This window comes from Thermocatellispora tengchongensis (genome assembly GCF_014202315.1).
GTDB classification, from domain to species: domain Bacteria; phylum Actinomycetota; class Actinomycetes; order Streptosporangiales; family Streptosporangiaceae; genus Thermocatellispora; species Thermocatellispora tengchongensis.
Genome location: NZ_JACHGN010000002.1, coordinates 226976 through 284646, shown reverse-complemented (window position 1 = coordinate 284646; position 57671 = coordinate 226976). Strand labels below are relative to the sequence as shown.

The following is a 57671-nucleotide window of genomic DNA, read 5'->3' as shown; positions in this document are numbered from 1 at the left end:
GAAGCCCTTGACCGCGTACGCCCCGGCCGCGGCGTCCCACACCACGGCCTCGATCCGGGTGACCAGGTTGCTCACCGAGCCGAAGGTGTGCCCGGGGGTCAGCGTCTCGCCGGTCTTGGGCACGCCGGTGCCGTGGCCGCCGATCGCCAGCACCCCGCCGAGGGTGAGGTCGCCGGGCGCGGGGGTGGCGGTCAGGCCGTAGCCGGCGGCCTCCAGGGTGGTGAGCAGCGACTCCATGGTCACGCCCGGCTGGGCGGTGACACTGGCCGGCGGGCCGGGATGGACGGTCACGGCGGTGAGGTGCTGCCGGGTGTCCACCAGGAGCACGTTCCCGGGCGCCCCCGGGGGCAGGGCCAGCGGCGACCAGTTGTGCATGCTGCCCTTGGCGCGCAGCTTCCACCCGTGGGCGCGGGCCCAGTTCGCCAGCGTGACCACCTGGGCGGGCGAGGTGGGCGCGGCCGTCCACACGCCCTCGATCTCGATCTCGCCGGACCAGTTCTCGTACGCCTGCTGGTAGAGGGAGACGCCGGTGGGGAAGCCCGGCGGCGCTGCCAGCGTCGCCCCGTGGGCGGGGGTGAGCCGGAAGGCGGGCTCCCACAGCGCCGCCCCCAGGGCCCCGGCGGCCCCGCCCAGCAGGGCCCGGCGCGACAGGGCGTTCCTCGCTGTGCGGTCTGTGGCAGGGTGTCCGACACCGTCCGGCGACATGGCCGACCTCCGATCTGCGGGCAGCCGCGAGCCGCGTTGCGGGCACGGCGCGGCGATCCGGCGCCGGGGGCGCCGGCGGGTGACGTGGGAAACGGCGACTGGGGGCGGCGGCAGGCGGCGGGGCCGGCCGCGGGGGCGGGTTCGCGCCTGGACCCGCCGACGGAGGCGGAGCCGTGCCGAGGGCACGACTCACCGATGGCCCTTTATACGCCCGGACGATCGCACCGGTCAAGCACTTGCTTGGTTAGCGGGCGCGCCACGCCCTCCCGCCTGCGCGGAGAAGGGATCAGCGGTCCACGAAGTCCTTGGGCACCATCACCCGCACCCCGTTGGGGACCGTGCGGATCGTCAGCGGCGTGCGCAGCCGCACCTCGCCGTCCACGTCGGCGGCCATCGGCGGGTCGGTCTCCAGGTGCATCTCGCGGCCGGTCACGAACGGGCCGCCGGCCAGGCTGCGCCAGCGCCCGGTGGTGGCGCGGATCATGGTCTCCACGATCAGGCGCAGCCGCTTGCCCGAGCCGAGCTGGTAGGCGACCAGCATGCCGTTGTCGATGCTCATGTCGCGGGCGACCTGCCACCCGCCGTGGAAGCGCCCGTTGGCGACGTTGAGCTGATGGGTCAGCAGCTCGTGGCGGCGGCCGTCCACGGTGATGTACGCGCGGAACGGCTGGTGCCGGGGCAGGATCGCCAGCGCCGTCAGCGGGTAGGCGGCCCGGCCCAGAATGCGCTTGAGCCACGGCTTGACCGTGCCGGCGACCTCCACCGACACCCCGAAGCTGGCCAGGTTGGCGAACGCGCGGTCCTCGGCCATGCCCAGGTCGATATCGGCCACCTTGCCGTTGGTGAACACCCCGATCGCGCCGGCGAGGTCCAGCGGGAGCCCGAGGCTGCGGGCGAAGTTGTTGGTGGTGCCGAGCGGCAGCACGCCCAGCGCCGCGTCGCTGCCCGCGACGTGCTTGACGGCCGCGCTCAGCGTGCCGTCGCCGCCGCCCACGATCAGCAGGTCGGGCTTGGCGGCCAGCGCGGCGTCGAGGTGCTGGCGCAGCTTCTTGGTGTTGGTGACGCCGTGCACGGAGATGGGCTGGAACCCCTGCTCCCGCAGCAGGGTCAGCACCTCGGGGAAGCGGCGCCGCCCGCGCCGGGAGTGCCGGTTGACCACCACGGCCACCCGGCGGGCGGTCTGAATGGCCTCGGTGTGCTCGGCCTTCGTACGCGGCTCGTTCACGGTCTCCCTCTGCCCATCGCCCGGCGCCGCGGACAGGGCGCCCGCCCACATCGTATGGGCTGCCGGAAAGCGGCGTCGCCGCCCCCGGTGGGCCGGAGGCGGCGACGTGGTGAACCTTTGGAGAGCGTCAGGGAGCCGCGGACTTCTTGGGCGCGGTCACCTGGACCACCGCGCCCAGGTTGCCCGGGAGCGGGGTGAGCAGCTTGAGCTGCACGCCCAGGGCCTTGCCCTCGTCGCCGGGGTTGCCGGTGCCGAGGTAGTGGCCGCCGCCGATCTCCTCGCCGTACAGCTCGGTGGCGGGGGTGCCGTCGGCGTGCACGACCCGGGTGCTGTAGATCTGGTCGCCCTTGGACGGCACGACCACCGAGGCGTCGAAGTCGCGGTAGCCGAGCGCGCCGTTCAGCAGCTCGAAGCCCGGGTACCAGGTCTTGGCGTCGGTGAAGGCGGACACGCCCTTCAGCGCCGGGAACTTCGTGCAGTACTCGCTGAACGGCTCGTCGGCCGCCTCGATGCACTCGGTGAAGGGGTAGGTCTTGCCGAAGGAGAAGGCCGCGTTGGAGGTCTGCACCCGGCCCTGGAGGTTCTTGCGCAGCGTCGGGTCCTTCTCCGCCGCGACGCCGGTGCGGCGCAGCGGCTCGTAGTGCGAGTCGACGATCAGCAGGCTGCCCTTGGTGCCGACGCTCGGGCCCGCCTCCAGGTTCGGCTGGAGGGTGTTGTTGGTGTAGGTCGAGTCGCGGTACCACACCAGCATGCCGGGCGCGTTGTACTTGAGCTTCTCCACCTTCCACGCGCCGTCGCGCGAGTACGAGGTGTCGTAGGCGTACTGCAGGCCCTTGTCGAAGCCGTCGAAGTTGCGCCACTCGGCCAGGTAGAAGCGCTCGATCTGGCGCTTGCCGTCGTTGATGTGGAACCCGGTGCCGTGGGTGTTGGTGAAGGTCCCTCCGGTGGCGGTCCAGCCGTTGGCGCCGCCCTCGACGTCGTCACTCCAGACGGTCTCGCTCCCGTTGGTGAGGGAGAAGTCGTCGGCATGCCAGCCGCGCGGGGTGAACGCGGCGTCGGTGTTGTAGTGCAGGCGCAGCTTGACGGTCTTGCCGGCGAACGGCGTCATGTCCACGTAGTCGTGCCGCCAGCCGCCGGTGTCGCCGGTGAGGCCGTACTTCTTGTTGCCGAAGGTCTTGAGGTTCTTGTTGGGGTCGGGGTAGTCGTCCGGGGTGGTCACCATGGTGCCGTCCTCGGCGTACACCTTCTGCTCGGCCCAGGTGGCGCCGCCGTCGGTGGACACCTCGACGAAGCCGAAGTCCCAGTCCTGCTCGATCTCGTAGTTGTTCCACATCCAGAGCTTCAGGTCCGTGCCGGCGGGCACGGTCAGGTCGCGCGTCAGCTTGACGTCGGCCCACTCCTGGTCCTGGTGGGTCCACCACATGTTCGCGCCGCTGTGCGGCTCGATCATCTGCAGCGGCTGGCTCTCCAGGTTCACCCGGACGCCGTCCTCGGTCAGCTTCGGCGTGCGGGAGCTCTGCCCGATGGTCACGGCCCGGGTGCGGTCGCCGGGGTTGAACACCTTCGGGTTCGCCCAGCCGAGCACCCACTTGTCCCACAGGCCCATGTGGGTGGGCATGGACTGGAAGACCGGGCCGGAGTGGGAGCCGCTGGACATCAGGTCCCAGAAGTCCACGGCCGACTCGGCGCCGCCGGAGGTGTCGTACAGGTCGGGCAGGCCGAGGTCGTGGCCGTACTCGTGGGCGAAGACGCCGACGCCGGAGTCCTCGGGCTGCACGATGTAGTTGGAGATCTTCAGGTCGGTGCCCGGCACGGTGTAGCCGCCGGCGACCGCGCTGGAGTGGGCCCAGATCGCGTACGTGCCCTGCGCGCCGCCGTCGCTCGACTTGTCCTTGCCGGCGTGCACCAGCACCAGGTGGTCGATGACGCCGTCGGGCTCCTGGTGGTTGCCGTCGCGGTCGGCGTCGGAGATGTCCTCCAGGTCGTAGTCCGCCCAGGGGAAGTCGGGGCGCATCGCGGCGAGCGTGTTCACCGAGTCGATGGCGAGCTGCGCCGCGCCGAGCGGGTTGTCCGGGTGGCCGGACATGTCCTGGGCGACGCCGCCGCAGGCCGCCGCGCCGTACCACGCCTCGGAGTGCGGGACCTTGATCCAGCCGACCGCCTCGCCGGTGACGGTGTACTTGCCCTTGGACATCTCCTCGTACATGTTCTTCATGGTGTAGCCGGAGATGTCGATGCCCGGCCTGCCGTCCGGGCCCTTGAGGTCCTTGCGGACCCGCTCGGTGATCCCCTCCTTGGTGTAGAGCATCTTGTTGTAGTGGGCCGGGCTGAAGTCGGGGACCCACATGCTGTTGTTGTCCTTGTGCGGCAACGTCGCGGGGTCGGGGATCTGGTTGTGCAGCGGCCCGTTCATCAGCGTGCCGGGCGGCTCGGTGACGCAGTCGTTCTCGTCGCTGCCGATCGTGCGCGGCCGGCTGAAACCGGAGAAGTCGTCGTTGGCGGCCTCGTTGAACTCCACCAGCAGGGTGAGCAGCTTGGCGGTCTGCACCTGCTTGGACTTCTTGAAGATGAACTCGGCCGGGTTGCGCCCGGTCCTGATCGCCTCCGCCTCGCGGGCGGCCAGGATGCGGCCGGTGACGGGGTTCCCGCTGGAGAACTTGCGGTCGATCTCCTGTGCCTTGGCGGCGCGGGAGCGGGCGGACTTCGAGCCCGGCGGGGCCGGCTCCTCGGCCTCCTTCTCCACGCGCGGCGCGGTGTAGTTGATGTAGTAGTCGGCCGCCGACGGCTGGTAGCGCGCCACGGAGGTGTCGGCCGCACCCGGCCCCGCACCCACCACCGTTAAGCCCGCGGCGGCGAGGCCGACCGCGGGCACGATCGCGAGGAGGCGCCGCGCGGCGCCTCTGCCTCTACTGGACAACAGCTTTCCTCCCTCGCCCGGGTTGGCCGGGCCACGTCCTGGCACGCGGGATGAGCGTGCCGTAACTGGACACAGAGGGCAGATGTGACATCTGGCCCGCTGAATCCAGACGGGACGTTAGAGGAGAAGATAAAGCGGTAGTAAAGGCGCGGTCTGATGTTGTAAAAACGTGATCAAAGCGCAGCCAAGTGGTTCGTCAAACTGCAGAAAAGGCTGACACCGCCCCGTCAGAAGAGGACGAGTACGGCGATCACGGTGCCGGTCAGCGCCGCGCCATAGCACAGCGGGGCCAGCACCACGTCCAGCCGGCCGCCCCGGGTCATCTCCTCCACCGTGAACCTGATCCGGTGCGCGGCGTGGAACAGGCACAGCCCGACCACGGCGGCCAGCGCCAGGCGTACGAGCAGGGGGTCCAGCAGGGCGCGCACGCGCGCCGCCGGCGGCGGCTCGATCACGCCGAGCGGCGCCAGTACGCCGAAGATCAGCACCAGCACCGGCAGCAGCAGCGCGGCCACCACTCCCCCGCCGCTGAACAGCAGCCACAGGTACGGCTCGGGGGTCCGTCTCGCCCGCACGTTCCCTCAGCTCCTCAGCACGAGGTAGGCGACCAGCGCCGAGACCGCCAGCCAGGCCGAGTGGTTGCCGCCGGCGATCAGGAAGCCCGGCACCCGCCACCCGTCCAGCCGGACCACCATGGCCCGGGGCGCCAGGTTCAGGAAGGTGACCGAGTGGAAGGCGGTGGCGGCGAGCGCGACCACGTTCAGCGCCACCACCCACGGCGATCCCGCGAACGCCCGGAACTCGGCGTACTCCGCGTCGCCGGCGAGCGCCGCGCGGGCCAGCAGCACCAGGTAGGCCGCGGACCAGGCCACGAACACGCTGGTCAGCTCGCGCAGCACGAACACCAGGTACGCCCGCCGCCGCGCCCACCACAGCGGGTGCACGCGGGGCCGGTAGGAGGGAAGCGCGGTCATGACCTCCCCCAGGGCAGCAGGTTGCGCACCGAGGTGAGGGCGGCGGTGAGCTTGTAGCGCTGGATCGCCTCGGCCGGGTCCACGTGCTTGGGGCAGGCGCTGGTGCACTCGCCGACGAAGGTGCAGCCCCACACGCCCTCGTCGGTGGCCAGCAGGTCGAACCGGTCGCCCTGGTCGCGGGAGTCGAGGTTGTAGCGCTGGGCCAGCGCGATGGCCGCCGGGCCGAGGAAGTCGGGCTCCAGCGCGTAGACCGGGCAGGCCGAGTAGCACAGCATGCAGTTGATGCACATGCTGTACTGCTTGTACGCCTCAAGCTGCGCCGGCGTCTGGGTGTACTCCGCCGTCAGCGGCAGCTCCTCCCCCTCCCGGATCAGCCACGGCTTGACGTGCGCCAGCTTGGCCAGCACGTCGTCGATGTCCACCACCAGGTCCCGGATCACCGGGAACCCCCGCAGCGGCTCCACCCGGATCGGCCCCTCGCCGTAGTCGGTCAGGAAGGTGCCGCAGGTGAGCCGGGGCTCGCCGTTGACGGTCATCCCGCACGAGCCGCAGATGCCCATCCGGCACGACCAGCGGAAGGACAGCGTGCCGTCCAGGTGGTCCTTGATGTGGGCCAGCCCGTCGAGCACCGCCCAGTCGGAGCGCAGCGGCACCTCGTAGTCCTGGAAGACCGGCTCGGCGTCCTGTCCCGGCCGGTAGCGGCTGACCTGCAGTGTGATCATCGTCCGTAGACCCTTTCGCCGGGTGGCCAGCGGGTGATCGTGACGGGCAGCAGCTCCACGCGCGGCCCGCCGTCCGCGCCGCGGTAGGCGAGCGAGTGGGCCAGGAAGCGCCCGTCGTCACGCGCCGGGAAGTCGCTGCGCTGGTGCGCGCCGCGCGACTCCTCGCGGTTCAGCGCGCAGGCGACGATGGTCTCGGCCACGTCGAGCATCGAGGACAGTTCGAGCGCGGCGACCATCTCGGTGTTGAAGGCGGTGCTGTGGTCGTCCAGCCGGGCCGCGGCGGCGCGCTCGCGCAGCTCGGCGATCCGGTTCGCGGCCTTGTCCAGCGCGTCGCGGGTGCGGTAGATCCCGGCGGCCTCCTCCAGCGTCTCCTGCATCTGCTCGCGGATGTCCGCGATGCGCTCCGCGCCGCCGTCGCGCCGGTCGCGCTCGTGCTCCAGGCGGCGCCGCTCGTCGGCCCCCTGCGCCCGCACGGCCCGCTCGCCCGCGGCGGGCGCCTCCCGGGCCTCGCGCGCCGCCGCCGCGCCCGCGCGGGCGCCGAACACCAGGCACTCCGGCAGCGAGTTGGAGCCGAGCCGGTTGGCGCCGTTGATGCTGACGCAGGCGGTCTCGCCGGCGGCGTACAGGCCGCGGATCGGGGTCGCGCCGTCGATGTCGGTGTGGACGCCGCCCATCATGTAGTGCACGACCGGCCGCACCGGGATGAGGTCGGTGACCGGGTCGAGGTTCTGGTAGCTGCGGCACAGCTCGCGCACGAACGGGATGCGGGCCTCGATCCTGGCCTCGCCGAGGTGGCGCAGGTCGAGGTAGACCACCTGGCCGTACGGCGTCTCGGCGGTGCGTCCGCGCTCGACCTCGCGCACGTACGCCTGCGACAGCCGGTCGCGCGGGCCCAGCTCCATGCTGCGCAGCTTCGGGGTGGGCGTGGGGACGCCGAGGTCGTAGTCCTGGAGGTAGCGGTAGCCGTCCTTGTTGATCAGCCAGCCGCCCTCGGCGCGCGCCGCCTCGGTGATCAGGATGCCGGTGAACGGCAGGCCGGTGGGGTGGTACTGGACGAACTCCATGTCCTTCAGCGGCACCCCGGCGCGGTAGGCCAGCGACATCCCGTCGCCGGTCTTGATCGCGGCGTTGGTGGTGAACGGGAAGGCCCGGCCGCAGCCGCCGGTGGCCAGGATGACGGTCCTGGCGGCGAGGGCCTCGATCGCCCCGGTGCGGATGTCCATCGCGACGACGCCGTGGACCCGGCCGTCGTCCACGATCAGCCTGGTGGCGTACCACTCGTCATAGCGCTGGATCTCCTGATGTCTCAAGCTGGTCTGGAACAGGGTGTGCAGCAGGTGGAACCCGGTCTTGTCCGCGGCGAACCACGTGCGCATCCGCTTCATGCCGCCGAACGGCCGCACCGCCACCCGGCCGTCGGGCTCCCGGCTCCACGGGCACCCCCAGTGCTCCAGCCGGATCAGCTCCCGCGGCGCCTCGGCCACGAACGCCTCCACCGCGTCCTGGTCGCACAGCCAGTCGCCGCCGGAGATGGTGTCGTACGCGTGCTCGTCGAGCGTGTCGCCCTCGCCGATGACCCCCGCCGCGCCGCCCTCGGCCGAGACCGTGTGGCTGCGCATCGGGTAGACCTTCGACACGATCGCCACCTTCAGCCCGGGGTCGGCCTCCACGACGGCTATCGCCGCCCGCAGCCCCGCCCCGCCCCCGCCCACGATCAGCACATCGAAGATCATGTGGCCTCCCTCGCGCTCAGCACCCGTGGTCGGGGTCCACCTGGTCCGTCTCCTTGACCCGACGCCCGTCGCAGCGCAGCGCGCTGACGTGGATGCTTCCGTCGTGGTACTCGTGCCGCATCCGGCGGCACCCGCAGGCGAAGTGCTGGTCGCGGATGAGCAGCCCGTGGCCGTCGTCGTCCAGGAAGTGCTCGCCGTCCCCCCTCTTGCCGCAGGGGGCCACTTCGCCGCTGAACGGAGTGCGCGTTCCCGTCATCGCCCCTCCTTCGGTGTGATCTGGATCACAGGGCGGCCTAGACTCCACACAAGCACCGGACGGGCCGTTCGTGAAGGTGCATTCGAGGATGGGATGTCCGGCCCATCCGGACTCGCCCCGTACTCTCCAGGTGTGACACTCATCGACCAGCTCGCCGCCGCGCTGCCCGAGGGCCGCGTCCTGACCGATCCCGACGTCACCGACTCCTACTCACGCGACCGCACCTTCCTGGAGCCCGGACGCCCGCTCGGCGTGGTCCTCGCGCACAGCCGCGAGGAGGTGGCCGAGACGCTGCGCTGGGCCTCGGCGAACCGGGTCCCGGTCGTGCCGCGCGGCGCGGGCACCGGCCTGGCCGGCGGCGCGACCGCCACGGACGGCTGCGTGGTGCTGTCGGTGGCCAAGATGGACCGGATCGTGGAGCTGTCCCCGGACGACGAGATCGCGGTGGTGCAGCCGGGCGTGATCAACGCCGACCTGGACCGCGCCGCCAGGGAGCACGGCCTGATGTACGCCCCCGACCCCTCCTCCTTCGAGATCTCCACCATCGGCGGCAACCTGGCCACCAACGCGGGCGGGCTGCGCTGCGTCAAGTACGGCGTGACCCGCGACTCCGCGCTCGGCCTGGAGGTCGTGCTCGCCGACGGCCGGGTGCTCGACACCGGCCGCCGCACCGTCAAGGGCGTCACCGGCTACGACCTGACCGGGCTGTTCGTGGGCTCCGAGGGCACGCTCGGGGTGATCACCGAGGCCACGGTCCGGCTGCGCCGCGCCCCCGCCGTCCCGCCCGCGACCGTCGCGGCCGAGTTCGGCTCGCCGCGCGACGCGGCGTCCGCCGTCTCCGCGATCATCGCGGCCGGCTGCCAGCCCTCGCTGCTGGAACTGCTGGACCGGGCCACCCTGGTCGCGATCGACGACTGGAAGCACATCGGCCTGGAGTCCTCGGTGGCGGCCATGCTGATCGCCCAGTCCGACGCCCCCGACGGGCAGGACGCCGCCGAGCGGATGCGCAAGCTGTGCGAGGAGAACCGTGCCTCCTTCGTGGCCGTGTCCTCCGACCCGCAGGAGGCCGAGGAGCTGATCGGCGTGCGGCGGATGGCGTACCAGGCCAAGGAGCGCCTCGGCGCGTGCCTGGTGGAGGACGTGTGCGTGCCCCGCTCCGCGCTGCCCGAGATGATCTCCGCGGTGGAGGAGGCCGGCGTCCGGCATGGCGTGCGCGTCTGCACCGTGGCCCACGCGGGCGACGGCAACCTGCACCCGGTCTTCATCTTCGAGCGCGGCCTGCCCGAGCCGCCCCCGGAGGTGTGGGCCGCCGCCGACGACATCTTCCGCGCCGCGCTGCGGCTGGGCGGCACCCTCACCGGCGAGCACGGCGTCGGCCTGATCAAGCAGCGCTGGCTGAAGCTGGAGGCCGGCCCGGTCGTGCAGGACGTCCACCAGGGGATCAAGCGGGTCTTCGACCCGCTCGGCATCCTCAACCCCGGCAAGGCGATCTAGCCGGGCCGCCATCCTCCGAAAGGAGGATGGCGGGCGCCCCGCCGGGCGATGCCGCCCCGCCTCCGTCCGCGCGAAGCTCCTGCCATGACGGTCATCGAGGTGACGGAGCTGCGCAAGGCGTACCACGGGACGCCTGCGGTGGACGGGGTGTCGTTCACGGTGGAACAGGGTGAGACGTTCGGCGTCGTCGGGCACAACGGCGCGGGCAAGACCACGACGGTGGAGTGCCTGATCGGGCTGCGCCGGCCCGACTCGGGCACGGTGCGGGTGCTGGGCATGGAGCCGGCGCGGCAGCGCCGGGCCCTGGCGCAGCGCGTGGGCGCGCAGCTCCAGGAGAGCGAGCTGCCCGCGCGGCTGAAGGTCGCCGAGGCCCTGCGGCTGTACGCGGCCTTCTACCGCGAGCCGGACGACTGGCGCGCGGTGCTGCAGCGCTGGGGGCTCGGCCCGATCCGGGGCAAGTCGTTCGGCGACCTGTCCGGCGGGCAGAAGCAGCGCCTCCAGCTCGCCCTCGCCCTGGTCGGACGGCCCGAGCTGGTGGTACTGGACGAGCTGACCACCGGGCTCGACCCGGTCGCCCGCCGGGAGACCTGGGCGCTGATCGGCGGGCTCAAGGCCGCGGGCACCACGGCGGTGCTGGTCACCCACTACATGGAGGAGGCCGAGGCGCTGTGCGACCGGGTGGCGGTCTTCGCGCGCGGGCGGATCGCGGCGGTGGGCACGCCGCGCGAGCTGGCCGAGCGCACCGGCACCGGCTCCCTGGAGCAGGCGTACCTGGCCCTCGTCGAGAGCGCGATGCGGGAGGAGGCCCGATGAAGGCGTTCGCGCACCTGACGGCCACCGAGCTGAGGCTGCTGTCCCGCGATCCCGGCGCGCTGTTCTTCATGATCGCGTTCCCGCTCATGCTGCTGGTGCTCAACAGCGGCAACGACCGGGTCGAGATCTTCCTGCCGAGCTACATGGCGATGATCCTGGCCATCGGGGGGATCTCCGTCCTGCCCGGCATCGTGGCGACCTACCGCGAGCGCAAGGTGCTGCGCCGGCTCGCCGTCACCCCGGTCGCGCCGGTCGCCCTGCTCGCCGCGCAGTTCGCCGCGCAGGTCGTCATGGGCGTCGCCGGCTCGGCCATCGTGGTGGGCGTCGGCGTGTTCGGCTACGACGTCGAGCCGCCCGCGCATCCGCTCCCGCTCCTGCTGGCGTACGCGCTGTGCTCCGCGATGGTGTGCGCGATCGGCTTCGTCGTCGCGGCCCTCGCCCCGCGCGCCAGGACCGCGGAGCTGTTCGGCCTGCTGATCATGTTCCCGATGATCTTCCTCGGCGGCGCGGCCATCCCGCGCGAGGGCCTGCCGGAGGAGCTGCGCCGGATGGGCGAGTACCTGCCCCTCACCCACGCCGTGACCGGGCTCCGCGACGGCTGGTTCGGCACCCCCGCGGCCATGCCGTTCCTCGTCCTGGCGGGCGTTACCGTGGTGTGCACCGCCGCCGCGGCGGCGCTGTTCCGCTGGGAGTGATCCCTGCTTTTAGAAAGGCGTCTGGCATGCCCGGCACCGAGCCGCCGGCGAGCGGGGTGGAGGCGCGCTGGGTGCGCGCCTTCCACCTGCTGTTCTTCGCCTGCCTGGCCGTCCCCGCCGCGATCATGATGGTCCGCGGCGAGGGCGCGCCCGGCGAGCGGGCCGTCACGCTCGGCCTGGCCGCCCTGATGGCCGCGTGGTACGCGTTCTTCGTCGTACGCCGCCCGGACCTGCTGGAACGGCTCAACCCGATGGCCCTGCACCTGCTGGTGCTCATCGCGCTGCTGTTCGTGCTGATCCGGCGCGAGCCGATCTATGAGATGTCCATGTTCGGGATGTTCGCCCTGCCGTACCTCCTGCTGCCGCGGGGCTGGAACTACCTGGGCGCGCTGCTGCTGGTGGTCACGGCGATGGGCGCGGCGGGGCTGGTCACCCAGGCCACGCGCGACCCGTCCGCACTGGGCTCGGCCTTCGGCAGCGTCTCGCTGGTGCTGCTCCTCGGCCTGTTCGCCGACTTCCTCGTCAGGCAGAGCGAGCAGGGCAAGGCGATCGGCGCGCTGGAGGAGCGGGCCCGCCTGGCCCGCGAGATCCACGACACCCTCGCCCAGGGCCTGAGCGGGATCATCACCCAGCTCGAAGCGGCCGAGCAGAGCATCGGCGATCCGGACGCCGTGCGGCACAGGATCGCCCTGGCCAAGCGGCTCGCGCGGGAGAGCCTGAACGAGGCGCGCCGGTCGGTGGACGCGCTGCGTCCCGAGCCCCTGCACGAGGCGGGCCTGGACGGCGCGCTCGCCGCCGTCGCCGAGCGCTGGGAGGCCATGACCGGGATACCGGTCACGTTCTCCGTGGACGGCCGCCCCCGGCCGCTGGGCGCGGAGGTCGAGATGGCCGTGCTGCGTACGGCCCAGGAAGGGCTGGCCAACATCGCCAAGCACGCGGGCGCGAGCCGCGCGGCGCTTACCCTGTCGTACATGGAGGGCGGGATCACGCTGGACGTGCTCGACGACGGGGCGGGCTTCGACCCGTCCGCCCCGCACGGCGGGTACGGCCTGGTCGCGATGCGCGAGCGCGCGGCGCGGGCCGGCGGCACGGTCACGGTGGAGTCGGCGATCGGGGAGGGGACGGCGCTGTGCCTGAGCATCCCCTCCGCCTGATGATCGTCGATGACCATCCGGTGGTCCGCGACGGCCTGCGCGGCATGTTCACCGGCCTGCCCGACATCACCGTGGTGGCCGAGGCCGCCGACGGTCACCAGGCCCTGGCCCTCGCCCGCTCCGAACGGCCCGACGTTGTGCTGATGGACCTGCGCATGCCGGGACTCGACGGCGTGGGCGCCATCGAGCGGCTGCGCGCCGACCATCCGGACATCCGGGTCATCGTGCTCACGACGTACGACACCGACGCCGACGTCTCGCGCGCCCTGTCGGCCGGGGTCGCGGGCTACCTGCTCAAGGACGCCCCGCGCGAGGAGCTCCACCAGGCGGTGCGCACCGCCGCGGCCGGCGGCCGGGTGCTGTCCTCCTCCATCCACTCCCTGCTGGTGGACCGGCTGGCCCCCGGCCCCGCCCCCGCCACGGCGCCGACGCCACGGGAGCTGGAGGTGCTGCGGCTCATCGCCAAGGGCGCGTCGAACAAGGAGGTGGCCCGCGCCCTGCTGATCAGCGAGACCACGGTGAAGACCCACCTCAAGCACGTCTTCGGCAAGCTGGGGGTGGACAACCGCGCGGCCGCCGTGGTGGCGGCGATGGAACGCCGCCTCATCTGATGACGATTGCACCATCCGTCACACTGGTAGCGTAATGCCGTAGTGACGTGATTTTGCAGGTGTTTGTCAGGGGGCACTGGTGACGCAGGTCCAGCCGCTCACACCGGACGACCCGCGTCAGCTCGGGGCGTACGAGATGCTGGGCCGCCTCGGGGAGGGCGGCCAGGGGATCGTCTACCTGGGGCGCGGCCCGACGGGCGACCGGGTGGCGGTCAAGCTGCTGCACGCGGGCCTGACCGCCGACCCCGGCGCGCGCGCCCGGTTCCTGCGCGAGGTCGCCGTGGCCCAGCGCGTGGCCCGCTTCTGCACGGCCCCGGTGCTGCACGCCGACCTCGCGGGCAACCAGCCGTACATCGTCAGCGAGTACGTGCCCGGCCCCTCCCTGCGCCAGCTCGTGGACCGCGAGGGCCCCCGCCGCGGCGGCGCCCTGGACCGCCTGGCCATCGCCACGGCCACGGCCCTGGCCGCCATCCACCGCGCGGGCATCCTGCACCGCGACTTCAAGCCCGCCAACGTCCTGATGGGCCCCGAGGGCCCGGTCGTGATCGACTTCGGCATCGCCCGCGCCCTGGACACCCCCGGCGCGACCGCGACCGGCATGACCATGGGCACGCCGTCCTACCTCGCCCCCGAGCAACTGACCACCGGCGACGTCTCCCCCGCCGCCGACGTCTTCGCCTGGGGCGTCACCATGGTCTTCGCGGCCAGCGGCACCCCCGCCTTCGGTCAGGACTCCATCCCGGTCGTGATGAACCGCATCCTGCACCAGGAGCCGGACCTCGGCGCCCTGGACGGCCCGATGCGCGACCTGGTGGCGGCCTGCCTGTCCAAGGACCCCGCCCTCCGCCCCACCGCCGAAGAACTCATCGCCCACCTGACCGGCGCCCCCACCGGCCCCCTCCGCACCCCCGCCCCCCAGGGCACACCCCCAGAGACCGCCCACCAGCACATCGCCCACCCGCACCCCCCGGCCGCCCACCCCAGCAGCGCGGCCCCCCACGGTGCCACCCCACCCTCCCAGCCCGCCGCAGCAGCGGGCCCCCCGCACGGCGCGCACCCCACCCCCCAAGGGCCGCCCCCGCAGCCGGGCACGCCGCCCCAGGGGCCGACCCCCCAGGCCCCGCATCAGCAAGGCTCCCCCTTCCATGGCGCGCCGCACCAGGGACCGCATGAGCAGGGCAGCCCCCTACAGCGCCCCCAACCCCCGCACGGGCCCCAGAACCACCAGCACGGGCCGCAGAACCGGGAGCCCCAGCCGCAGCCCCACAGCGGGCCCCATGGGCCGCAGAACCGGGGACCGCACGGGCGGCCGGAGCCGCAGCAGGCGGCCCGGCGTCCCCCGCATGCCCACCCCCCGGGCCGTCAGGGCGCCGGTGGGCCGGGCGGGTTCATCGGCGGGGTCAGCAAGCGCACCGCGCTCATCGTGGCCGGGGCGGTCGCGGGCACGCTGGTGCTCGGCGCGGGATCGGTCGTGCTCGCCAAGACGGGCAACCTGCTGCCGGGCCCGACCAGCACCCCGACATCCGAGTACGTGGCGGCGGAACAGACCGAGGTCGCGCCGCCGCCCGTCGAACCGCCGCCCTCGTCATGGCAGCCCACCCCCACGCCGTCCGCCACCCGGACGAAGACCCGCAAGCCGCGCGCCGAGGTCCAGGTGCCCAGCGAGCTGCCCACGAGGAGCAGCGAGCCCCGGCCGAGCCGCACGACGGCCGAGCCCAGCCCGACCCGCACCAGGCAGCCCACCCGCAAGCCCACCACCCAGGCCCCGCAGCCCGAGCCGACCCCGACCCCGACCCGCAAGCCGACGACCAGCGCGCCGAGCCCGACCAGGACGACCGCGGCCCCCAAGCCGAACCCGTACTCGCCGACGGGCGTGTGCGGCTCCGGCTACAAGGTCATCGACTCCCACGGGCTGGGCGGCGCGACCATCTACCTGCTCTACAGCTCGGCCGCCGGGAAGAACTGCGTGGTCACGATGTCCAGGTACGTCGTGCCGGGCAGAATCCGCATGAGCGCCACCCTCCAGGTCCAGAACGGCGGCTCAGGCGGCGACACCGGCAGCTACACCGCGTACGCGGGCCCGGTCCGCGTCTCCGCGGTCAAGAAGTGCGTGATCTGGGGCGGCAGCTACGGCAGCGCATCCTGGAAGAGCGGCTGGAGCCACTGCGCATAGCCGGACGACCGGCGCGGTCACGGGTACAGGCGCGCGCACTCCAGCGGCACGGCACCGCCTCCGGCCCATCGGCGAGGCCGGACGGGGCCAACCGGGATCCGGCGTGTGACAGCGCCGACTGCCCGGCGTGACCCCGGCACGGCACGATGCGGCCGGTTGGCGAGCACGCTTCACCGGACCCGGCCGGGAACCCTCCCTACGGGAGGACCGAAGGCGGCCCTGACCGGCCGGACGCCATGGCACCAGGCCGCGTGCCCCCCGAAGAGGGCATACACCCGGGAGCGGGGCGCGGACCCCATGCACGCCACACACCCAGGCGCGCCCGCACCCCATGTACGCCACGCATCTGGAGCGGGGCACCGACCCCATGCACGCCACACACCCAAAGCCCGCCCTACACCCCATGCACACCACACGCCCGGAGCGGGGTGTGTCACCGTTCGGGAGGAGGCGGCCGGAGGGCGTCGCGTTTCCGCAGGTTCCGGCATCCACTCCATCCCGTCGGGCGCAAGATCCAGCGTTGCGCGGATACACGGGTGTGTCCGTGTTCGGGAGGGGGCTGTGGGAGGGCGTCGCGTTCGCGCAGGTTCCGTCACCCGCCCCCATCCCGCCTTGCGGAGAATCCACCATTGCCCGGACACTCCCGCATACTCCCCCGGAGCGGGGCGTGGGCAGGGAGTGAGGTGCCAAGAACGAACGGGTGTGTCCGGGCAACGGCTCTGGTTCGTGTTCGGTGGTGACAGCGCGTAGCCGCGGTTGATTCAGGTGCGCCTGAGGCGAGTTCGCTGGTCACACGATGGTGTCGTCGCGGAAGCCGGGTGCGCATGGACGACCAGGCGGGTTCGCCGGCATCTGTGGGAAACCGCCCAGCGCTGCGGCGCAGATTCGAGGTGCGCACTCGGTCCACCGAATGTGCGCCAGAGCGTCGGCAACGGTGCATCTTCCTCCAAAGCGGGATGGGGGTGGATGCCGGAGCCTGCGGAAATCGACACCCTCCCGCCACCTCCTCCCGGACGGGGACACGGCCGAAGTGCGGGCTTCGGGTGGGGGCGGATGGCGGGTATCGGGTGGGCGTTTTCTTCGGGGGGCCCGTTTTGTGTTACGAGCTGCTGAATAGCCGCTTAAATCTTGATTCATCGGCATATCGGGGTGCTCGCTGCTTTTCTTGGTCTTCGATAATTCGGGGCACGGGGACTCACAGCGCGAGGCGGGGTTCGATGAAGAGGTGGATCGGGGTCGGGCTGGGACTGGTGCTTGTCGTCGTGGTCGCCGTGGCGGTGGTGTGGGGGAACCGGGACGACGACGGCAACGGCGGGCGGGAGCTCGTGACGGTGCGCGGCGTGATCGGGTCGGAGAAGCAGGCGTTCTTCGACGATCCGCAGGTGAAGGCGGCCTTCGCGCGGCATGGGCTGCGGGTGGAGGTGGACGTCGCCGGGACGCGGCAGATCGCCACGTCCGTGGATCTGGGCAAGTACGGGTTCGCGTTCCCGAGCAGTGTGCCGGCGGCGGAGAAGATCAGGCAGGACCGGGGGGCGGCGCGGACGTACGCGCCGTTCTACTCGCCGATGGCCATCGCGACGTTCGACCCGATCGTGGACCTGCTCGCCAAGGCGGGCGTGGTGCGGGACTCGGCGCAGGGCCAGGTATTTGATATCGGCAAATACCTGGAAATAGTGAAAAATGGGGCTCGCTGGGACAAACTTCCGGGCAACACGGCCTACCCGGCGCGCAAGCGGGTGCTGCTGACGACCACCGACATCCGTACGTCCAACTCGGCCGCGATGTACCTCGCGCTGATGAGCTACGTCGCCAACGGCGAGAACGTCGTCAGCTCCCCCGAGCAGGTGCCGGCCGTGGTCGAGACCGTCGGGCCGACCTTCCTCGACCAGGGCTACTCCGAGACGACCAGCGAGGCGCCGTTCGAGGACTACCTCGCGCTCGGCGTCGGCAAGACCCCGATGGTGATGATCTACGAGGCCCAGTACGCCGCCCGCGTGTTCGCCGGCGACGGCTCGATCCGGTCCGGGATGCGGCTGATCTACCCGGCCCCGACCGTGCTGAGCAAGCACACGCTGGTGCCGTTCACCCCCGAGGCGGACAAGGTCGGCGACCTGCTCACCCGCGACCCCGAGTTCGCCGCGCTGGCCGCGCGGCACGGCTTCCGGACCGCCGACCCCAAGGCGTTCGCCGATCTGGCCGCCAAGCACAGGGCTCCGGTGGCGACCGAGCTGGTGGACGTGGTCGAGCCGCCGGCGTTCGCCCGCATGGAGGAGCTGATCGCCGGGATCGAGCGCATGTACGCCGGGAGCAGCACCCCGGCCGGCTGACGGACTGCAGCGAATCGCACTTAGGAGAACAGTGTCAGACAGCGATCTCGTGCTCACCCCGCCCGCGCCCGTGGCGGCGGTCCCGGTGGAGAAGGCGGCGACGATGCTGCCCGTGCCGGAGGAGCGGGCCGGCGAACTGACGGCCAAGGCCAGGGACTTCGCCGACGTGCTGGCGGCCCTGGACCCGCGCTCGCCGGAGTTCGGGCGCAAGGTGCGCGACATCACCGCGATGGGCGACACCGAGATCCGGGCCGCCTCCCAGGTGGCCAACCGGATGCTCAAGCGCCCGGTCGCGGCGCTGAAGGCGGCGCGCGGCGAGGGGGCCGACGCGCAGTCGCAGGTGGCCGACCGGCTGGTGGAGCTGCGGCGCACGGTCGTGGACCTGGACCCCAAGCAGGCGGCGAGCGGCCCCCGCAAGCTGCTCGGCCTGATCCCGTTCGGTGACCGGCTGCGCGACTACTTCGCCAAGTTCCACTCAGCGCAAAAGCACATCGACGACATCATCCGGGCGCTGAAGTCCGGCCAGGACGAGCTGCTGAAGGACAACGCCGCCATCGAGGGCGAGAAGGCGCACCTGTGGGAGACGATGCAGCGCCTCCAGGAGTACGCCGTGCTCGCCGCGGCCATCGACGCGGAGCTGGAGACGCGCATCCTCGCGATCGAGGCCACCGAGCCGGAGAAGGCCACGGCGCTGCGCTCGGACGCGCTGTTCGGGGTGCGGCAGAAGCACCAGGACCTGCTCACCCAGCTCGCGGTCTCGGCTCAGGGGTACCTGGCGCTGGACCTGGTGCGCCGCAACAACCAGGAGCTCGTCAAGGGCGTGGACCGGGCGACCACGACCACGGTGGCGGCGCTGCGCACGGCCGTGACGGTGGCGCAGGCGCTGGCGAACCAGAAGCTGGTGCTCGACCAGATCAGCGCGCTGAACGCCACCACCTCGGACCTGATCCTGGCGACCAGCGAGATGCTGCGCACGCAGGCCGCCGAGGTCCACACCCGGGCCGCCTCGACCACGATCGACATGGACACGCTGCGCAAGGCGTTCGACAACGTCTACGCCACCATGGACATGATCGACACCTTCAAGGTCAAGGCCGTGGAGAGCATGGCGGCCACCGTGGACAGCCTCACCGTGGAACTGGAGCACGCCAGGGCGTACCTGGAGCGGGCCGACCCGGCCGCCGGGGAGGGGGCCCGATGAGGCGGCGGGCCGCGGTCAGGACGGCCGCGGCGCTCGCGCTCGCCGCGGCGCTGACGCTGGCGGGCTGCGCGGCGGACGAGCCGGAGGCGGCCGAGGGGCCGCCCGACGGGCCCGGCGTGCTGCGGGTGCTGGCCGGCAGCGAGCTGAAGGACCTGGAGCCGCTGCTCGCCACGGCCGCGGACCAGGCGGGGGTGACCTTCTCGCTGCGCTACGCCGGCACCCTCGACGGCGCCGAGATGGTGGCGAGCGGCGGCGCGGACGCCGGCTACGACGCGATCTGGTTCTCCTCCAACCGCTACCTGTCGCTGATCGAGGGCGCGAACGCCCGGCTCTCCACCCAGACCAAGATCATGGCCTCGCCGGTGCTGCTCGGCCTCGACCAGGCCAAGGCCGAGGAGCTGGGGTGGACGAACAAGCAGGTGACCTGGGCGGACATCGCGAAGGCGGCGGGCGAGGGCAGGTTCACCTTCGGCATGACCAACCCGGCCTCCTCCAACTCCGGCTTCTCGGCCCTGGTCGGGGTGGCGGCGGCGCTGTCGGACGCGGGCGAGGCCCTGGACGCCGCGGCGATCGGCGCGGTCACGCCCCGGCTGAAGGAGTTCTTCTCCGCGCAGCGGCTCACCTCGGGGTCCTCGGGCTGGCTGGCCGACGTGTACGCCGCGCAGGGCGGCGTGGACGGCCTGGTGAACTACGAGTCGGTGCTGCTCGGGCTGAACCGGAAGCTGCCCCGGCCGCTGACCCTGATCTACCCCTCCGACGGCGTGGTCACCGCCGACTACCCGCTGACCGCGCTCGCCTCGGCGTCCCCGGAGAAGAAGGAGCTGTACACCAAGGCGGTGAACTGGCTGCGCTCGCCGGCGGTGCAGAAGGAGATCATGACCAGGACCGACCGGCGGCCGATCGTGCCGGCCGTGCGTCCCGACTCCAGGTTCGGCACGGCGTCGCTGGTCGAGCTGCCCTTCCCCAACCGGCGCGACACCGCCGACGGCCTGATCGACGCCTACCTCAACCAGGTGCGCGTGCCGGCCCAGGCGCTGTTCGTGCTGGACACCTCGGGCTCGATGGCGGGCGACCGGATCGAGGCGCTGCGCGGCGCGCTGGTCACGCTCACCGGCGCCGACACCTCCGCCTCCGGCACGTTTTCCCGCTTCCGCAACCGGGAGAAGGTCACTATGATCCCGTTCAGCACGCGGCCGGGCTCGCCGCAGGGCTTCACACTGCCGGGGTCGCGGCCGGAGCCGGTGCTTGCGGAGATCAAGGGGTACGCGGAGGGGCTGGACGTCTCGGGCGGCACCGCGATCTACGACGCGCTGCGGGTGGCGTACGAGGAGGCGGGGCGGCAGCTCGCCGCCGATCCGGGCCGTTACACCTCCATCGTGCTGATGACCGACGGCGAGAACACCGACGGATCGGACTACGAGGAGTTCGAGCGGTTCTACCGGGCGCTGCCCGAGGCGCAGCGGCGGGTGCGCACGTTCGTGGTGCTGTTCGGCGAGAGCGACGTGGCGGAGATGACCGAGCTGGCCCGGCTGACCGGCGGGACCACGTTCGACGCGCGCAGCGGTTCGCTGGCGGCGGCCTTCAAGGAGATCCGTGGCTACCAGTGACCCGGTGCGGCGGGTGGTGGCGTACCTGGGCTCGACGAAGAACATCGCGGGGTGCGCGCTGGCGCTGCTCGGCCTGGGCGCGCACTTCCTCGGGCTGGCCGGGTCGCTGTGGCCGGTCGTGGTCGCCGGCCTGTACGGCGTGGGCGCGCTGCTCGCGCCGCCCGAGCGGGTCCGCCTGACCGTCTCGGTGAGCGCGGAGACCGAGGCGGAGGCCCGCCGCCTCGCGGCCGACCTGGACGCGCTGCTGGCACGGGCGGCGCGGGTGCACCGTTTCCCGGCGGACGTGCTGGAGCGGCTGGAGGCGCTGGGCGAGGTGCTGCGGGGCGTGCTGGCGCGGGCCGAGGTCCTGACCTCCTCCCCCGACCACCTGCACATCGTCTCGCAGACGATCCGCGACTACCTGCCGGCGAGCCTGGAGGCGTACGCCAACCTGCCCAGGACGTACGCGCTCACCCGGCGCGAGGCGGCCCGGCGCAGCGCGCACGAGGAGTTGCTGGCGCAGCTCGACCTGCTCGACGGCAAGATCCGCGAGGTGGAGGAGGCCGTGCACCGCGGCGATGAGCAGGCGCTGCGCGACCAGGGCCGGTTCCTGCGCGACCGCTTCGGCCGCTCCTCCCTGGACCTGTGAGACTCGCTGGACCTGGGACTCGCCGGACCTGGACTCGCCGGACCTGTGAGAGCCGCCCCCGGGCCGCCGTGGCAGGATGAGCGCGTCTGCGGCCCGGAGGGAGAACGCCTGTGGGGAACCTGGTACACGAGGAAGCGGCCGGCGGCGTGGCGACGATCACGCTGGACTCGCCGCGCAACCGCAACGCGCTGTCGGTGGCGCTGCTCGGCGAGCTGGACGCGGCGCTGCGGCGCGCGCTGGACGATCCCGGTGTGCGGGTGATCGTGCTCACGGGGGCGGGGCCGGTGTTCTGCTCGGGGGCCGACCTGAAGGAGCAACGGGCGACGGGCGCCCCGGTGACCGCGGCCTTCCCGGAGATCATGACGCTGATCTGGGAGAGCCCCAAGCCGGTGATCTGCCGGCTGAACGGCACCGCGCGGGCGGGCGGCCTCGGCCTGGTGGCGGCGTGCGACTTCGCCATCGCGCCGGAGTCGGCGACGTTCGCGTTCAGTGAGGTACGCCTGGGGGTGGCGCCCGCGATGATCGCGGTGACCGTGCTGCGCCGGGTGGAGCCGCGGGCGGCGGCGGAGTACTTCATGACCGGCGAGACCTTCTCGGCGGCACGGGCGGCCGAGATCGGCCTGGTGACCCGGGCGGTGCCGGACGAGGACGTGGACGTCACCGTGGCGCGCTACGCGGAGATGCTGCTCCTCGGCGGCCCCGAGGCGCTGGCGATCACCAAGAGGCTGCTGCGGGAGGTGCCCGCGCTGCCGATGGCGGAGGGGATGCGGCGGATGGCCGAGCTGTCGGCCGAGCGGTTCACCTCCGAGGAGGGGCAGGAGGGCATCCGCGCGCTGCTGGACAAGCGCCCGCCCCGCTGGGCCGCCGCGTTGACGCCGCCCCGGGACCGATCGTAGGTTGCGGGCTAACGTCCAGAACATGATTCGGTAGGGGCCTGAATGACGACCACGCACATCGACGTCAACGTCATCGACTTCGACGCACTCGGTGCGTGGATGGACGCCCAGGGGCTGCCCGGCGGGCCCTTCGAGGACGTCTCGCCGGTGGCGGGCGGCACGCAGAACGTCATGGTCCGCTTCAGCCGGGGCGGCGTGCCGTACGTGCTGCGGCGTCCGCCCCTGCACCTGCGCGCCAAGAGCAACGAGGTGCTGCGGCGCGAGGCACGGGTGCTGGCCGCGCTCGGCGGCACGCCGGTGGCCGCGCCGAGGCTGGTCGCCGCCTGCACCGACGAGAGCGTGCTCGGCGGCGCGGTGTTCTACCTGATGGAGCCGGTGGACGGGTTCAACGCCTCCACCGGCCTGCCCGAGCCGCACGCGAGCGATCCGGCGATCCGCCACCGCATGGGCCTGGAGGCCGCCGCCGCGCTGGCCGAGCTGGGCCGGGTGGACCACGAGGCCGTGGGGCTGGCCGGGTTCGGCCGCCCGGAGGGCTTCCTGGAGCGGCAGGTGCCGCGGTGGATGGGCGAGCTGGAGGGCTACTCGGCCCTGGACGGCTACCCCGGGCCCGACATCCCGGGCCTGGAGCGTACGGCGGCGTGGCTGGAGGACAACCGGCCCGCCGCGTTCACGCCGGGGATCATGCACGGCGACTACCACCTGTCGAACCTGATGTTCGCCTACGACGGGCCCCGCGTGGCCGCGATCGTGGACTGGGAGATGTGCACGATCGGCGACCCGCTGCTCGACCTGGGCTGGCTGCTGGCCACCTGGCCGGGGGGCGAGGGCGACTGGGGCATCGGCACCACGATCACCGGCCTGCCGGAGGGCCGGGAACTGGTGGCGCACTACGCCGCGCTGTCCGGCCGCGACCTGTCGGCGATCAACTGGTACGCGACCATGGCCTGCTTCAAGCTGGGCATCGTGCTGGAGGGCACCCACGCCAGGGCGTGCGCGGGCAAGGCGCCCAAGGACATCGGCGACGCCCTGCACGCCACGACGCTGGCCCTGTTCGCGCGGGCGCAGACCTTCATGGAATGATCACTTCTTAGCCTTACGCCCGTTTTCTGGTGAAACGTCGGCGCAACGGCAACGTGGCTAAGATTGCGCGCAATTGTCATGCGATGCGAGCCGCTCGGGGAAGGACGGTGCCAATGCGTTTGCGGTTTCTCGGCTCCACGTCGGAGGCGGGCGCGTGCCCCAGCCTGTACGAGACCGACCGGGGCACCATCGTCGTCCAGGGCCTCACGCTGACCGACGCCGAGGCGCTGGGCGACCTGCGGCACGTGCTCGACGGGGAGTCGGCCGTGGAGGTGCCGAAGGAGCTGCTGGTGGAGATCGCCCGCCGCGTCCTGGACTGAAAAGTTCACGCCCGTCCGGGTATTGATCACGATTCGGGCGCGGAGCCTGGCATGATCGGCTCGCCGGGTCTACTGTCATGCGCACCGCGGCCCGCGGCCGGCGTGGGAGGTTGGGCGTGAGCAGCTTTCAGCAGGCGCGTATCGATCTGGGCGCGCAGCTACGGCAGTTGCGGGAGGCCGCGCACCTGTCCGGCAAGGAGCTGGCCGAACGGCTCGGCTGGCAGGCGTCGAAGGTCTCGCGGCTGGAGAACGCCCGCCAGACCGCCACCGAGGACGACGTCGTGGTGTGGGGGCAGGCCGTCAAGGCCGCGCCGAGCACGATCGACGAGCTGATCCGGCAGGCCATCGCGCTGGTGGAGCGGCAGGACTCCTGGCGGCAGCGGCACCGCAGCGGCCTGGCCGCGCTGCAGGAGGACATCCGCGACCTGGAGGCCCGCACCACGCTGTTCCGGGTCTTCGAGCCGGGGATCATCGTGGGGCTGCTGCAGACCGCCGAGTACGCCCGCAACATCTTCATCAAGGTCAAGCGGCTCTACAGCGCCCCCGACGAGATCGACGCGGCCATCCGGGTGCGGATGCAGCGCCAGGAGATCCTCTACGACCAGAGCCGCCGCTTCCGCTTCCTGCTGCCCGAGGCGGTGCTGCGCTACCGGCTCGCCCCGCTGCCCGTCATGCGCGGCCAGCTCGACCGGCTGCTCGCGGTCAGCACGCTGCCGAACGTGGAGTTCGGCGTCGTCCCGTTCGAGGCGCCGCTGCCCTCCGCGCCGATGAACGGCTTCTGGATCTACGACGACTCACTGGTGGGGGTGCCCACGCGGACCAAGGACCTGCTGCTGCGCGACCCGGACGACATCGCCTTCTACGCCCGCACCTTCGAGGAGTTCGGCGAGGCGGCGGTCTTCCAGGACGAGGCGCGCGCTCTGATCGTGCGCGTGCTCGACGATTTTTCCCGCCAGGCAGAACAATCGTCGGATTAACCTTCGCAATTGCTTGCCGCCGCCGCCAAGATCGTGCAATTCTATCGCGAGGAAAGTTGCGGAGGTGACGCACGATGCTGGACACGTTGTCCTGCCTTGAGCGCTTCGCCGGGGCGGCTCGTCAGCACGCGGACCTGGCGGTGCAGACCGTCGCCCTGAGCAGCGACCCCGCCTACGTGTGCGTGCGCAACCGGTTCAGCAACACTCTGTTCGAGACCGTGACCTGCTGCCCCGAGGGCAACTTCATCACCTCCTGGGGCTATCGCCTGGGCACGGCCGACAACATCGAGGACGCCGCGGCCCGCCTGGCGTACCTGCTGGCCGCGCTGCCCGCCTAGCTCCTGCTCAGCCGCCGGGGAACGCCGACCTCGGCACGCCGGTCTCGCGGGCGGCGGCGGTGCGCGCGTGGTCCAGGAGCCGCTCGCGGGTCAGCGGCGCCGAGTGCAGCGAGTAGCGGATGATCAGCCCGTCGAGCATGGCGTCGATGCGCTCGGCGGCGCCGTGGGGGTCGGGGCAGCGGAACTCGCCGGTGCTCACGCCCAGCTCGATCACCCGGCGCACCGCGCCGACCCACGCCTCCTCCAGCTCGCGCACGATCTCGCGTACGGCGGGCTCGCGCACCGCGACGGTCCAGGCGTCGATCCACAGGATCCAGCTCTGGTCGGTGCGCGACTCGGGGATGTAGAACCGCAGCACCCGGTCCAGCCGCTCCACCGCGCCGCCCGGCCCCCGGGTCAGCTCGGCCAGCCGGGCGCTCTCCTCCTCCAGCGTCGCCCGCAGCATCGCGGTGATCAGCTCGTCCTTGGTGGCGAAGTGGTAGTGGATCAGGCCGCCGCTGACGTTGACCTCTTTGGCGATGTCGGCCACCCGGGTGGCGGCGAGCCCGCGCTCCAGCACGACCCTGCGGGTCGCGTCGAGCAGCTCGGCCCGCCGCTGATCGGCCTGGTCGGCCCGGCTGGTCCTGCGTGAAGCCCCCGCACTGCGCACCACCAAACCTTACCGCCCGTGCGGTGCGGAGATCACGGCTCGCAGCGGTAGAGCGACGCCCCGGAGTCCGCGGTGCCGGCGCCGGCATCGGAGCCGCCGCCGTACTCGGAGACGGGCACGGCGGTGCAGTTGGCCTGGACCCACCGCGTCACCTCGGAGTCGCCCCGCCCGCCGCCGGGCCCCCCGAAGCCGCCGCCGGGGATGACGTACCTGAGCCGCCCGGACGCCACGTACGCCGCGAGCTTGTCCGCCGTCATGGCCGGATCGGAGCCGGTGAAGCCGCCCATGGCGATGACGGGCTCGCCGGTGGCCAGGATGATCGACGACGCGCTCTGCGCGCTGGAGACGGCGACCAGCCAGGTCGCGTCCCCCCGGTTCGCCTTCAGGTAGGAGATCATCTCCTCGCTCACGTTCCCGCCGGGACCGCCCATGCGCCGCGTGCCCTGGGGCGGCTCCTGCTGGGCCCGCGTGCCCTGGGGCAGGCCGGGCGGCACGCCGTCGCGCATCCCACCGCGCATGCCGCCGGGGCCGAAGCCGCCCGAGCCCTCGGGGCCGGCCGTCGGGTTCGTGCCGTTGACCGGCGAGCCCAGCGGCGTCACCGCGTACGCGGCCGGTCCCGCCAGGCCGCCGAGCAGCGCGGCGCCCAGCGCCACCGCGGCCGGCCGGGTGCGCCCCCGGCGCCCGATCCGGGCCGCGACCAGCCCGAGCACCGCGAGCGCGCAGACTCCCGCGACCGCCCAGGCCAGCCAGGGCACGAAGGCGGGCGTGCGGCGCAGCACGGTGAAGGCCCAGGCCCCGGTCACCGCGACGCCCAGCGGCAGCGCCCAGCCCCACACCCGGCCCTCCCGGTGGGCCCGCCACATCAGCACGCCGCCGATGCCGGTCAGCGCGGCGACGGCCGGGGCCATCGCGGTGGAGTAGTACGGGTGGAAGGTGCCGCTGGAGAAGCTGAAGATCACGTAGTGCACGGCCAGCCAGCCGCCCCACACCAGCAGCGCGGCCCGCACCGCGTCCGTCCTGGGCCGCCTGCCCAGCAGCACCAGCCCCGCGACCAGCGCGATGGCGGCCAGCGGCAGCAGCCAGGAGATCTGCCCGGCCATGACGTCGTTGAACAGCCGCCCGGCCCCCGGCTCGCCGCCGAACCCGCCACCGCCGCCGAAGCCGCCGCCCCCGCCGCGGTCGCCGGAGCCGCCGAAGACCCGGCCCAGGCCGTTGTAGCCGATCACCAGGTCCCACACGGTGTTGTCGGTGCTGCCTCCGATGTAGGGCCGGTCGGCGGCGGGCCAGCGGTCCACCACGACCATCCACCACCCGCTGGAGACCACCAGCGCCACGCCGGCGGCCAGCAGCCGGCCCAGCCGGCGCGGCACGGTGCCGGGCGCGGCCACCAGGTAGGCCGCCGCGAACGCCGGCACCACCAGGTACGCCTGGAGCATCTTGGTGTTGAAGGCGAACCCGACCATGACCGCCGAGAGCACCAGGGTACGGGTGCGGCCGTTCCGCATCGCCTCCAGGCACAGCCAGGCGGCGCACACCAGCAGCAGCACCAGGATCGTGTCGGGGTTGTTGTCCCGGTTGATCGCCACGGTGATCGGGGTGAGCGTCATGACCAGCGCGGCCACCAGCGCCGCGGCCCGGCCCGGCGTGCCCGGCAGCGAGCGCCGTACGGCCGAGTGGACCACCGCGACCGCCGCCACCCCGGCCGCCGCCTGGGGCAGCAGCATGCTCCAGGACGAGAAGCCGAACACCCGCGCCGACAGGCCCATCACCCACAGCGCGAACGGCGGCTTGTCCACGGTGATGAACGCGCCGGCGTCGATCGCGCCGAAGAAGAACGCCTTCCAGCTCTCGGTCCCGGACAGGATCGCGGCGGCGTAGTAGCCGTTGGCGGTGCCGTTCTGGCCGAGCGCCCAGGTGTAGAGCAGCGCGGCGAGCGCGAGCACCGCCCAGAAGGCGACCCGGGGCCATCGGGCGGGCCGCGGCCCGCGGTGCCGGGCCTGGAGCGCACCGCCGGCGGCCGGAGCACCCGGCCTGCCCATCACGGTGCCGGTCATCGGCTCGTCCCCGTCCCGGCGGTACGGCGCGGGTGGAACACCCACGTCCGCAGCAGCAGGAAGCGCACCAGGGTGGCCAGGCCGTTCGCGACCACCACCGCGGCCAGTTCGGCGGCCGTGGACGGCTCGGGCGCGATCAGGTGCAGCACGGCCAGCCCGCCGGTGCTCAGGCCGAGCCCGACCAGGAAGGCCAGCCCGCCTTCGAGCTGGTGCCGCATGGCGTTGGCCCGGCCGGTCACCCCGAAGGTGAAGCGCCGGTTGGCGGCGGTGTTGGCGACCGCGGTGACGAGCAGGGCCACGGCGTTGGCCGCGAAGGCGGGCGCGACCGCGCGCAGCAGCAGGAACAGCAGCAGGTACGCCAGCGTGCTGATCACCCCGATGACGGCGAAGACCGGGAGCTGGCGGGCCATGCCCCTGGGCAGCCGCTCCCGGGGCGTCGTCTGCCTGCGCGCGGGCACCGCGACCCGCACGGCGCCCGACTTGGCCACCCGCCACATGCCGCGCAGGTCGTCCAGGGCCGTCTTGAGAATGTCCACCCGGCTGTCGGGATCGTCCACCCAGTCGACCGGCACCTCGTGGATGCGCAGACCGTGCCGCTCGGCGAGCAGCAGCAGCTCGGTGTCGAAGAACCACTCCTCGTCCTGCACCGCGGGCAGCAGCGCCTGCGCGACCTCGGTGCGCACGGCCTTGAAGCCGCACTGCGCGTCGGAGAAACGCGCGCCCAGCGCGCCGCGCAGCAGCAGGTTGTACGCGCGGGAGATCAGCTCCCGCTTCGGCCCGCGCACCACGTTGGAGTCGAGGGCCAGGCGGGTGCCGATCGCCAGGTCGCTGTGCCCGCTGAGCAGCGGCGCCACCAGGGGCAGGAACGCGTCCAGGTCGGTGGACAGGTCCACGTCCATGTAGCTGACCACGTCGGCGTCGCTGCCGGACCACACCCGGCGCAGGGCCCGGCCCCGGCCCTTCTCGTCCAGGTGCGCCGCCCGCACCCCCGGCAGCTCGCGCGCCAGCGCGGTCGCGATCTCCCAGGTGCGGTCGGTGCTCGCGTTGTCCGCGATCGTGATCCGGAAGCCGTAGGGGAACGTGCGGGTCAGGTACTGGTGCAGCCGGCGCACGCTGGCGTCGAGCACGCGCTGCTCGTTGTGGACGGGGACGACGATCTCCACCAGCCGCGTACGCGGCGGCGCTCCGGTCAACTGGCTCATGGACTCACGGTCGGAAACCGATCTTGAACCGGGCTGAGCCGATCGTTAACGCCGGATGAGAAACCCGCTGTTCACGAAGAGGGCGCCGGCGAGCCGGGCAGCGTGATCCAGGCGCACGCGCCCCCGCCCGGGGCGTTGTCCACCCCGACCTCGCCGCCGGCGTCGCGCACCGCCTGGGCCACGATCGCCAGGCCGAGCCCCGAACCGGGCAGGCTGCGCGCGGCCGGGGAGCGCCAGAACCGGTCGAAGACGTAGGGCAGGTCCTCGGGGGGCACGCCGGGGCCGTGGTCGCGCACGGTGAGCCTGCCCGCGCGCAGCCTGACCTCCACGGTGCCGCCGCGGGGGCTGAACTTCACCGCGTTGTCCAGCAGGTTCACCACCGCGCGCTCCAGGGAGGCGGCGTGGGCGGTGGCGTACCAGGCGGCCAGGTCCTCCTCCACGGTGACGCCGGGCGCGCGCAGGCGGGCGCGCGCCACCGCGGCGCGTACGACTTCGTGGAAGGCGATCTCCTCGCCCGGCTCGTGGTCCTCCTCCGGCCGGGAGAGCTGCAACAGGTCGCCCACCAGCGCCGACAGCTCCTCGAACTGCGCCTTGACGTCGGCCAGGAGCCGCCGCTTGGCCTCCGGCCGCAACGCCCTGCCGGTGTCCTCGCTGCGCAGCAGCAGCTCGATGTTGGTGCGCAGGCTGGTGAGCGGGGTGCGCAGCTCGTGCCCGGCGTCGGCGATCAGCCGCCGCTGCCGGTCGCGCGAGCCCGCCAGGGCGGCCGTCATCGCGTTGAACGACGTGCTCAGCCGGGCGATCTCGTCGGTGCCGCTGACCGGGATGCGGGTGGCGAGGTCCTCGGTCTGCGCGATGTGCTCCACAGCCTCGGTGAGCCGGCCGACCGGGCGCAGCGCCGTACGGGAGATCAGCAGGCCCGCCGAGGCGGCGCCCACCACGCCCACGGCGCTGACCCCGAGCAGGATCCAGGCCAGCGTGGTGAGCGTGGCGTACATCTCCTCCAGGCTGCGCGACTGCATCACCGCCACGCCGGGCGCGACCTGCTCCACCTTCACCCGTACGGCCTCGCCCTCGTCGGTCACGCCGTCGCGGACGGTGCGCCCGCCGCCGGCGGCGATGGCCATGTCGGCCGGGGTCAGCACCACGGCGTCGCGGCCCAGCACGCAGCGGCGTCCGTCGGCGTAGACGAGCTGGATCGGCGGCAGGAAGGGGCGCAGCCCCTCACCCGGGGGCGGATTGTCGCCGGTGGCGCTGCAGATCGCCAGGTCGTCACGGCGGGGTGGCTTGGGCCCCTCGGCCAGCAGGGACCGGTTCACCTGCCGGTTGAGGTTGTCGGCCACGATCAGCCAGCAGGCCCCCGCGCACACCGCGATGGCCACCGCCACGGCGACCGTGACGAGCAGCGTGAGCCGGGACCGCAGCGAGCGCCTGTTCACCCTGGAAGCCGGTTCACTGTGCGAGCCGGAGCACGTAGCCCACGCCGCGCACGGTGTGGATCAGGCGGGGCAGCCCGCCGGCCTCGGTCTTGCGCCGCAGGTACATCACGTAGACGTCCAGGGAGTTGGAGGACGGCTCGAAGTCGAAGCCCCACACCTCGCTGAGGATCTGCTCGCGGGTGAGCACCTGGCGGGGGTGCAGCAGGAACAGCTCCAGCAGCAGGTACTCGGTGCGGGTGAGGTCGAGCCGCCGGCCCGCGCGGGTCACCTCGCGGCCGGCGGTGTCCATGCGCAGGTCGCCGAAGGCGAGCACGGGGTCCTGCTCGCCCCCGTTGGCGGGGCCGGCCGACAGCGCGCCGCGCCGCAGCAGCGCCCGCACCCTGGCCAGCAGCTCGTCCAGCTCGAACGGCTTGACGAGGTAGTCGTCGGCGCCCGCGTCGAGGCCCGACACGCGGTCGCCGACGGCCTCGCGGGCGGTGAGCATCAGCACCGGCACGTGGTTGCCGGAGGCGCGCAGCCGCCGGCACGCGGTCAGGCCGTCCAGGCGGGGCATCATCACATCGAGCAGCACCAGCTCGTACGCCTCGCGTCCCAGCGCGTCGAGGGCCTCGTGGCCGTCCTCGGCGACGCCGACCGTGTAGCCCTCGAACTCCAGGCCGGCCCGCAGCGCCTCCCGCAGCGCGGGCTCGTCGTCCACCACAAGTACACGTGCGCTCACGCACACACGCTATAGGCGGTTCATGAGAACCCTATGAACGGGCTCAGCGGCCCAGCACCGCCATGGCGGCGTTGTGCCCCGGGATGCCGCTGACTCCCCCGCCGCGCCGCGCGCCCGCCCCGCACAGCAGGATCCGCTCGTAGGCGGTCTCCACGCCCCAGCCGCCCTCGCCGGCGTAGGGCCAGGACAGGTCGCGGTGGAAGATGTGGCCGCCGGGCAGCATCGCCTCGGCCTCCAGATCGACCGGCGTCTTGACCTCAAGGCACGGCTCGCCGTCGGGGGCCCGCAGCAGGCAGTCCTCGATCGGCTCGGCCAGGACCGAGTCGAGCGAGGCGAGCGTGGCCCGCAGCGCGGCGGCGCGGGCGCCCTCGGGGTCGGCGCGGAACAGCCGGGCGGGCATGTGCAGCCCGAACAGGGTCATGGTGTGCGCGCCGGACTCGCGCAGCTCGGGCCCCAGGATCGAGGGGTCGGTGAGCGAGTGGCAGTAGACCTCGGCGGGCGGCAGCTCGGGCACCCGGCCCCCGGCCGCCTGCGCGTACGCCGCCGCGAGCCCGTCGCGGCCCTCGTTGACGTGGAACGTGCCGCTGAACGCCTCCTCCGGCGCGACGCCCGGGTCGCGCAGCCGGGGCAGCCGGGCGAGCACCATGTTGACCTTGAGCTGGGCGCCCTCGGGGATCTCGGCGGTCTCGTCGCCGATCAGGCGGGCCAGCACCGCGGGCGGCACGTTGGCCAGCACCCGCTCGCCGGTCACGGCGTGCTCGCCCGCCGCGTCGCGGAAGGTCACCTCGCCGGCGGGATCGACCGCCACCACGTCGGCCCCGGTGCGGATCTCGGCCCCCGCCCGCCGGGCCGCCTCGGCGAGGGCGCCGGAGACCGCGCCCATGCCGCCGACCGGCACGTTCCACTCGCCGGTGCCGTCGCCGATCACGTGGTAGAGGAAGCACCGGTTGGCGAGCAGGCCCGGGTCGCCGGGGTCGGCGAAGGTGCCGATCAGCGCGTCGGTGAGCACCACCCCGCGCACGGTGTCGTCGGCGAAGCGCTCGGCGACGACCTCGCCGATGGGCCGCTCGAACAGGTCGCGCCACGCCTCGTCGTCGCCGACGGCGGCGCGCAGGCTCTCGCGGGTGGGCAGGGGTTCGAGCAGCGTGGGCGCCACCCGCCGGGCGACGAGCGCGGTCATCGCGTAGAAGCGGCGCCAGGCGTCGTGCTCGGCGTCGCCGCCGGTCACGGCCCGGAACGACGCGGCGGTGCGGGCCTCGTCGTCGTTGTCCACCAGCAGCCCGGTCTCGCCGGCCGGGGTGTAGGAGGCGAAGCGCCGCCGCCGCAGCTCGACCGGCAGCCCCAGATCCTGGACGATCTTCCGCGGCAGCAGGCTGACCAGGTAGGAGTAGCGGGACAGCCGCGCCTCGACGCCCGGGAACGCCCGTGCCGACACCGCGAGCCCGCCGACGTGGTCCAGCCGCTCCAGCACCAGCACCCGCCGCCCCGCCCGCGCCAGGTAGGCGGCGGCGACCAGCCCGTTGTGCCCCCCGCCGACGATGACGACGTCGTAGCGCGACTCCATCACCATGCGGCGCACTCTACACGCCGCGATGGCGCGTGGCCCGGCACTCTGCGGCAGACCGTACTGTTTATCCCGGTTCCAGTAGCCGTCCGCACAGGGGGAATGACCACCACATGCCTACACCCTCCGCTCCCGCCGCGCATCCGCTGATCCGCCCGTCGCAAGAGGTCGCCGAGGCCCTGGCCGCCGGGGCCCCGGTCGTGGCGCTGGAGTCCACGATCATCTCGCACGGGCTGCCCCAGCCGCGCAACCTGGAGGTCGCGATCGAACTGGAGGACATCGTGCGCGAGGCGGGCGCGGTGCCGGCCACGATCGCGGTGCTCGACGGGGTCGCCCGGGTCGGGCTGGACCCGGCGGGGCTGAAGCGGATCGCCACGGAGGGCGGGCTGCGCAAGCTCGGGCAGCGTGATCTGCCGGTGGCGGCGGCGCTGGGCGCCAGCGGGGCGACCACCGTCTCGGCCACCTCGTTCCTGGCCGCGCGCGCCGGGATCAGGGTGTTCGCCACCGGCGGGCTGGGCGGGGTGCACCGGGGCTGGACCCAGGACCAGGACGAGTCGGCCGACCTGGACACGCTCAGCCGTACCCGGATCACGGTGGTGTGCGCGGGCGTGAAGTCCATCCTGGACGTGCCCGCGACCCTCCAGCGCCTGGAGACCCGCGGCATCACCGTGACCGGGTTCCGCACCGGCGAGTTCCCCGGCTTCTACCTGCACACCTCGGGCGCGCCGGTCGACTGGCGGATCGAGACGCCCGAGGAGGCCGCGGCCATCATGCGGGCGCAGGACCGGCTCGGCGGGGCGGAGAGCGCGCTGATCGTGGCCAACCCGGTGCCGGTGGACCGCCAGCTCGACCCGGAGCTGCACGACCGGGTGCTCGCCGAGGCGCTGGCCGCCGCCGAGCGCGAGGGCGTCACCGGGCAGGCGATCACCCCGTTCCTGCTGGACTTCCTGGTCCGCGGCACCGGCGGCGCGTCGCTGGAGGCCAACCTCGCGGCCGTGCGCGGCAACGCGCGGCTGGCCGGGCGGATCGCCGCCGCCTGGTCGGCCGCCGCCTGAGCGGAGGGGCGCGCTGATGGGCGGGCTGCTCGTCATCGGCGACGTGGTGACCGACGTCGTGGCCAGGCACGCCACAGCGGCGGGGATCGCCGCGGGCACCGACACCGAGGCCGACATCGCCGTACGTCCCGGCGGCTCGGGCGCGAACACCGCGGCCTGGGCCGCGCACCTTGGGGCCGAGGCGCACCTGCTGGCCCGCGTGGGCTACGACACCGCCGAGTGGCACCGGGCCGAGCTGCTGCGGGCCGGGGTGCGGCCGCACCTGCGCGTGGACCCGGCCACCCCCACCGCCGTGGTCATCGCGATGGTGGACGACCGCGGGGAGCGGTCCATGCTGACCAACCGCGGCGCGTCCCGGATGCTGGAGCCGCGGGACTGGGTGGCGGGCCTGACGCGTGAGGTGGACCTCCTGCACATCAGCGCGTACGTGCTGTTCGAGGAGCGGGGCCGGGAACTGGCCCGCCTCGCCATAGCCGAGGCGGACCGGCACGGGGTGAGGATCAGCGTCGATCCGGCGTCCACCGGCCCGCTGTCGCGGCTGGGCGTGGACCGGTTCCTGGCCGAGACGGCGCCGGCGAGCCTGATCGTGCCCAACCTGGACGAGGCGCGGCTGCTGTCCGGGGCGGACGACCCCGAGCGGGCGGCCGAGGTGCTGAGCGCCCGCTACGGGACCGCCGTGGTGAAGCTCGGCGGACTCGGCGCCCTACTGGCGCGCGATGGGAATATGGTGGCTGGAGTGCCCGCTGTGACGGTGGAGGTGATCGATTCGACGGGCGCAGGCGACGCGTTCGCGGCCGGCTACCTCACGGCCTCCCTGGCGGGGGCCGAAGATGTCGCGGCGGTGGCCGCAGGGTGCCGGGCAGGCGCCCAGGCGACAACAAATGTAGGAGGAAGGCCCCTCCTGCAACATTCGCCCGTTTTCCCAGCGAACCAGCTTTACCCTATTGACACCAATTGATAGCTTGCGGCGTAGGCTGCACCATTAGCCACACGCGTCACTCTGGGGAGGTTGCGGTCTGCCGATGGACGCCGAGTCATCGATCTGCCTGAGCGATCTGGTTCCGGCCCTTCGCTGGAGCCGGCCCAAGCAGGTCGCCGAAGTTCTGGCCGACCCGCGACTGCCCGCCGGTTGGTGGGGCTCTGTGACACTGCCACGGGCCATGGCCGTGATGGGGATGGACTGGCTCTGCGACCGGCTGTCCCGACTGTCGGTCTCGCGCTGGGACCACCTGCCGTTCACCGAGATCGTGCCCGCGCTGCAGGTGCACGCCCCCGACCCGGCGCTGCCCGGCCATTCCGACCAGGTGCGCGCGGCGATCGGCGGGCTCGGCGGCTGGGCCCGCGCCCGCCGGCTCACCCCCGCCGACTTCACCTCCGCCTCGTCCGAGGCCGCGATCGGCGCGCTGTTCCGCGAGGTGCTGGCCCGCATCCCCGCCCACCGCTCCGCCACCGCGTCCGCGACGGCCGCCCCGGCCCCCGCCTCCCCGGTGCCCGCCTCGGCCGCGGCCCCCGCCTCCCCGGTGCCGGCCGCGCCCGCCCCGGCCGCCCCGCCGCTGCCCACCAGGCCGCAGCCGGGCGTCCCCGCCGCGCCCGCGGCCCAGCACCCGCAGGCGGCCCAACCCGCCGCGACCGGCGCGCACGCGCCCCGGCCCGCCCCCGCGACGCCTCCGCCCGCCCCCGACCTGTCGGAGCACCCGCTGGTCGGCCTGGTCGACGGCATGTTCCGCGAGTGGCAGCCGCTGGAGCAGGCCGTGGCGATCGAGCGGCTGTTCGCCACCGACCCGATCAGCCTGCGCACCCTGGCCCACCGGCTCGACGTGGACCGCGAGGTGCTGTCGCTGGCCCAGCGCAGCGCCGAGGAGCGGGTGCTGCTGTGGCTGCGCTCCCCCGCGTCCTCGCCGCTGACCGGCCACCTGTTCCGGCTGACCGAGTGGCTGGGCGCCGCCGCCACCGAGGAGCAGCTCATCGGGGCCGACCCGGCCCACCCCGTGATCGTGCCGATCCTGCGCACGCCGCTGTGGCGGGTGCTGGTCACGCTGATGCCCGACCGCAGGCTCCAGGACGGCTGGCTCGTGGTCGGCGACCTGCACGCGCTGCGCGAGCGCACCCGCCAGCTCATCGCCTCCAAGCCCGCCGACGCCGACGTGGTGGACCTGCTCGGCCAGCTCGGCATCCGCTCCCACTCCGCCAAGGCGTGGCTCGACGCGCTCGGCCCGGTCACGCCCGGCCAGCCGCCGCAGCGGCAGCCCGGCGGAGCGCCGGCGTCCGGGTCATACCCGGCCCAGCTCCCGCGCCGCACCCCGGGCGCGAACGGCCACCACCGCGGCGGCACGCCGGTGCCGCAGGTGAACGGCGGCGCGATCGACCCGAGCGCGGCGCTGGCGACCCTCTCGGCCCTGTCGGGCAACGGCGCGGGCCGCCCGCAGTTCATGCCCGGCCAGCGCGCCGGCGCGCCCTCCGCGCCCCCGCCGCCGCCGTCCTCGCACCCGTCCAACCCGGGCTCCGACCCGCGGCGCTGGCAGCGCATCGAGGTCACCAGCGAGCACCTGAGCGGCGCCCCGGTCGCCGTGCCCGAGGGCTACGCCGCCCAGCTCGGCATGCGCCCCGGCACCCTGCTGTCGGTCACCGGCCCCGGCGACAACGCCGTGGTCTTGGTCTGGCGCGACCGCCAGCCCGTCTTCGACAGCCTCCAGCCGGTCCTGATGCGCCTGAACGCCCGCCCCGGCGACCAGGTCTACGTCACCGTAGACGGCTACCGCCTGGACGCCCAGCTCCCCTCGTAACGCCGTCGCCCCGCTTGGCCCCCGGGCGCGCTCCGCGCGCCCACCCCGGTCAGGCAAGCCCCCGCCTACGCGGGTTACCCACCACGCGCCTGGTCCAGCAACCCACCGCTCCGCACGCACACGCATAGGCGTCAACCGACCTCCCTGTACCGGACGCGATGTCGATCATGGCCCTGGCCGAGGACGACGATCCCTGTCCCGCCAGGCCGCCGCCCTGTCCTCGCCGAACGCATCACGGGCGAGCGCCTCACCGAGGACCGGCCTCCTGGACACCGGCCACGTTCGCCTGCTCGTCACGTCCCCTCTTGCCGACGACATCGTTCCCGAGCGGCAGCGACCACCCCGTCCTGGGAGACCCCGAGATCAGTACCCGCGATCCACCCCGGCGATGATTCCGCGGACTCACCCCGCGGTGGAAGAGGTTGGATCGGAGCGGGACGGCCGGGTCAGGGCTCGATGAGGCGCGCGCCGGGGCCCGGGGCGCGTCTCAGGGAGTCGGGGGGCAGGGCCGAGTGTCCGGCGGCGCATTCCAGGACGACGCGCACGGGTGCCTCACAAGGGGTCTCGCCTGGCCCGGCCCGGTGCCGGACGATGACCGAGGGCCCTTCGGGGTCGGCGAGGTACTTGTCCCCCCACTGCAGGAGCGCGACGAGGACGGGCCGCAGGTCGGCGCCACGCGGCGTGAGTTCGTACTCGAACCGCTGCCGGCCTCCGGGCTCCCGGTAGGGCACCCGGCGCATGACCTCGGTCTCCACCAGTGTGTCCAATCGGGTGGCGAGCAGGTTGCTGGCGATGCCGAGGCGGGCGCGGAAGTCGCCGAACCGCCGCACTCCGGCGAACGCCTCACGCACGATCAGCAGCGTCCAGCGTTCCCCGACGACGGCCAGGGCGCGGGAGACCGAGCAGTTGACCGAGCTGATCTGGGGTTCGGCGTCCACCAGGCCAGTCTAGCCAGGCTGGGTTTACTTTCTCCACTCAGAGGAGATAGTGTTGCCCAAGCTGAGTTGAGAAAATAAACCCAGGAGGCCGGCGTGCCCATGCTCGACGTGTACATCCCCAAGGGAGCGCTCGCCCCCGACGCCGAGGCGAAGATGATCGACCGCATCACCGGCATCCTGATCAACCACGAGGGCTTCGACCCGGCCGACCCGGCGACCCGTGCCGCCTCCTGGGTGTTCCTGCACCGCCCCGAGGCCGTCTACGTCGCGGGCGCGCCCGCTGATGCGCCCCGTTACAAGGTCGTGGCCTCCGTGCCGGAAGGACAGCTCGACGCACAGGGCAGGGCCGCTGTCGTCTCCGAGGTGACCGAGGCCGTCCTCGACGCGGAGAACGGCGCGTGGCCGCGCGACGCCGGCCGCGTCTGGGTGTTCCCCACCGAGATCCCCGACGGGCACTGGGGCGGCCGGGGCCGCATCATGCCCCTCGCCGCCATCCTCACCCGCCTCACCGGCGACGACGCCGAGCAGGCCCGCGCGCTCGCGGCACAGCGCATCGCCGCCAGCCGCGCCGAACGCACCGGCGCCTCTGACTGACCCTCCCCACCGGTTCCCGCCAGCGCGCCCCCTGAAATCCTGCTCACCTGAGGCAGGCGGGACGAGCGCACTGTCGAGCACTTTGATAAGACACACTTCGATAAGACAACGGGGCGGACCGAAGCCGATGCCCGCCCTGCCCAAGGGAGAGGGTCACGCACGCCGCACTCCGGGCGGACGGTGCGAAAGGTCCGTTGTGGGGTTGACCCGACTGTCCGGCATGGGGCCGGCGGCCGGTGACTCTGGAGGCGTCTCGACAGCCTTCGTCGCGCGTTCTCAGCAGACTGAAGTCAGGAAAGCGAGGCAGGCATAAGCCCGGCACGGCATCGCAACGCGTTGTCACTCCGGCAGCCGCGACCTTCGACTCAGCGAGAGAAGATGCGAGAGCGCCATGTCCCACCACCTCGATTCGCCCATCGCCCGCCAGGACCCGCGCCTGGACATCACGGACCTGTACGTCTTCCGCGGAGAGCGCGGGACGGTGTTCGTGACGAACCACAGTCACTCGCTGGCCGGCGAGGACATCCCGCGCGGTCTGCACCCCGAGGGCCGGTACGAGTTCAAAATCGACGGCGACGGTGACGCCGTCGAGGACGTCACGTACCGCTTCACCTTCTCCGACGCCGGAGCTGACGGAGCTGACGGGGTCCAGGGCTACGAGCTGCGCCGTCTGGCCGGGCCGGAGGCACGGGACGCCTTCGCGGCCGGCGCGGTGATCGCCCGGGGCCGCACCGGCGAGGCCGTCGGACTCCCGGGAGGTGGCCGGGTGTGGGCCGGCAAGGCGGGTGACCCGTTCTGGATCGAGCCGGACGTGCTGCACGCCGTCGGCCACGCGTTCCAGGACGGAACCGTGGTCGATCTGTCCTCCTGGAACCCGGCAGAGGCGAAGAACCTGTTCGCCGGGCACACGGTCTATTCGATCGTCCTGGAGGTCCCCGACGAAGAACTGCTACCGGTCGCGGGCGAGGACCACCGGATCGGCGTGTGGGGCCTGACCTGGCTGGCCACCGACGCCGGCGGGTGGCGTCCGATCAACCGGGCCGGGCTGCCGATGATCCACCCTCTGTTCACCCAGTTCAACGAGGACCTCGGCGACCGCCTCAACGAGAACGTCCCGGCCGACGACCTCCAGATCCACGGCAAACCGCTCACCGACATGGTGGCGGGCGTGGTGCGGGCCTACGGCACCGCCGAGGACCCGGAGGCCTACGCCCGGACCGTCGTCGGCAGGATCCTGCCCAATATCCTGCCGTACACCGTCGGCACACCGGCCGCCTATGGCTTCGCCGAGTGGAACGGGCGATCGCTGACCGACAACGCTCCCGACGTCATGTTCTCCTTCGCCGCCAACACGCCCGTCGCCCTCGGGATCGGGAAGGAGTCGGTGACGGCCAGGCCGTCCTCCGTCTTCCCCTACGTGCCGTCCGCCTCCTGACCCGCCCGCAGGCCCGCGGGCCGCAGGGTGGTCCGGGCGGCCTCGACGAAGGCGGTGACGAGCTCGGACCGCCGTGCGCCGTCCCAGGCCAGGGCCAGCCGGCCCGGCGGTAGGCCGGTCACGGGGACATAGGCGATGTCGGGGCGCGGGAAGAGGGCCGCCACCGGCTCGGGCACGAGGACGACACCGCGCCCCGCTCTGACGTAGCCGAGGAGTTCCTCCATGTCGCGGAACGCGGGTCCTCGCGACCGGGTGCCGCCGGGCGGCGACTCGGCGTTCCAGACGGCGGCCCAGGCGGGCGCGGCGTCGGCGTACCGCAGGATCGGTTCGCCGGCGAGGGCGGTGACGGCGATCGCGGCCTCGCCGGCCAGGGGGTGCCGGGCCGGCAGGACGACGCTGAGGCGCTCGGGGTACAGGGGCAGGACATCCAGTCCGTCGGCTTCGACGGGCAGCCGTACGAAGCCGACGTCGACGGTCCGGTCCAGGAGCGGCCCCGCCATGTTCCACCAGCGGATGCGGACCAGTTCGATCGGCACGTCGGGATGGCGGGCGGAGAACGTGTTCACGACGGCGGTGATGTCCGCGCCGAGCATGAAGCCGACGGTCAGCGTGTGCTCGCCGGCGCCGGCGCGGCGGGCCCGGTCCTGGGCGGCCTGCCCGGCGGCCAGCAGCGCCCTGGCGTCCTGGAGGAGCTGATCACCGGCGGGGGTGAGCGTCACCTCCCGGCTGGTGCGGCTGAAGAGCACCACCCCGAGGTCGCGCTCCAACTGCCGTATCTGGCGGGACAGCGCGGGCTGGGTGACGTGCAGAGCAAGGGCCGCCCGGCCGAAGTGCAGCCGCTCGGCCACGGCCACGAAGTACCGCAGCTTGCGCAGATCGAGATCCATCGGGCCAGCAATCATCCCATTCCCCGGCCCCTTCCCGCGCCGATGCCCTCTGGTTATCGGAAGCACCACCATAGGCATTGGACCTGACCATAACCGCGGCCGCATACTCCCATTGAGCGCTTGGTCCCCTGCACGGTGAACGGGCGGCCGTCACCTGTGATCGGTCTCCCTCGGACGCCTCCGCCGCCGGCCGCGCCCGCGGACTCGCTCGCGGTCCGGCTGGTGGACGCGGCACCGGCGCCTGCGCCTTCTGCGGAGCGGGTGGCTCCGGAGCGCCCAGGTCGCTGTGGGGGACGAGGTGGGGCAGGTGCGGAGTCGTACGGTCGTGCCGGCGGGTGAGCACGCGTCCCTGGGCGGAACATGAGGGCGCGACGAGGGCACGGGGGTCCGCGACTGGGGCTCACGAGCCTCACGATCGCGGCGAGCACCGTGCTCGCCCTGTTGATAGGTGTCGCGTTCGCCGTCCTGCTGTGGGCGATCGCCGACGCGAACAGCTCCACATCGGCGAGACGCGCCTCCCGGACGGCCCTCGTCGAAGCCGGCAACCTGGAACAACTGGTCCTCGACCTTGAGACGGGGCAGCGAGGCTTCGTGATCACCAGGCGCGAGGAGTTCCTCCAGCCGTGGCAGGCGGCGCGGAAGGAGTCGCCTGCGCAGGCGCGGAGGTTCACCGAGACCGCCACCTCTCCCGAACAGCGGCGCATCGCCGAACAGATCACGCGGGGCGTCGACTCGCTGGTGAACGACTACTCGGTTCCGCTGGTGGAGGCGGTGCGGCGAGGTGATCCCGCCGCGTCCGATCTGACGGCGACGGCCGAGGGGAAGCGGCGCGTCGATGCCCTGCGAGCGCAGTTCGACCAGTACACGGCGAACGAACGGGGCCAGCTCGCGGCGCGCGAGGACACCGCGGGGGCCAACGGGCGGCGGGCGGTGATCGCGGCAGGTGTGGGGCTGGCGGCATCGACCGCGCTCGTGGCTGCTTTCACGGTGCTCCAGCACCGCGCCGTGGTGCGGCCCGTCCGTGGGGCGGCGGCTGCGGCGGCGCGGCTCGCCGGCGGTGACCTCGGAGTGCGGATCGCCCCCAGCAAGGTGGCGGAGATCGGTGCGCTGGGCGCGTCCTTCAACACCATGGCGGCCTCATTGCAGGGCAGCCGCAGGCGCATCATGGAAAGCGTCGAGGCGGTACACCGGCGCACGGCTCGGGACCTGCACGACGGGGCGCAGCAACGACTCGTCAGCCTGATGATCGGGCTCCGGCTCGCGCGGGAACTGGTGCCCGACACGGAACCGTCCGCCACCAAGCTGCTGGACCAGTCGATCGCCGACGCGCAGACGGCGATCGACGAGCTGAGGGAGCTCGCGTCGGGGATCTACCCGCTCGTGCTGACGGTGAAGGGGCTGGTGGCGGCGGTGCGGGACCTGGCGTCCCGCTGTCTGGTCCCCGCCGTCGTCGAGAGCGACTTCGACCGGAGGATTCCCGCTGCCGTTGAATCGAACGCCTATTTCGTCGTGGCGGAGGCCGTGACGAACGCCGTCAAACACGCCCAGGCGTCCCGGATCGACATCTCCCTGGAACTCGGGGAGGTCCTGCAGATCCGGGTCGTCGACAACGGTGTCGGTGGTGTGGGCGCCGCCCCGGCCGGCAGTGGCCTGACCGGGCTGGCGGACCGGGTGGCCGCCTTCGACGGCACGTTGACCATCGAGTCGCCCCCGGGCGGCGGGACGACGATCCTGGCGCGGATCCCGATACCGGCCTGAGGCCGCCCGGGACAACCGTGGGGTTGGCCCCATGGCCTGCACGTTGTCCCGTCGGAGATGCTGATGCCGTGTCAGTCAACGTGGTGGTCGTCGACGACGACCCCGGATTCCGCCGCATCGCCGGAGCACTGCTGACCGCGCGAGGGCTGCGGGTCGTCGCCGAGTCGCCGGACGGGGCATCGGCGATCGCGGCGGTCCGGGAGCACCGCCCCGACGGTGTGCTGCTCGATCTTCACCTTCCGGACGATGACGGCCTGTCCGTCGCCCGGGCACTCAGCCGAGAGGGGCGACCGCTGAGGATCGTGCTGACCTCCACCGACGCTTCGACGTGGTCGGACGAGGAACTCGCCAGTGCCGGAATCCTGCGCTTCGTGGCCAAGGACCGGCTGTTCGACACCGACCTGAACGCTCTTTTCTCGCCTACCGCTTGAGGTAGTGCAGCACGGCGAGAACGCGGCGGTGCTGTGAGGATTCGGCCTGCTGCAAGCCCAGCTTGAGGAAGATTCCGGTCACGTGGCGCTCCACCGCCGGAACCGTCACCACGAGCTTCTCGGCGATGCCGGAGTTGGAATGCCCCTCGGCCATCAGCGCCAGGACCTCCCGCTCCCGGGGGGTCAACCCGTCCAGCGGGTCCGCTGTGCGCCGGCGGCTGACGAGCGTGGCGATGACGTCCGGGTCGAGCGCCGAACCGCCGGCGACGACCCGCTGCACCGCGTCCATGAGAACCTGTGGGCTGGCGACCTTCTCCTTGAGCAGGTAACCGACTCCGCTCGGATCGTCTCCGACGAGATCGAGGGCGAAGGAGGCGTCCAGGAACTGCGACAGCACGATCACCGGCGTGCCCGGCCGCTCCGCCCGGACCCGGCGCGCCGCCTGAAGCCCGTCGTCGGAGAAGTTCGGCGGCATCCGGATGTCGGCGATCAGCACGTCCGGCTTGTGCTCCGCGGCCGCCCTGACCAGTTCCACGGCGTCGGAGACGGACGCGACGACCTCGACGCCGGACCGCTCCAGCATGGCCGTGATGCCCTCACGGACGATCGGCTGGTCTTCTCCGAGCACTGCGCGCAGGGGCCCACTCATGGAGGCATCCTAATCGGCGGCTCCGGTCCGGCCGGATCGTGCGGGGATGCCGTTCCCCCGGGCCCAGCGTGGGGTTTTCCCGAGGGACGGTCTCGGGGCGGCCGCCACAGGGTTTGAAGGCGGCTCGACAGCCGTCCGGGTGGCCCGTGACCAGACTGGAAGACATCCAGGGCGGCTTTCCCGCAGAGCCCCCGTTCAGCCCTCGCCCCTTAGTGGAGGAGCATCATGTCCGAGACGTTCTCGCCGGTCACGCCCGTGCTGGAAGCGGCCGCGGCGGCGTTCGCCAAGGCCACGGCGAAGCCGCCGTTCCTGTACCAGATGCCCCCGACCGAGGGCCGCAAGGCGGTGGACGAGGTCCAGTCGGGGGAGATCACGAAGCCCGCCGTGGACGAGGAGTGGATCACGGTGCAGGGCGGGCCGACGGGCGGCGTCCGCGCTCGCATCGTCAAGCCCACCGGGTCCGTCGGCGCCCTCCCGGTCGTGCTCTACATCCACGGCGCGGGCTGGGTGTTCGGGAACGCCCACACGCACGACCGGCTCGTCCGCGAACTCGCCGTGGGCACCGGCGCCGCCGTCGTCTTCCCCGAATACGACCTGTCGCCCGAGGCGCGCTACCCGGTCGCCATCGAGCAGAACTACACGGTGGCCAGATGGGTCGTCACCGACGGCGCCGGCAAGGGCCTGGACGCCTCCAGAATGGCCGTCGCGGGCGACTCGGTCGGCGGCAACATGACGGCCGCGATGACCCTCATGGCGAAGGAGCGCGGCGACGTCCCGCTGAAGTTCCAGCTCCTGTTCTACCCGGTCACCGACGCGAACTTCGACACCGGCTCCTACCACCGGTTCGCCGAGGGATACTTCCTGACCCGCGAGGCCATGAGGTGGTTCTGGGACCAGTACACGACCGACGAGAAGGAGCGCGCCGAGATAACGGCCTCGCCGCTGCGCGCCACCACCGAAGAACTCACCGGCCTTCCGCCGGCGCTCGTCATCACCGGCGAAGCGGACGTCCTGCGTGACGAGGGCGAGGCGTACGCCAACAAGCTGCGCCAGGCCGGCGTGCCCGTGACCGCCGTCCGCTACCAGGGCATCATCCACGACTTCGTCATGCTGAACGCCCTGCGCGAGACCCACGCCGCCGACGCGGCCATCCACCAGGCCATCGCCGCTCTGCGTACGGCCCTGGCCGTCCGACCGTGACGCCACGCCGCCCCACACCCAACCCCGCCCGACTCACCCCGCCGGGTCCGACGAGCACCACACCGAAGGATGGATCACCATGACGGACACCACGGCCCGCGTCGCCCTGGTCACCGGCGGCTCCGGCGGCATCGGCGGCGCGGTCGTCAAGCGTCTCGCCGGGGACGGCATCGCCGTCGGCGTGCATTACGCCGGCAACAAGGCCCGCGCCGACGAGACGGTCGCCGCGGTCACCGCGGCCGGCGGCAGGGCGATCGCGGTCGGCGGTGACGTCGCCGACGAGCACGCCATGGCGGAGGCGTTCGACGCCGTGGAGCGGGAGTTCGGCGGCATCGACGTCGTCGTCAACACGGCGGGCATCATGCTGCTGTCGCCGATCGCCACGCTGGATCTGGACGACCTGGACCGGATGCACCGCACCAACATCCGCGGCACCTTCGTGATCTCCCAGCAGGCGGCCAGGCGGGTGCGCGCCGGTGGCGCGATCGTCAACTTCTCCACCTCGGTCACCCGTCTGCAGTTCCCGACCTACGGCGCCTACGCGGCGAGCAAGGCCGCCGTCGAGGGCATCACCCTGGTGCTGGCCCGCGAACTGCGCGGTAAGGACATCACCGTCAACGCGGTCGCCCCCGGCCCCACCGCCACTCCCCTGTTCCTCCAGGACAAGGACCAGACCGCGATCGACGACCTCGCCAAGGTCGCCCCGCTCGAACGTCTGGGCACGCCGGAGGACATCGCCGAGGCGGTCGCGTTCCTCGCCGGCCCCGCCCGCTGGATCAACGGCCAGGTCCTGTACGCCAACGGCGGCGCGGCCTGAAGCCCCCTGTCCCTCCCGCACCCCATCCCGAAGGAGAAACGACTGTGAGCGACATCGTCGTGATCACCGGTGCGTCCAGCGGCTTCGGCGCCCTGACCGCCCGCGCCCTCGCCGACACCGGCAACACCGTCTACGCCGGCATGCGGCAGACTGCGAGCCGTAACGCCCCGCAGGCCGAGGCCGCCGCCGGCTACGGCGCCCGGCACGGCGTCGATCTGCGTGCCATCGAGCTCGACGTCACCTCCCAGGAGTCCGTCGACGCCGCGATCACGCACGTCATCGCCGAACACGGCCGCATCGACGTCCTGATCCACAACGCCGGGCACATGGTCACCGGCCCCGCGGAAGCCTTCACCCCGGAGCAGCTCGCCGAGCTGTACGACGTGAACGTGCTCTCCACACAGCGCGTCAACCGTGCCGCTCTGCCGCACATGCGCGCGGCGGGCAAGGGCCTGGTGATCTGGGTGTCCAGCTCCAGCGTCAAGGGGGGAACGCCGCCGTACCTGGCGCCCTACTTCGCCGCCAAGGCCGGCATGGACTCCCTCGCCGTGAGCTATGCCGCCGAGCTCGCCCGCTGGGGTGTGGAAACGTCGATCGTGGTTCCGGGCTCGTTCACCAGCGGCACCAACCACTTCGCGCACTCCGGCCACCCGGCCGACGCCGCGATCGAGGCGGAGTACGAGACGAAGTACCCCGGCCTCATGGACCAGGTCGCCCGGAAGCTCGCGGCACTGGCACCCGAGGGCGCGGACGCGTCCCTCGTCTCCGGCGAGATCGCCCGGATCGTCGCGCTCCCCGCCGGGCAGCGCCCGTACCGCGTGCACATCGACCCCGCCGACGACGGCTCCGAAGAGGTCTCGAACGTCGCCGACCGCGTCCGCCGCGAGTTCCTCACCCGCGTCGGCCTTGAGGACTTGCTCGTCGCACGACGGTGAGCGCTTGACGCGAGGCCGCGATCACGCGCATTATGAGCGTGCGTTCATGAACGGACGTTCATATGGCTGCGGGAGGATGGATGATCGTCAACAGCGCGCAGGCGGCGGCGTGGAACGGCTATGAGGGTGAGCACTGGGCGGCGAACCGCGACCGCTACGACGCGGTGAACAGCGGCTTCAACGACGCCCTGCTGAACGCGGCGGCCATCGGCGAGCGCGACCATGTGCTCGACGTCGGCTGCGGCAACGGGCAGGTGACCCGGCTGGCCGCACGCCGCGCACCCCTGGGGCACGCCACCGGTCTCGACCTGTCGGAGCCGATGCTGCGCACGGCGCGGCTCTCCGCGATGCGGGAGGAGGTCGGCAACGTGACCTTCGAGCGCGGCGACGCCCAGGTGCACCCGTTCCCGGACGCGGCCTTCGATGCGGCGATCAGCCGGTTCGGGGTGATGTTCTTCGCCGACCCCGTCGCCGCGTTCGCCAACGTCCGCCGGGCGCTCCGGCCCGGAGGACGGCTCGCGTTCCTGTCCATGCAGCGGCTCCAGGGCAGCGATCTCGGGGAGGTCTTCGCAGCCATCGCCGAGCACGCCCCCGCCCTGCGGCCCGGCTCGGAGGACGCGGGGCCGCTGTCGCTGGCCGATCCCGAACGCGTCCGCGGCGTGCTCGGCGGCGCCGGGTTCCGCGACGTCGAGTGCACGCACACGGAGGCGCCGCAGATCTGGGGCAGGGACGCGGCCGACGCCGCGGAGTTCCTCGGCGGCTGGGGGCCGGTGCGCCACCACCTCGGACAGGTGGACGACGCCACCGCGGCGAAGGCGCTCGACGCGCTGGAAGCGGCGCTCCGGCGCTTCGAGGAGCCCGGCGCGGTGCGGCTGACGGGCACGGCCTGGCTGGTGACGGCCGTCGCATGACCGGGCGGATCGTGATCCTCGGCGGGTACGGCGCGGTGGGCCGTGAGGCGGCCGGCGCGTTGTCACGGTGGTATCCGGGCGAGATCGTCGTCGCGGGCCGTGATCCGGGCAAGGCCCGGCCGGTGACCGGCGCCGTCCCGCTCCGTCTCGACGTCCGTGACCAGGCCGCCGTCGAACGGGCCGTGACCGGGGCTCACGCCGTGCTCATGTGCGCCGAGCGGGACAACGCGCGGGTCGCCCGCTCCTGCCTGGACCGGGGCGTGCACTACCTCGACGTGTCGGCGTCCCACCGGCTGCTCGCGCGGATCGAGCGCCTAAACGGCCATGCCCGCAGCCGGTCGGTGACGGCCCTGCTCAGCGTGCACCTCGCCCCGGGCGTCACCAACCTGCTGGCCCGCCACTGCGTCACCGCGCCGGGAGACGCCGAGGAGGTCCGGATCGGCGTGCTTCTCGGCGGCGGGGAGCGGCATGGACCGGCGGCGATCCGATGGACGCTGGACGGGCTCGGCGAGCCGGGAACGTCGTGGCGGATGCGCTTCCCGGAGCCGTACGGGGTGCGGGCGGTCCACGCGTTCCCGTTCTCCGACCAGCACACACTGCCGGCGAGCCTGGGCGTCACGAAGGTCACCACCGGCCTGTGCCTGGACTCCGAGGTCCTGACCCGCCTGCTCGCGGCGGCCCCACGCCTCGGCGTCACCCGTTTGGCGGCACGGCCACGCGTACGCGCCGCCCTGGTCGCCGCGCTGGGCAGGGTCCGCGTCGGCGGCGACGGTTTCGCGGTGACGGTTTCGGCGGGGACAGGCTCAGCGGGGACGGTTACGGCGTCGTTCTCCGGACGGCGGCAGAGCCGGGCGACCGGGCTCGTGGCCGCGCTGCTCGTCCGCCGGCTGGGGTCGCTGCCGGCGGGCGTGCACCACATCGAGGAAGTGGTCGAGCCGGCGGAGTTCCTGGGCGAGCTCGCGGCCGAGGGCTTCGACGTCGTCCTCGGCGCGCCTCACTATGATGCGGGGTGATGTCACCCAGGAAAGCGGCCGTGCTGCGGGGCGGCGAGCAGAGCCTGCGCGAGCACCTGATCGCCACCGCCGAACGGCTGATGGCCGAGCGCGGGGCCTCCGGGCTGACCGTGCGCGTGATCGCACGCGAGGCCAGGGTCGCCGACGGCGTCCTCTACAACCACTTCGCCGACAAGGAGGAGTTGCTCGCGTGCGCGCTGCGCGCCCGCGTCAACGCCGTGGAGCGCGGGCTGGGCGACCTCCCCGAGCCGGGCGCCGGCACCATCGAGGCCGGCCTGCGCGCCTGGATCGCGTACGGCATGGCCATGCACGCGGGCATCCTGCCGGTGATCGCGGGGCTGATCGGGCAGCCCGAGGTGCTGGCCCGGTTCGCCGAGCAGCCGGCGTCCGCCGCCGACTGGCGCGACCGCCTGCTCGCCTACCTCACCGCCGAGCGGGACCTCGGCCGTCTCGCCCCCGACGCGCGAGTCGAGGCGGCGGCACGGATGATCGTGGGCGTCTGTCACGAGTCGGTGATGTCCACGATGGTCTTCGGACCCGCGGCCCCCGTCCGGCGGCCCACCGACGACGAGCTGGACGACCTGGTCGCCGCCGTGCTCCACGGCCTGGGGGCGTAGCTCCCTGCCGCCTGCGGCCCGGGGCGGAGGGCCGGGCCGCACGGCGTTGGTCAGGGGACGACGACGCCGGCGCCTGCGCGCACCAGGCCGGGGACGTCGCCCCGGCCCGGCGCCGGTCACGCCCGGGGACGGCGTTCTCCCAGTTGAAGCCGCGAACCGCGCCGTGCCCGGTGTGGCCGGGAAATCGCGTACGCCGCCGTTTCGGCCCGCCCTTCCCCCCACGCGCGGCACGCGCCTTTTCCCATGACCCCCCGCCGTGTCCTGTGGAGTGTCCGCTCCGGGCCGCCGGGGCCGGACGACGGGACCTACGGCATGCCCCTGAACCGGGCCGCGTGCTCCGTGACCCACTCGCGGAAGGTGCGGGGCGGGCGTCCGGTCAGTTCGAGCACCGTCGGCGCCACCGTGTACGCCGCCGGGGGCGGGTCGCCCTGCCACTTGGCGAGCAGGTCGATCAGCTCCTCGCCGTAGCCCGCGCGCCGCCAGCGCTCGCGCGCCTGCTCCTCGGTCAGCTCGACGAAGCGCAGCTCCCGGCCGATCACCTCGCCGATCACGGCCAGGCGCTGCCGGGGCGTCAGCGCCTCCGGCCCGGTGATCGGGTACGCCCGGCCGCCGTGGCCGCCGCGGGTCAGCACGGCCGCCGCCACCGCCCCCACGTCGGCCTCGTCCACGACGGCCCCCGGCACGTCCCCGAACGGCTCGCGCACCTCCCCCGTGGCCCGTATCCGCTCCGCCCAGCCCAGCGCGTTCGCCATGAAGTCCACCGGCTGCAGCCGGGTCCACTCCAGCTCGCCGCCGGCCTCCTCGAAGGCCCGCTCCACCGGCCCGTCCTGCCCGTTCCACAGCAGCGTCACCCGCCGCACCCCGGCCTTCACCGCCAGCTCGGCGATCTCGGGCCCGGTCTCCAGGGTGGCGTAGTCGTCCCCGGCCGTGGTCAGCAGGTGCAGGCCCACGACCCCTTCCAGCGCCGGCTCCAGCGTGCTCGGGTCGGTCAGATCGCCGCGTACCGGCTCCACGCCCTCCGGCAGCCGCCCCCGCGCCGGGTCCCTGGTGAGCCCGCGGACGCGCGCCCCCGTACGTACGAGGTGCGCCGCCACGTGCCACCCGGCCTGCCCGGTCGCCCCGGTCACGAGATAGGACATCGCCGTCTCACCTCCTCGCCCGCCGCGCGGACCTCCCGCACGACCGATGGCGATGCTAGGCGGGGCCGCCCGCCCGCCGCATCGGCCCGAAGACCGGCACCGGACCCGACCATGGGCCTAGGGCATGGGGTGGATCGCGGCGAAGTCGTCCATGGCGCGGCGTAGTGAGTCGAGGTCCGTGCCTCGGTTGGACAGGACGATGCGGGTGACGCCGGCGGCCTCGGCCTGGTCGATGACCTTGCCGTCCACGTGGGGCATGGGCAGTGTCACGGTGACCTCGATGGCGCCGGGGTCGCGGCCGGCGCGTTCGGCCTCGGCGCGCATGAGGGTCACGGGACCGTCTGCGCCGTCCAGGCGGTCGAGCGGTACGCCGAGGGGGTGGAAGCCGTCGCCCATGCGGCCGGCGCGGCGGGCCGCCGCCTCGCTGTGGCCGCCGATGTGGATGGCCGGGCCGCCCGGCCGCACCGGGCGGGGGTGGCTGCGCAGCCCGCTGAAGCGGAAGAAGCGGCCCTCGAACGAGGCGGGGTCCTCGGCCCAGATCGCCCGCAAGGCCATGATCGCCTCATCGGCGCGGCGGCCCCGGGACGCCGGATCGACGTTCAGCGCGGCCATCTCCTCGCGCATCCAGCCCACGCCGACGCCGAGCGTGACCCGTCCGCCGGAGAGCCGGTCCAGTGTGGCGACCCGCTTGGCCAGGTGCACCGGATGGTGCAGCGGCAGCACGATCACCGAGGTGTGCAGCCGCAGGTCGCCGGTCTGCCCCGCCAGGTACGCCAGCGTCTCCAGCACGTCGGGGAACGGCGTGTCGTCGGGCAGCCCCATGTGGCCGTCGCCGGTGTAGTGATGGTCCCGCGTGTACCCGGCGACGACGGCGAGGTGCTCGGCCAGGTAGATGGACTCGAACCCGACGTCGTCGGCGTGCCGCGCGAACGCGGCCATCCAGGCGGGGTCGGCCACGACCCCGGTGTCGTACGGCGGCGCGATTCCGAAGCGCATACCGGTGCTCCTCCCACCCCTCCCCCGAGCACAGGACCGCGCCCCGCCACCACCCCCCGGACGGCGGCGCGGTGATCTCCTCCCTATCGATCGAGTATCACCCCGCCCCCACCGGAAGGCCAGTGTGTCCGCCTCCTCTGAGTGGCCGGGCGGTCAGGGGCCGCTCACAGGTCGGCGAGGCCAAGCTGGCGGGCGATGAGCATGCGCTGCACCTCGCTGGTGCCCTCGCCGATCTCCAGGATCTTGGCGTCGCGGTAGAAGCGGCCGACCGGGTACTCGTTCATGAAGCCGTAGCCGCCGAAGACCTGGGTGGCGTCCCTGGCGTTGTCCATCGCGGCGTTGCTGGAGACCAGCTTGGCGATGGCCGCCTCCTTCTTGAACGGCTCGCCCGCGAGCATCTTCTCCGCGGCGTGGTAGTAGGCCAGGCGGGCGGTGTGGGCGCGGACCTCCATGTCGGCGATCTTGAACTGGATGGCCTGGTAGTGGCCGATGGGGTGGCCGAAGGCGCGGCGCTCGCGCACGTACTTCAGGCACTCGTCCACGCAGCCCTGGGCCAGGCCGACCGACAGGGCGGCGATGGCGACCCGGCCCTCGTCGAGCGTCTGCAGGAACTGGGCGTAGCCCCGGCCGCGCTCGCCGAGCAGGTTGGCCTCGGGCACCCGGCAGTCGGAGAAGGACAGCTCGCGGGTGTCGGAGGCGGACCAGCCGACCTTGGAGTACTTCTTGGACACGGTGAAGCCGGGGGTGCCCGACGGCACCAGGATCGTGGAGATCTCCGGCTTGCCCGACTCGGTGCGCCCGGTGATCGCCGCCACGCCGACGACGCCGGTGATGTCGGTGCCCGAGTTGGTGATGAACGCCTTGGTGCCGTTGATGACCCACTCGCCGCCGTCGAGGGTGGCGGTGGTGCGCATACCGCCCGGCACGTCGGAGCCGCCGCCGGGCTCGGTCAGGCCGAACGCGCCCAGCATCCGGCCCGACGCCAGCTCGGGCAGCCACTTCTCGCGCTGCTCGGGGGTGCCGAACCGGTAGATCGGCATCGCCCCCAGCGACACCGCCGCCTCCAGCGTGATCGACACGCTGGAGTCGACCCGGGCCAGCTCCTCCAGCGCCAGGCACAGCGCGAAGTAGTCGCCCCCCATGCCGCCGTACTCCTCGGGGATCGGCAGCCCGAACAGCCCCATCTCCCCCATCTGCCGCACGATCGCGTAGGGGAACTCGCCCCGCTCGTACAGGTCGCCGATCACCGGCGCGACCACCTCGCGGGCGAACTCCTCCACGGTCTTGCGCAGTGCCTCGTACTCGTCGCTGAGCCGGTGCATCGTTACCTCCACCTTCTCACGCCTTCTCACGCCAATGCCTGTACGACCCGGGACGGGCTGGGGCGGCCGAGCCGTTCGGCCAGCCACAGGCTGGTCCGGGCGAGCGAGCCGAGGTCCACGCCGGTCTCGATGCCCAGCCCGTGCAGCATCCAGACCAGGTCCTCCGTGGCGAGGTTGCCGGTGGCCGACTCGGCGTACGGGCAGCCGCCGATGCCGCCCGCCGAGGCGTCCACGACCGTGACGCCGCACCTGAGCGCGGCCAGCGTGTTGGCCAGCGCCTGGCCGTAGGTGTCGTGGAAGTGCACCGCCAGCCGCTCGGCCTCCACGCCGCGCTCCTCGAACGCGGCGATCAGCGCGGCGACGTGGCCGGGCGTGCCCACGCCGATGGTGTCGCCGAGCGAGAGCTCGTAGCAGCCCAGCTCCAGCAGCTCCCGGCCCACGGCGACCACCTGCTCGATCGGCGTCGGCCCCTCCCACGGGTCGCCGAAGCACATCGACAGGTACGCGCGCACGCGCATCCCCGCCTTCAGCGCCCGCTCCACGACCGGGGCGAACATCTCGATCGAGCCGGCGATGCTCCGGTTCAGGTTGCGCTGGGCGAAGGTCTCGGTCGCGCTGCCGAAGATCGCGATCTCGGTGACGCCGCGGTCGAGCGCGCGGTCCAGGCCGCGCTCGTTGGGCACCAGCACCGGGTAGCGCACGCCGGGCACCGGCTTCATCCGGGCCAGCAGCTCATCGGCGTCCGCGAGCTGGGGCACCCACTTGGGGTGGACGAAGCTGGTGGCCTCGATCGTGGTCAGCCCGGCCTCGGCCAGGCGGGCCAGGAACTCGACCTTCACGTCCAGCGGCACCACGGCCTTCTCGTTCTGCAGCCCGTCGCGCGGCCCCACCTCGTAGATCGTCACCCGTTCCGGCAGGCCGGGCAGGTGCACGGTGTACGGCCCGCGGGTCATCGCGCGCCGTCCTCGGCCGGGCGGACCACGGCGAGCACCGCGTCCATCTCCACGGGCCGGCCCGCGCGGGCGGGCAGCTCGGCCACCACCCCGGCCACCGGCGCGGTCACGGTGTGCTCCATCTTCATCGCCTCCACGATCAGCAGCGGCTGCCCCTCGGCGACGGTGTCGCCCTGGGCCACCTTCAGCAGCAGCACGGTGCCCGGCATCGGGCTGCGCACCACCCCGTCGCCCGCCGCCGCGGCGCCCGGCCGGTCGCCGGGGTCGCCGAGCAGGTGCCGGGTGACGCTCCACGCCGCGCCGTCGCGGCCCAGCCAGTACGTCTCGCCGTCGCGCACGGCCGCGTACCTGTGTACTGCCCCGCCCAGGGCGACCTGTACGCCGCCGTCGCCCCTGGTCAGGCGGGCGGGGACGGCGGGCGCGCCCGCCACCGCCACCTCGGCCCCCTTCGCGGGCAGGCCGCGCACGCGGACCTCGCACACCCGGCCCCGGCTCTCCAGCCGCCAGGTCGTCCAGGCGGGCCCGCCCACCCGCCACCCGTCGGGCACGTCCCACGGGCCGGACCCGGCGGCGGCGAGGTCGTCGTGGAAGGCGAGCGCGGCGGCGGCCAGCACCTCGTCCGGCGGCCCCGCCGCGGGGACGAGCCGGTCGAGGCGGCGCTCGACCAGCCCGGTGTCCAGCTCGCCGGCGCGCACCTCGGGCAGGGCCAGCAGCCCGCGCAGGAACGAGACGTTGGTGGTGACGCCCAGGACCGCGGTCTCGCTCAGCGCGCGGTCCAGCGCCCGCAGCGCGCCCTCGCGGTCCGGCGCCCAGGCGATCACCTTCGCCAGCATCGGGTCGTACGCGCTGCCGACCACGCCGCCCGCCTCGATCCCCGCGTCCACACGCACGGCCCCGCCCCCGCCCCCGCCTCCGGGCAGGGCGGCGGTCTCGGGGAAGCGCAGGGCGAGCAGCGGCCCGCCGGTGGGCAGGAAGTCGCGGGCCGGGTCCTCGGCGTAGATCCTGGCCTCGACCGCGTGCCCGTCCAGGCGCACCTCCTCCTGGGCGAACGGCAGCAGGCCGCCCGCCGCCACCAGGAGCTGCAGCTCCACCAGGTCCAGGCCGGTGATCATCTCGGTGACCGGGTGCTCGACCTGGAGCCGGGTGTTCATCTCCATGAAGTAGTGCTCGCGGGTCTCGCCGTGCACGATGAACTCCACCGTGCCGGCGCCGACGTACCCGACCGACCGGGCCGCCTCCACCGCCGCGGCGCCCATCTTGGCCCGCGTCTCCGGGTCGAGCAGCGGCGACGGCGCCTCCTCCACGATCTTCTGGTGGCGGCGCTGCAGGCTGCACTCGCGCTCGCCGAGATGGACGACGTTGCCGTACGCGTCGGCGAGCACCTGGATCTCGATGTGCCGGGGGTTGGTCACGAACCGCTCGACGAGCAGGGTGCCGTCGCCGAACGCGGCCAGCGCCGTGCGCCGGGCCGACTCGATCGCCGCGGCCAGCTCGTCCTCGGCGCGCACCAGCAGCATCCCCTTGCCGCCGCCGCCCGCCGACGGCTTGATCAGCGCCGGGAAGCCCACCCGGGCCGCCGTCTCGGCCAGATCGTCATCGGGCTCGGCCAGGCCGGGCACCACCGGGACGCCCGCCTTCGAGACCGTCGCCTTGGCCCGGATCTTGTCGCCCATGGCCTCGATGGCCGCGGGTGGCGGGCCGACGAAGACCACCCCCGCCTCGGCGCAGCGCCGGGCGAAGGCCGCGTTCTCGGCCAGGAACCCGTAGCCGGGGTGCACCGCCTGCGCGCCGGTGGCCCGGCAGGCGGCGATGACGGCGTCCATGTCGAGGTAGCCGGGCACGGCCACGGCGACGTCGGCCGCGCGCACGTGCGCGGCGCCCGCGTCGGCCTCGGTGTGCACCGCGACCGACCGGATGCCGAGGCGGCGCAGCGTACGGGCCACGCGGACCGCGATCTCGCCCCGGTTGGCGATCAGAACCGTGTCGAACATGCCTGCATGCACCATCCGCTCACATCCGGAACACGCCGTAGCCGACCGGCCCGAGCGGCGCGTTCGCCGCGGCCTCCAGCGCGAGGCCGAGCACCGTCCGCGTGTCGAGGGGGTCGATCACGCCGTCGTCCCACAGCCGGGCCGTGGAGTAGTAGGGGTTGCCCTGGCGCTCGTACTGTTCCCGGATCGGGGCCTTGAACGCCTCCGCCTCCTCCGGGGTCATGCCCGGACGCACCGTCGCCAGCACGTTGGCCGCCTGCTCCCCGCCCATCACCGAGATGCGGGCGTTGGGCCACATCCACAGGAAGCGCGGCGAGTAGGCGCGCCCGGCCATCGCGTAGTTGCCCGCGCCGAACGAGCCGCCGATCACCACGGTGAACTTCGGCACCCGCGCGCATGCCACGGCGGTGACCATCTTCGCGCCGTGCTTGGCGATGCCGCCCGCCTCGTACGCCTTGCCGACCATGAAGCCGCTGATGTTCTGCAGGAACACCAGCGGGATCCCGCGCCGGTCGCACAGCTCGATGAAGTGGGCGCCCTTCAGCGCGGACTCGCTGAACAGGATGCCGTTGTTGGCGATCACGCCGACCGGGTGGCCGTGGATGCGCGCGAAGCCGGTGACCAGCGTGTGGCCGTACTCGGCCTTGAACTCCAGCAGGCGGCTGCCATCGACGATGCGCGCGATGACCTCGTGCACGTCGTACGGGGTGCGGGTGTCGCCCGGCACGATGCCGTACAGCTCGCGCGGGTCGTACGCGGGCTCCTCGCTCGGGGCCCGCTCCCACGGCGCCGGGGCGCGCGGGGCGAGCGTGGCGACGATGTCGCGCACGATGGCCAGGGCGTGCGCGTCGTCCTCGGCGAGGTGGTCGGTCACCCCGCTCGTACGCGCGTGCAGCTCGCCGCCGCCCAGCTCCTCGGCGCTGACCTCCTCACCGGTCGCCGCCTTCACCAGGGGCGGGCCCCCCAGGAAGATCGTGCCCTGGTTGCGCACGATCACGGCCTCGTCGCTCATCGCCGGCACGTACGCGCCGCCGGCGGTGCACGAGCCCAGCACGGCGGCGATCTGCGGGATGCCCTGTGCCGACATGGTGGCCTGGTTGTAGAAGATCCGCCCGAAGTGCTCCCGGTCGGGGAACACCTCGTCCTGCTGCGGCAGGAAGGCGCCCCCGGAGTCCACCAGGTAGACGCACGGCAGTCGGTTGTGCAGCGCGACCTCCTGCGCCCGCAGGTGCTTCTTCACCGTCATCGGGTAGTACGTGCCGCCCTTGACGGTCGCGTCGTTGGCGACGACGACCACCTCGCGCCCGCTCACCCGCCCGACACCGGTGATGATCCCCGCTGCCGGGGCCTCGTCGCCGTACATGCCGGTGGCCGCCAGCGGCGACAGCTCCAGGAACCGGGAGCCCGGGTCGAGCAGCGCGTCCACCCGGTCACGAGGCAGCAGCTTGCCCCGCGCCACATGCCGCTCCCGCGCCCGCTCCGGCCCGCCCGCCGCCGCGGCCGCCAGCCGCTCCCGCAGCTCGGCCACCAGCCGCTCGTTGGCCTCGGCATTCCGCTTGAAGGTCTCACCCGCCGGATCGCACGCCGTGCGCAACACCGGCCCGCTGCCCATCACCCGCCGCGCCTCCTTCGTGAACTGCCTCGGATGTTAGTAACCATTAACGCCCCGCGTCTAGTATGCCTACCGTGACCGCACCTCAACCCATCCCCGCCAGGCCCCGCGGCAAGCGCCGCACCGAAATCCTCGACGCCGCCGCCACCCTGTTCGCCGCCCGCGGCTTCCACGGCGTGTCCATCGAGGAGATCGGCGCCGCGGTGGGGATCAGCGGCCCCGCCCTCTACCGCCACTTCACCGGCAAACAGGCCCTCCTCACCGAGATGCTCCTGGACATCAGCGAGCGCCTCCGCACCTCCGGCGCCGAACGCGTGACCGCCGCCACTACCCCGCAAGAGGCCCTGGACTCCCTGGTCACCGGCCACATCGACTTCTCCCTGACCCACCCCGCCCTGATCACGGTCCACGACCGCGAACTCGGCAACGTCCCCGAACCGTCCCGCCGCAGAATTCGCCGCCTCCAGCGCCTCTACGTCGAAGAGTGGGTCACCGTCCTCACCGAACTCCACCCGTCCTGCCCCACCACCCACCTCCGCGCCGCCACCCACGCCGTACTCGGCCTGCTCAACTCCACCCCCCACAGCGCCACCGAACTCCCCCCGCACACCATGGCCCCCCTCCTCCGCCACCAGGCCCACGCCGCCCTGGCCGCCGTTAATACTCACTAACAAACCTGCCGGCCGCCTCCCGACGCGAGGGGCACGGACCGGGACGGCCCGCCGGGCGCGGGGCTCGAAGGGCCACGCGGCACGAGGGTGCGATGACCGAGGCCGCACCCGGCCGGGATGAGACATCAGCCACGCGGGCAAAGGCATTGCAATGCCAACTATCTAGATATATCGTCACTGTATCTCGATAATTGAGGAGAAGGGGGTCATCGTGGAGTACGACGGCGAAGACGACGTCACGTGGGGCAGTAGCGCGTATTTCGGGCCCCTGGGGCCGGAAGGAGTGGCGGTTCCGCCGGGGGCCCGCGGTGGTTTCCATGGGCCGCACCAGGCGCATGGTCCGGAAGGGCCGCCCCTTCCGGACCCGCCCCACCTACCGCACCCACCCCACCCGCCCCATCCACCGCATGTACCGCACTCGGGGGCGCATGCGGCGCACCTGCCGCCGCACCCACCCCAGACACCGGGGGCGGCGGGGCACGGGCCGCACCCACC

52 protein-coding genes (1 of these 52 cut by a window edge) are annotated in these 57671 nt (G+C 73.0%); 29 read left to right on the top strand and 23 right to left on the bottom strand.

What is annotated here, in order from left to right:
- The 8 genes from HNP84_RS04635 to HNP84_RS04600 form a co-directional block, all read right to left on the bottom strand.
- Nucleotides 1-705, bottom strand: the 5' end (the start) of a protein-coding gene (locus tag HNP84_RS04635) for a cholesterol oxidase substrate-binding domain-containing protein (RefSeq protein ID WP_185048087.1). 1059 nt of this gene lie to the left of the window's left edge; 705 of the gene's 1764 nt are visible here — the first part of the coding sequence; it begins with the start codon at nt 703-705; its stop codon lies off the left edge, out of view.
- A gap of 286 nt (nt 706-991) precedes the next feature.
- The gene (locus tag HNP84_RS04630; protein ID WP_185048086.1) at nt 992-1930 is read right to left on the bottom strand and encodes a diacylglycerol/lipid kinase family protein; all 939 of its coding nucleotides are present in this window, start codon (nt 1928-1930) and stop codon (nt 992-994) included.
- A gap of 127 nt (nt 1931-2057) precedes the next feature.
- On the bottom strand, nt 2058-4847 hold the full coding sequence (locus HNP84_RS04625; RefSeq protein WP_185048085.1) for an immune inhibitor A domain-containing protein: 2790 nt from the start codon (nt 4845-4847) through the stop codon (nt 2058-2060).
- A 227-nt stretch (nt 4848-5074) separates the two neighbouring features.
- Nucleotides 5075-5422 carry a fumarate reductase subunit FrdD gene (frdD, locus tag HNP84_RS04620; protein WP_185048084.1) on the bottom strand — a complete coding sequence of 116 codons (348 nt, stop codon included), beginning with the start codon at nt 5420-5422 and terminating at the stop codon, nt 5075-5077.
- A 6-nt stretch (nt 5423-5428) separates the two neighbouring features.
- Nucleotides 5429-5821 carry a succinate dehydrogenase/fumarate reductase transmembrane subunit gene (locus tag HNP84_RS04615; RefSeq protein ID WP_185048083.1) on the bottom strand — a complete coding sequence of 131 codons (393 nt, stop codon included), beginning with the start codon at nt 5819-5821 and terminating at the stop codon, nt 5429-5431.
- Nucleotides 5818-6543, bottom strand: coding sequence for a succinate dehydrogenase iron-sulfur subunit (gene sdhB, locus HNP84_RS04610; RefSeq protein ID WP_185048082.1), 726 nt, complete (start codon nt 6541-6543; stop codon nt 5818-5820). The genes HNP84_RS04615 and sdhB overlap by 4 nt, the downstream gene beginning before the upstream one ends.
- Nucleotides 6540-8276 carry a fumarate reductase (quinol) flavoprotein subunit gene (frdA, locus tag HNP84_RS04605; protein ID WP_185048081.1) on the bottom strand — a complete coding sequence of 579 codons (1737 nt, stop codon included), beginning with the start codon at nt 8274-8276 and terminating at the stop codon, nt 6540-6542. The genes sdhB and frdA overlap by 4 nt, the downstream gene beginning before the upstream one ends.
- A gap of 16 nt (nt 8277-8292) precedes the next feature.
- Complete coding sequence (locus HNP84_RS04600; protein ID WP_185048080.1) at nt 8293-8532, bottom strand: hypothetical protein; 240 nt, start codon at nt 8530-8532, stop codon at nt 8293-8295.
- Between the two features lie 132 nt (nt 8533-8664).
- On the opposite strand from HNP84_RS04600, the gene HNP84_RS04595 reads away from it, so the two are divergent.
- From HNP84_RS04595 to HNP84_RS04525, 15 genes are all read left to right on the top strand, one after another.
- The gene (locus HNP84_RS04595; protein ID WP_312923731.1) at nt 8665-10026 is read left to right on the top strand and encodes an FAD-binding oxidoreductase; all 1362 of its coding nucleotides are present in this window, start codon (nt 8665-8667) and stop codon (nt 10024-10026) included.
- 84 nt (nt 10027-10110) lie between these two features.
- The gene (locus tag HNP84_RS04590; protein WP_185048078.1) at nt 10111-10839 is read left to right on the top strand and encodes an ABC transporter ATP-binding protein; all 729 of its coding nucleotides are present in this window, start codon (nt 10111-10113) and stop codon (nt 10837-10839) included.
- Nucleotides 10836-11534: an ABC transporter permease gene (locus tag HNP84_RS04585; protein ID WP_185048077.1), complete on the top strand. Its 699-nt coding sequence runs from the start codon at nt 10836-10838 to the stop codon at nt 11532-11534. Before HNP84_RS04590 ends, HNP84_RS04585 begins: the two co-directional genes overlap by 4 nt.
- Before the next feature lie 26 nt (nt 11535-11560).
- Nucleotides 11561-12688, top strand: a complete 1128-nt coding sequence (locus HNP84_RS04580) for a sensor histidine kinase (RefSeq protein ID WP_185048076.1) — start codon at nt 11561-11563, stop codon at nt 12686-12688.
- Entirely contained in the window at nt 12688-13299 is a 612-nt protein-coding gene (locus HNP84_RS04575; protein WP_185048075.1) for a response regulator, read from the top strand. The genes HNP84_RS04580 and HNP84_RS04575 overlap by 1 nt, the downstream gene beginning before the upstream one ends.
- A gap of 79 nt (nt 13300-13378) precedes the next feature.
- On the top strand, nt 13379-15472 hold the full coding sequence (locus tag HNP84_RS50975; RefSeq protein WP_312923727.1) for a serine/threonine-protein kinase: 2094 nt from the start codon (nt 13379-13381) through the stop codon (nt 15470-15472).
- A gap of 1217 nt (nt 15473-16689) precedes the next feature.
- Entirely contained in the window at nt 16690-17799 is a 1110-nt protein-coding gene (locus tag HNP84_RS04565) for a hypothetical protein (protein WP_185048074.1), read from the top strand.
- 31 nt (nt 17800-17830) lie between these two features.
- The gene (locus HNP84_RS04560) at nt 17831-19000 is read left to right on the top strand and encodes a toxic anion resistance protein (RefSeq protein ID WP_312923725.1); all 1170 of its coding nucleotides are present in this window, start codon (nt 17831-17833) and stop codon (nt 18998-19000) included.
- A complete protein-coding gene (locus tag HNP84_RS04555) occupies nt 18997-20607 on the top strand; it encodes a VWA domain-containing protein (protein ID WP_185048073.1) in 1611 nt (536 codons plus the stop codon). Before HNP84_RS04560 ends, HNP84_RS04555 begins: the two co-directional genes overlap by 4 nt.
- Entirely contained in the window at nt 20594-21235 is a 642-nt protein-coding gene (locus HNP84_RS04550) for a hypothetical protein (protein ID WP_185048072.1), read from the top strand. Before HNP84_RS04555 ends, HNP84_RS04550 begins: the two co-directional genes overlap by 14 nt.
- 110 nt (nt 21236-21345) lie before the next feature.
- The gene (locus HNP84_RS04545; protein ID WP_185048071.1) at nt 21346-22131 is read left to right on the top strand and encodes an enoyl-CoA hydratase-related protein; all 786 of its coding nucleotides are present in this window, start codon (nt 21346-21348) and stop codon (nt 22129-22131) included.
- Nucleotides 22132-22173: 42 nt separating this feature from the next.
- Entirely contained in the window at nt 22174-23211 is a 1038-nt protein-coding gene (locus HNP84_RS04540; protein ID WP_185048070.1) for a phosphotransferase family protein, read from the top strand.
- Between the two features lie 113 nt (nt 23212-23324).
- Complete coding sequence (locus HNP84_RS04535) at nt 23325-23531, top strand: hypothetical protein (protein ID WP_185048069.1); 207 nt, start codon at nt 23325-23327, stop codon at nt 23529-23531.
- Nucleotides 23532-23647: 116 nt separating this feature from the next.
- Complete coding sequence (locus HNP84_RS04530; RefSeq protein ID WP_185048068.1) at nt 23648-24508, top strand: helix-turn-helix domain-containing protein; 861 nt, start codon at nt 23648-23650, stop codon at nt 24506-24508.
- A 74-nt stretch (nt 24509-24582) separates the two neighbouring features.
- A complete protein-coding gene (locus HNP84_RS04525) occupies nt 24583-24846 on the top strand; it encodes a hypothetical protein (protein WP_185048067.1) in 264 nt (87 codons plus the stop codon).
- 7 nt (nt 24847-24853) lie between these two features.
- On the opposite strand, the gene HNP84_RS04520 is transcribed toward HNP84_RS04525, so the two are convergent.
- From HNP84_RS04520 to HNP84_RS04495, 6 genes are all read right to left on the bottom strand, one after another.
- Nucleotides 24854-25495 (bottom strand): TetR/AcrR family transcriptional regulator, encoded by a 642-nt coding sequence (locus tag HNP84_RS04520; RefSeq protein ID WP_185048066.1) that lies wholly within the window; start codon nt 25493-25495, stop codon nt 24854-24856.
- Nucleotides 25496-25527: 32 nt separating this feature from the next.
- Complete coding sequence (locus HNP84_RS04515) at nt 25528-27549, bottom strand: mannosyltransferase YkcB-related protein (RefSeq protein ID WP_246517803.1); 2022 nt, start codon at nt 27547-27549, stop codon at nt 25528-25530.
- Nucleotides 27546-28751 carry a bifunctional glycosyltransferase family 2/GtrA family protein gene (locus tag HNP84_RS04510; RefSeq protein WP_185048065.1) on the bottom strand — a complete coding sequence of 402 codons (1206 nt, stop codon included), beginning with the start codon at nt 28749-28751 and terminating at the stop codon, nt 27546-27548. Before HNP84_RS04510 ends, HNP84_RS04515 begins: the two co-directional genes overlap by 4 nt.
- Before the next feature lie 71 nt (nt 28752-28822).
- Nucleotides 28823-30187, bottom strand: coding sequence for a sensor histidine kinase (locus HNP84_RS04505; RefSeq protein ID WP_185048064.1), 1365 nt, complete (start codon nt 30185-30187; stop codon nt 28823-28825).
- Nucleotides 30188-30200: 13 nt separating this feature from the next.
- A complete protein-coding gene (locus HNP84_RS04500; protein WP_425586078.1) occupies nt 30201-30911 on the bottom strand; it encodes a response regulator transcription factor in 711 nt (236 codons plus the stop codon).
- A gap of 37 nt (nt 30912-30948) precedes the next feature.
- Nucleotides 30949-32475 (bottom strand): phytoene desaturase family protein, encoded by a 1527-nt coding sequence (locus HNP84_RS04495; protein ID WP_221335857.1) that lies wholly within the window; start codon nt 32473-32475, stop codon nt 30949-30951.
- Between the two features lie 107 nt (nt 32476-32582).
- On the opposite strand from HNP84_RS04495, the gene HNP84_RS04490 reads away from it, so the two are divergent.
- The 3 genes from HNP84_RS04490 to HNP84_RS04480 all read left to right on the top strand — a co-directional run bounded on the left by HNP84_RS04490 (nt 32583) and on the right by HNP84_RS04480 (nt 36307).
- Entirely contained in the window at nt 32583-33524 is a 942-nt protein-coding gene (locus HNP84_RS04490) for a pseudouridine-5'-phosphate glycosidase (protein WP_185048062.1), read from the top strand.
- Nucleotides 33525-33540: 16 nt separating this feature from the next.
- On the top strand, nt 33541-34482 hold the full coding sequence (locus HNP84_RS04485) for a carbohydrate kinase family protein (protein ID WP_185048061.1): 942 nt from the start codon (nt 33541-33543) through the stop codon (nt 34480-34482).
- Between the two features lie 184 nt (nt 34483-34666).
- Complete coding sequence (locus tag HNP84_RS04480) at nt 34667-36307, top strand: hypothetical protein (protein WP_185048060.1); 1641 nt, start codon at nt 34667-34669, stop codon at nt 36305-36307.
- A 446-nt stretch (nt 36308-36753) separates the two neighbouring features.
- Here the strand turns inward: HNP84_RS04480 and HNP84_RS04475 are convergent, their stop codons facing one another.
- Nucleotides 36754-37245: a winged helix-turn-helix transcriptional regulator gene (locus tag HNP84_RS04475; protein ID WP_185048059.1), complete on the bottom strand. Its 492-nt coding sequence runs from the start codon at nt 37243-37245 to the stop codon at nt 36754-36756.
- A gap of 93 nt (nt 37246-37338) precedes the next feature.
- Here HNP84_RS04475 and HNP84_RS04470 point away from each other — a divergent pair, with 93 nt between their 5' ends.
- Nucleotides 37339-37839 (top strand): Tautomerase enzyme, encoded by a 501-nt coding sequence (locus tag HNP84_RS04470; RefSeq protein ID WP_185048058.1) that lies wholly within the window; start codon nt 37339-37341, stop codon nt 37837-37839.
- A gap of 391 nt (nt 37840-38230) precedes the next feature.
- Nucleotides 38231-39274: a DUF4331 family protein gene (locus HNP84_RS04465; RefSeq protein ID WP_185048057.1), complete on the top strand. Its 1044-nt coding sequence runs from the start codon at nt 38231-38233 to the stop codon at nt 39272-39274.
- On the opposite strand, the gene HNP84_RS04460 is transcribed toward HNP84_RS04465, so the two are convergent.
- A complete protein-coding gene (locus tag HNP84_RS04460; RefSeq protein WP_185048056.1) occupies nt 39253-40161 on the bottom strand; it encodes a LysR family transcriptional regulator in 909 nt (302 codons plus the stop codon). The two genes, HNP84_RS04465 and HNP84_RS04460, sit on opposite strands and share 22 nt — an antisense overlap.
- Before the next feature lie 429 nt (nt 40162-40590).
- Between HNP84_RS04460 and HNP84_RS04455 the strand changes: the two genes are divergently transcribed.
- On the top strand, nt 40591-41919 hold the full coding sequence (locus HNP84_RS04455) for a CHASE3 domain-containing protein (protein ID WP_221335856.1): 1329 nt from the start codon (nt 40591-40593) through the stop codon (nt 41917-41919).
- 68 nt (nt 41920-41987) lie between these two features.
- Nucleotides 41988-42350, top strand: a complete 363-nt coding sequence (locus HNP84_RS04450) for a response regulator (RefSeq protein WP_185048054.1) — start codon at nt 41988-41990, stop codon at nt 42348-42350.
- Here HNP84_RS04450 and HNP84_RS04445 read toward each other — a convergent pair.
- The gene (locus HNP84_RS04445; protein WP_185048053.1) at nt 42340-42999 is read right to left on the bottom strand and encodes a response regulator transcription factor; all 660 of its coding nucleotides are present in this window, start codon (nt 42997-42999) and stop codon (nt 42340-42342) included. The genes HNP84_RS04450 and HNP84_RS04445 overlap by 11 nt on opposite strands.
- 225 nt (nt 43000-43224) lie before the next feature.
- Between HNP84_RS04445 and HNP84_RS04440 the strand changes: the two genes are divergently transcribed.
- From HNP84_RS04440 to HNP84_RS04415, 6 genes are all read left to right on the top strand, one after another.
- On the top strand, nt 43225-44199 hold the full coding sequence (locus tag HNP84_RS04440; RefSeq protein ID WP_185048052.1) for an alpha/beta hydrolase: 975 nt from the start codon (nt 43225-43227) through the stop codon (nt 44197-44199).
- A 79-nt stretch (nt 44200-44278) separates the two neighbouring features.
- Complete coding sequence (locus HNP84_RS04435) at nt 44279-45016, top strand: SDR family oxidoreductase (protein ID WP_185048051.1); 738 nt, start codon at nt 44279-44281, stop codon at nt 45014-45016.
- Between the two features lie 44 nt (nt 45017-45060).
- A complete protein-coding gene (locus HNP84_RS04430; RefSeq protein ID WP_185048050.1) occupies nt 45061-45951 on the top strand; it encodes an SDR family oxidoreductase in 891 nt (296 codons plus the stop codon).
- Nucleotides 45952-46031: 80 nt separating this feature from the next.
- Nucleotides 46032-46862: a class I SAM-dependent methyltransferase gene (locus HNP84_RS04425; protein ID WP_185048049.1), complete on the top strand. Its 831-nt coding sequence runs from the start codon at nt 46032-46034 to the stop codon at nt 46860-46862.
- The gene (locus HNP84_RS04420; protein ID WP_185048048.1) at nt 46859-47875 is read left to right on the top strand and encodes a saccharopine dehydrogenase family protein; all 1017 of its coding nucleotides are present in this window, start codon (nt 46859-46861) and stop codon (nt 47873-47875) included. Before HNP84_RS04425 ends, HNP84_RS04420 begins: the two co-directional genes overlap by 4 nt.
- On the top strand, nt 47875-48492 hold the full coding sequence (locus tag HNP84_RS04415) for a TetR/AcrR family transcriptional regulator (RefSeq protein ID WP_185048047.1): 618 nt from the start codon (nt 47875-47877) through the stop codon (nt 48490-48492). Before HNP84_RS04420 ends, HNP84_RS04415 begins: the two co-directional genes overlap by 1 nt.
- A 305-nt stretch (nt 48493-48797) precedes the next feature.
- On the opposite strand, the gene HNP84_RS04410 is transcribed toward HNP84_RS04415, so the two are convergent.
- The 6 genes from HNP84_RS04410 to HNP84_RS04385 form a co-directional block, all read right to left on the bottom strand.
- The gene (locus HNP84_RS04410; RefSeq protein WP_185048046.1) at nt 48798-49631 is read right to left on the bottom strand and encodes an NmrA family NAD(P)-binding protein; all 834 of its coding nucleotides are present in this window, start codon (nt 49629-49631) and stop codon (nt 48798-48800) included.
- A 117-nt stretch (nt 49632-49748) separates the two neighbouring features.
- Nucleotides 49749-50627 (bottom strand): LLM class F420-dependent oxidoreductase, encoded by an 879-nt coding sequence (locus HNP84_RS04405; protein ID WP_185048045.1) that lies wholly within the window; start codon nt 50625-50627, stop codon nt 49749-49751.
- A 164-nt stretch (nt 50628-50791) separates the two neighbouring features.
- A complete protein-coding gene (locus tag HNP84_RS04400; protein ID WP_185048044.1) occupies nt 50792-51949 on the bottom strand; it encodes an acyl-CoA dehydrogenase family protein in 1158 nt (385 codons plus the stop codon).
- A gap of 26 nt (nt 51950-51975) precedes the next feature.
- Nucleotides 51976-52902 (bottom strand): hydroxymethylglutaryl-CoA lyase, encoded by a 927-nt coding sequence (locus tag HNP84_RS04395; protein ID WP_185048043.1) that lies wholly within the window; start codon nt 52900-52902, stop codon nt 51976-51978.
- Nucleotides 52899-54893: an acetyl/propionyl/methylcrotonyl-CoA carboxylase subunit alpha gene (locus HNP84_RS04390; protein ID WP_185048042.1), complete on the bottom strand. Its 1995-nt coding sequence runs from the start codon at nt 54891-54893 to the stop codon at nt 52899-52901. Before HNP84_RS04390 ends, HNP84_RS04395 begins: the two co-directional genes overlap by 4 nt.
- A gap of 19 nt (nt 54894-54912) precedes the next feature.
- Nucleotides 54913-56490, bottom strand: coding sequence for a carboxyl transferase domain-containing protein (locus HNP84_RS04385; protein ID WP_425586089.1), 1578 nt, complete (start codon nt 56488-56490; stop codon nt 54913-54915).
- 80 nt (nt 56491-56570) lie between these two features.
- On the opposite strand from HNP84_RS04385, the gene HNP84_RS04380 reads away from it, so the two are divergent.
- Nucleotides 56571-57176, top strand: a complete 606-nt coding sequence (locus HNP84_RS04380) for an SACE_7040 family transcriptional regulator (protein WP_185048040.1) — start codon at nt 56571-56573, stop codon at nt 57174-57176.
- Nucleotides 57177-57671 lie beyond the last annotated feature (495 nt).

What these genes read in the sequence shown, in the direction of transcription:
- HNP84_RS04600 (WP_185048080.1), bottom strand. Translation starts at nt 8,532, where the DNA reads ATGACGGGAACGCGCACTCCGTTCAGCGGCGAAGTGGCCCCCTGCGGC.
- HNP84_RS04380 (WP_185048040.1), top strand. Translation starts at nt 56,571, where the DNA reads ATGCCTACCGTGACCGCACCTCAACCCATCCCCGCCAGGCCCCGCGGC.
- HNP84_RS04395 (WP_185048043.1), bottom strand. Translation starts at nt 52,902, where the DNA reads ATGACCCGCGGGCCGTACACCGTGCACCTGCCCGGCCTGCCGGAACGG.
- HNP84_RS04495 (WP_221335857.1), bottom strand. Translation starts at nt 32,475, where the DNA reads ATGGTGATGGAGTCGCGCTACGACGTCGTCATCGTCGGCGGGGGGCAC.
- HNP84_RS04585 (WP_185048077.1), top strand. Translation starts at nt 10,836, where the DNA reads ATGAAGGCGTTCGCGCACCTGACGGCCACCGAGCTGAGGCTGCTGTCC.
- HNP84_RS04440 (WP_185048052.1), top strand. Translation starts at nt 43,225, where the DNA reads ATGTCCGAGACGTTCTCGCCGGTCACGCCCGTGCTGGAAGCGGCCGCG.
- HNP84_RS04425 (WP_185048049.1), top strand. Translation starts at nt 46,032, where the DNA reads ATGATCGTCAACAGCGCGCAGGCGGCGGCGTGGAACGGCTATGAGGGT.
- HNP84_RS04410 (WP_185048046.1), bottom strand. Translation starts at nt 49,631, where the DNA reads ATGTCCTATCTCGTGACCGGGGCGACCGGGCAGGCCGGGTGGCACGTG.
- HNP84_RS04390 (WP_185048042.1), bottom strand. Translation starts at nt 54,893, where the DNA reads ATGTTCGACACGGTTCTGATCGCCAACCGGGGCGAGATCGCGGTCCGC.
- HNP84_RS04510 (WP_185048065.1), bottom strand. Translation starts at nt 28,751, where the DNA reads ATGAGCCAGTTGACCGGAGCGCCGCCGCGTACGCGGCTGGTGGAGATC.
- HNP84_RS04405 (WP_185048045.1), bottom strand. Translation starts at nt 50,627, where the DNA reads ATGCGCTTCGGAATCGCGCCGCCGTACGACACCGGGGTCGTGGCCGAC.
- frdA (WP_185048081.1), bottom strand. Translation starts at nt 8,276, where the DNA reads ATGATCTTCGATGTGCTGATCGTGGGCGGGGGCGGGGCGGGGCTGCGG.
- HNP84_RS04460 (WP_185048056.1), bottom strand. Translation starts at nt 40,161, where the DNA reads ATGGATCTCGATCTGCGCAAGCTGCGGTACTTCGTGGCCGTGGCCGAG.
- HNP84_RS04525 (WP_185048067.1), top strand. Translation starts at nt 24,583, where the DNA reads ATGCTGGACACGTTGTCCTGCCTTGAGCGCTTCGCCGGGGCGGCTCGT.
- HNP84_RS04515 (WP_246517803.1), bottom strand. Translation starts at nt 27,549, where the DNA reads ATGACCGGCACCGTGATGGGCAGGCCGGGTGCTCCGGCCGCCGGCGGT.
- HNP84_RS04490 (WP_185048062.1), top strand. Translation starts at nt 32,583, where the DNA reads ATGCCTACACCCTCCGCTCCCGCCGCGCATCCGCTGATCCGCCCGTCG.
- HNP84_RS04575 (WP_185048075.1), top strand. Translation starts at nt 12,688, where the DNA reads ATGATCGTCGATGACCATCCGGTGGTCCGCGACGGCCTGCGCGGCATG.
- HNP84_RS04535 (WP_185048069.1), top strand. Translation starts at nt 23,325, where the DNA reads ATGCGTTTGCGGTTTCTCGGCTCCACGTCGGAGGCGGGCGCGTGCCCC.
- HNP84_RS04415 (WP_185048047.1), top strand. Translation starts at nt 47,875, where the DNA reads ATGTCACCCAGGAAAGCGGCCGTGCTGCGGGGCGGCGAGCAGAGCCTG.
- HNP84_RS04445 (WP_185048053.1), bottom strand. Translation starts at nt 42,999, where the DNA reads ATGAGTGGGCCCCTGCGCGCAGTGCTCGGAGAAGACCAGCCGATCGTC.
- HNP84_RS04435 (WP_185048051.1), top strand. Translation starts at nt 44,279, where the DNA reads ATGACGGACACCACGGCCCGCGTCGCCCTGGTCACCGGCGGCTCCGGC.
- HNP84_RS04565 (WP_185048074.1), top strand. Translation starts at nt 16,690, where the DNA reads ATGAAGAGGTGGATCGGGGTCGGGCTGGGACTGGTGCTTGTCGTCGTG.
- HNP84_RS04540 (WP_185048070.1), top strand. Translation starts at nt 22,174, where the DNA reads ATGACGACCACGCACATCGACGTCAACGTCATCGACTTCGACGCACTC.
- HNP84_RS04580 (WP_185048076.1), top strand. Translation starts at nt 11,561, where the DNA reads ATGCCCGGCACCGAGCCGCCGGCGAGCGGGGTGGAGGCGCGCTGGGTG.
- HNP84_RS04485 (WP_185048061.1), top strand. Translation starts at nt 33,541, where the DNA reads ATGGGCGGGCTGCTCGTCATCGGCGACGTGGTGACCGACGTCGTGGCC.
- HNP84_RS04465 (WP_185048057.1), top strand. Translation starts at nt 38,231, where the DNA reads ATGTCCCACCACCTCGATTCGCCCATCGCCCGCCAGGACCCGCGCCTG.
- HNP84_RS04420 (WP_185048048.1), top strand. Translation starts at nt 46,859, where the DNA reads ATGACCGGGCGGATCGTGATCCTCGGCGGGTACGGCGCGGTGGGCCGT.
- HNP84_RS04555 (WP_185048073.1), top strand. Translation starts at nt 18,997, where the DNA reads ATGAGGCGGCGGGCCGCGGTCAGGACGGCCGCGGCGCTCGCGCTCGCC.
- HNP84_RS04590 (WP_185048078.1), top strand. Translation starts at nt 10,111, where the DNA reads ATGACGGTCATCGAGGTGACGGAGCTGCGCAAGGCGTACCACGGGACG.
- HNP84_RS04615 (WP_185048083.1), bottom strand. Translation starts at nt 5,821, where the DNA reads ATGACCGCGCTTCCCTCCTACCGGCCCCGCGTGCACCCGCTGTGGTGG.
- HNP84_RS04400 (WP_185048044.1), bottom strand. Translation starts at nt 51,949, where the DNA reads ATGCACCGGCTCAGCGACGAGTACGAGGCACTGCGCAAGACCGTGGAG.
- sdhB (WP_185048082.1), bottom strand. Translation starts at nt 6,543, where the DNA reads ATGATCACACTGCAGGTCAGCCGCTACCGGCCGGGACAGGACGCCGAG.